The following is a 57,183-nucleotide window of genomic DNA, read 5'->3' as shown; positions in this document are numbered from 1 at the left end:
TTGATGTGGAAATCGATCCCACCTTTGCTGATGGTGGTTTCGGGGACTAATGTATTTCTAACCCATTTTTCGTTCAGGAAATCCAGTACAAAAACACCGTTGTCACACAAAGCATTTTTTACGGATGCAAACACTTTTTTGTCGTCGTTTTCATCATCAAAATATCCGAAACTGGTGAAGAGATTGTACACCGCGTGCACCTTTGATGGTGCAACCGAAGGATAGAGTTCGGTACGCATGTCGTGGACTTTAAATTCCAAATGATTTTGCGAAAATTCTTTCGTTGCAAAAGCAATACTTTCTTCGGAAAGATCTACCCCCAAAACTTCGTACCCCAACTGATGCAGGAAATAGGAATGCCTACCCTTGCCACAAGCCAAATCTATAATCTTGGCTTTTTCTGGTAATGCGTTATATTCTGAAAGTTTTCTGATGAAAATTTCTGCTTCTGTAAAATCTCTATCTTGATAAAGAATATGATAATATTCGGTATTAAACCAATCTTTGAACCATGCCATAGTGCAAAAATAACCAAAATTGATGGAAAACTATCCTTATCTACCGTTAATTATTCTACAAAGTCCTTACCTTTGCAAACTATGGATACTGAAAATTTACAAATACAAATAAAGACTTTCTTTGGATTGGAGCCTATTTTGGCCGAAGAAATAAAGAAATTGGGAGGTAGAAATGTAGAAATTAAAAATCGTGCGGTAAATTGCGTGGGCGATTTGGGTTTCCTATACAAGATCAACTACTCTGCCAGAACAGCCGTTAAAATTTTAGTTCCAATTTTAGAATTCAAAGCCTTTAACGAGCAAAAATTCTACGAAAAAATATACCGAACCAATTGGTCAACTTTTATGTCCATTGGGCAGACTTTTGCTATTGACGCAACGGTACATTCAGAAAAATTCACCCATTCACAATTTATGGCTCTGAAAATGAAAGACGCTATTGTGGATTATTTTAAGGACAAATTTGGAAAAAGACCTTCTGTAGATGCAAAAAATCCAGACATCAAATTCCACCTCCACATCGATAGAGATTTTGTGACCATCTCTTTGGATTCTTCAGGCGAGCCGCTTTTCAAGAGAGGCTACAGAAGAGAGCAAGGACAAGCCCCACTAAACGAAGTTTTGGCTTCGGGGATGTTGCAAATTGCAGGTTGGGACGGAAAGGGAAATTTCCTGGATCCTATGTGTGGTAGTGGCACGCTTTTGATCGAAGCGGCGATGATCGCTATGGATCTTCCGGCACAAACTTTCAGAAAACGATTTGCTTTCCAAAATTGGAAAAATTATGACGAAGATTTATTCAAAAAAATAAAAGAGTTCCGTCTGAATCGCGTGAAAGAATTTACCGGAAAAATTGTTGGATACGATATCGACCTTAAAATGCTGGCCTACTCCAGAATCAATATTGAAGCAGCAGAAATGGAAGACCTCATCGAGGTAAGAAAACAAAACTTTTTCGACAGTAAAAAAGATCTTTTCCCTCTACTGATGGTTTTCAACCCTCCGTACGACGAGAGAATCGCCATCAACCAAGAAGATTTCTACAAAAAAATTGGAGATACCTTCAAGCAAAGCTACCCCAACACTTTGGCATGGCTCATCTCTTCGGATTTGGAAGCGGTAAAAAAAATTGGACTACGACCTTCCAGAAAGGTAAAATTATTCAACGGGAAGTTAGAAACCCGTTTCCTACAATACGAAATGTACGAAGGAACAAAGAAAAAACACGACAACGATTAATTTTTAACCTACCCAACTTTTCTTTCAATACTAGAGAATGCCCACACTTTCCATCATCATTGCCATCTACAACCGCAAAGACGAGCTTTTCGAGTTGTTGCAGTCCCTATCTTTCCAAACGGATAAGGCGTTTGAAATTGTTATTGTTGATGACGGTTCTTTGATCAATTTACAGCCAACCGTTGATGGTTTTAAAGAAATTTTGGACATCCGCTATTTTAAAAAATCAAACTCTGGGCCGGGATTATCCAGAAATTACGGAGCTGAAAGAGCGAGCAACGAATGGCTGGTTTTTGTGGATTCGGATGTGATTGTGGAAAAGGATTATGTGGAGAACATCAAGAAAAATTTAGAGAAAAACACTTGCGATGCCTTTGGCGGTGCAGACAAAGCACATCACGGATTCAACCTGATACAAAAAGCAATTTCCTATTCCATGACTTCCATTTTTACCACCGGTGGTATTAGAGGCAGTAAAAAGTCAATGTCCAAATTTCAACCCAGAAGTTTTAACATGGGCGTTAGGAAAACTACTTTTTTAGAGGTTGGAGGATTTAGCAATTTAAGAATTGGCGAAGATCCGGATCTTTCCATGACGCTGTGGGAAAAAGGCTACACCACGGCATTTTTTGATGATATCGCGGTGTACCACAAACGCAGGGTCGATTTTGGAAAATTCTCCAAACAGGTGTATCAATTTGGATGTGCAAGACCCATCCTCAACCAAAGACACCCCCAATATGTTAAGATTTCATTTGCCTTTCCTACCCTATTTTTATTGGGCTATGTGGGATCTTTTATAGAATATTATACCCTGCACCAAGGATTCATACTATCCATGTACGGTCTGTACACCTTCCTGATCCTGATCCATGCTACGGTAAAAACTAAAAACATCAGCATTGGATTGTTGGCGATTATGGCATCTTACATACAATTATTTTCCTACGGATATGGATTTTTAAAATCGTGGATACTTCTCAATGTATTAAAGAAAAAACCGGAAGAAGCCTTCCCTCATCATTTTCATTTAAACTAAAAACTGACCTTTTGTCCGAATACAATCTTTGGCAAAAAATTTGACTTACAGTAAAAAATAAAATCAAGATTATGTCCGAAAACAAAGATATACACGAAGAAAACCTAGAATTGCAAGAAGAAAATACGGCACAAACCGATACCGAAACGACAGAAAAAACCGAAGCTGCACCGACAGCAGAGGAACTTTTGTCAGCAGAAAAAGATCGCTACATCCGTCTTTTTGCCGAATTTGAAAATTATAAAAAAAGAACAGCAAAAGAGAAAAACGATTTCTTTCAATTTGCCAATCAAGATATGATGGTCACCATGTTGGCTGTTTTGGACGATTTTGAAAGAGCTTTAAAAGAAATTGCTAAAAACGGCAACGAGGCCGACCTGAAAGGAGTGGAATTAATTTACCAAAAATTCAAAGGAAAATTGGTGGAAAAAGGGCTTCAAACCATAGAAGTTAAAGCAGGTGACATTTTTGATGTGGATTTCCATGAAGCCATTACCCAAATCCCTGCTCCACAGGAAGAATTGAAAGGAAAAATTGTAGATGTAATCGAAGTGGGATACACCCTTCACGGAAAAGTAATCCGTTTCACAAAAGTGGTAACCGGATTTTAATAGACCCCAAGAAAAGTAAAAAAAATGGCAAAACGCGACTATTACGAAGTTCTAGGCATCTCCAAAGGTGCATCGGCGGATGAAATTAAGAAAGCCTACCGTAAAATGGCTATCAAATACCATCCTGACAAAAACCCTGGAAACAAAGAAGCTGAAGATAAATTTAAAGAAGCTGCTGAAGCCTATGAAATCTTGAGTGACGACAATAAAAAAGCCCGTTATGACCAATACGGACACGCCGGAATGGGCGGAAACGGTGGTTTTGGCGGTGGCGGTTTTGGTGGCGGCATGAACATGGAAGATATTTTCTCCCAGTTTGGTGACATCTTTGGCGGTCATTTTGGCGGTGGTTTTGGTGGTGGACAGCAAAGACAACAACAAGTTAGAGGATCTAACCTTAGGGTTAGGATAAAACTAAACTTGGAAGAAATGGTGAACGGCACCCAAAAAACCATCAAGGTAAAAAAAATGAAAGCCGCAGCCGGAGTAACTTCCAAAACCTGTCCGACCTGTCACGGATCTGGTGCTCAAATAAAAGTTATGAACACCATGTTCGGGCAAATGCAAACACAAACCACTTGTGGCACTTGTCAAGGTCTTGGAAAGGTGGCCGATAAAATCCCGGCTGGTGCAAATGCTCAAGGATTGGTAAAAGATGAGGAAGAAGTGACCATCAACATTCCGGCAGGTGCAAGAGACGGCATACAACTGAATGTGAGAGGCAAAGGTAACGACGCACCTTTTGGTGGCAACCCTGGTGACCTTTATGTTGTTGTTGAGGAAGAAGAAGATAAAACCATCAAACGAGAAGGTGACAACCTGCACCAAGAATTGTACATTTCTTTTGCAGAAGCCGCTCTGGGAACTCAAAAAGAAATCCCAACCGTAGGTGGGAAGGTAAAAATAAAAATAGATGCCGGTACACAATCCGGAAAAATTCTTAGACTTAGCGGAAAAGGACTCCCAAGCATCGACAGCTATGGCAAAGGCGATATGTTTGTCCACATCAATGTTTGGACTCCTCAAAAACTAAATGCCGAACAAAAAGCTTTCTTTGAAAAACAAATGGAAAACGGCGAAATGACTGCCGAACCGTCTGGAAAAGAAAAATCATTTTTCGACAAGGTAAAAGACATGTTCAATTAAGAGCCGGTTTAAATTTATTTAGAAATTTTCAATACCAAATTTCAACTTCATAAATCCCCAACATTTTTATTCGTGTTGGGGATTTTTTTGTCCATTGCACAATACCTTGCAAAAAAATACTCATAAAGAAGAAAAAAACCATACATTTATTTCAAATTAAAAAAACAAATCAATGGAAAATCAAAAAGAAATCAACGGAGCTTACGACTACAGACATAGAACATTGTCCAGTGGTGATTGGGCCATCAATATTGTTCTCGCCGGAATCCCAGTCATCGGATGGATTCTTTTGTTAGTCTGGGCTTTAGGAGACGGTAACATTCACAGAAAAAATTGGGCTAGAGGAATGTTTCTCATTTGGATTCTGGTCATTGCTTTCACTGTATTTGCAGTTGTATTTTTTGGTTTTGCTGGTGTTTTACTCAATGAGCAAAACAAATTTATCGAATAATAGATTTTAGGTTCTAATAAAAACAACCACAAACAAATAAAAAGTTTGTGGTTGTAAATTATTCTGAATAGTGAGTAACTAACTTAGTACTTCTTTATACACTTCCATCATCTCTTTAGCGATCTGCTCTTCGTTGAATTTTTGTACAAATTGAAAAGATCTTTCTGATCGTCGATCTCGTTCGGATTTATTTTCCCAAAGAAAATTGATTTTCGACCTGATGTCGTCCGTATTATTGGGGTCTATGTATAAAGAATCCGGCCCGCCTGCTTCTGGCAAACAACTCAGATTGCTTGTAATTACGGGAGTTTTAGAAAACAACGCCTCGATAATCGGGATACCAAAACCCTCGTACAAACTTGGATAAATAAAGATGCTTGCCAATTGATAGATTTTTGCCAAATCTTCCATGGATACATTTTTCAGAAAAAAAACCTGATTTTGCATCTTATTTTTCTCTATAAACTTTCTAATTCTAACCGAATATTTTGTCTCCTTACCTACCACCACTAAAGGGATGGAGGTACCTTTAATGGCTTTCACCACGGAGAAAAGGTTCTTTCGCTCTTCTATAGTCCCTACATTCAATAAAAACTCAAGTGGAAGAGAATATTTTTGCTGAACTTCTGATAATTCTTTTTCAGAATATTCTACTTTAAAAGCCTGATGACAGGATTGGTACACCACACGGATTTTCTCTTCCGGAACTTTGAAGTACTGCACGATGTCGCTTTTTGTTTGCTGCGAAATAGCCACGACCAAATCGGCTTGCGAACATGCATTTTTAAATTTCCAAGCATGGATTTTACGATCAAAAAAAGAATAAAATTCCGGATATTTTAAGAAGATAACATCGTGTACGGTAACGATTTTTTTAATGGGTTTACGGCTCCATTTCAAAGGCAATTCTCCAGACAGACCGTGGAAGATATCACAATCCTCAGCTTGTGCATCTTTTCCCATTTGAAGTTGTCGTCCAAACTTAGCTCCTGATATTTTTCTAAAAAAAACATTTGATACTTCTAACAAAGACTTTGCTCTTTCAGAAGGTGATTTTGCAAAAACGACATACAAGTTTTCAGGATAAAACTGAGCGACAATCCTGACTAAATCCCGAGAATAATTGCCCAATCCAGAGGCATTATGAAAAAGCCGTTTGGCATCGTACCCTATCTTCATCATTAAAAATTTTTGGACCTAACAATATAATTGGGTCTATTTTTCATTTGTTTGAACATTTTCCCAATGTAGATGCCCAATATCCCGAGAATGATGAGCTGCACACCACCAAAAAAAACCACCGTCATGATAAGCGATGCCCAACCTGAAATTTCTGTTTTGCTGATGAAGGCATAAACCACATACGGAATGTACAGCAACCCTAAAAAAGAAAAGAAAAACCCAAGATAAGAAGCTAAATATAAGGGTTTCACCGAAAAAGCCGTGATGCCTGTAAAAGCAAATTTGAACATTTTTTTCAAACTGTATTTGCTGCTTCCGGAGAAACGATCGTCTGCCGTATAATGAACGGCATATTGTCTAAAGCCCACCCATTTGGAAAGTCCACGAAGGAACAAATCCGATTCATCGGCTTGGCGCATAATTTCGACTACAGAAGCATCCATCAACCTGAAATCCGAGCTTCCTTTTTCCAACTCGACATCGGAAAGTGAGACTAAAATTTTATAGAAAAAATTGGAAGTCAATTTTTTAAACGGTGATGTTGCTTGGTTGTATTTTCTCAGAGTATAGACCAAGTCGTAACCTTCTTCCCATTTTTTGATCAGCTCCAAAATTACTTTTGGTGGGTGCTGAAGGTCGGCATCCATTGAGATTACTGCATTGCCCATGGCAAAATCCAGACCCGCTTTCACCGCATTTTGATGGCCAAAATTTCTTGAAAATTCTATAAATTTCACTTCTGAAAACTCCGTGGACATGATTTCTAAAATCTCTTGAGTATTGTCCCGACTGCCATCATTAACAAAAATAATTTCGTATCGATAAGTGGGTAAATTTTGAAAAACCAAATCTATTTCTTCTCTGATTTTTCTAAGATTTCCCTCTTCATTATAGGCTGGAATTACAATGCTGATGCTTTTCATTTTGCTAAAATATAATCTTTCTCGAAATCACGGGTAAGCAATTCGTAAATTATTTTCATCCACACCAAAATACAAGGGACGGCTTTCAGAGAATATTTCATTATGTAGTTTTCTTTAAAAGATTTTGGGAATACATCCGAAAACCCGAAACATGTAAGAACAATCACGAAAATCAAAAGAGCAACATCCAATTTGTTTTTATTTTTCTGCATCAAAAACCATATCATCACCCCAGAAACAGCGATGATGTAGGTTGGCGACTCCGATCCGGAACTAAAGAGCACTAGAAACAATAATGTTGATGCCAATATCATCATTTGGAACGCAGGCAATTTATATTGATTGAATCGTAGATACGGCAAAGCAAAGACCACCATACCCGGGATTAGAAACCACAAAGTTGGCAAGGAAGCATCGCCCAAAATTCGTCTAAAGACGCCCATTACAGAATAGTCTTGCCTTGTCCCTAAAACTTGATTGGACAGATTTTTTTCGGTAAGCGATTGGTACCAATCCAGATACGATTGTACACCGAAATGCGCATCCGAAATCAGCATCGGGAGTAAGAAAAAAAGTATTGCAAACACGAAGCAAGCTGCAATAAATTTAGTTTTGTTTTTCATAAATAAAAATGCCGAAAGCCCGACCACTCCGTAGATTTTCACAAAAGTCCCAATCATGATGGAAAAAGCCGAATGAATTTCTCTACCTCTTAAAACAGCCACAGCCGAAAGCATTAAAAGACCTGTAAGTGCAATATTAAACTGAAAATAAAGAGCTGCAGTAATGTATTCTTGAATGCAAAGCCAAGCAAAAAGTGACTTTTGAGTTTCGGTAAAAGGGAGTTTATAAATGGCGAATAGAAATAACAGAACATTGGCAACATTCCACAAAACCATTCCAAAACCGTCCGGCAATACGGCAAATGGAACAATAAGCACTGAGAAAAAAACTCCGTAATGGTTGCTATCAAAGTACAGTTCCGGATACAGTGAGTATAAATTCAGCTTCTCGCTGGTGTGTACAAAAACATTTTTGAACAATAAATAATTGTTATAACTCTCCGGTCCTCTTTGGTATTTTGAAAACGCCGTAAGCCCTGCAACAAGAATATAAATTGCAGCAACAATGGGAAAACGGGTAAAAAAAGAAATAAACTTTTCTTTCACTTAGTACAAAATTTAGTTAATGGGTAAAAATACTAAAGTATCGTGAAGCAACAAAACGAATTATCGATAATCATCGGGGGTTTCAACCAATTGTTTGATTATTGGTAAGGATTGCATGGGGCAATCCTATCGGTAGTTTCACATTTGATCATTCGAAAATAACGAAATTCATTTTATAATAACTCAAATCGACATTCGTCATATTATGACCAAAAAAAACTCTCTGAAACAACATTCAAAGAGTTTTTTTTCTAATAGAAAAGAGTTATTGCTTATACGGCAACATTATTTTCTCTAAGAGCATCGTTCAAAGAGGTTTTTTTGTCGGTTGATTCTTTTCTTTTTCCGATGATCAAAGCACAAGGAACTTGATACTCTCCTGCCGGGAATTTTTTGGTATAAGAACCTGGGATCACCACCGATCTGGCCGGCACTCTTCCCTTCAATTCAACCGGTTCATCACCTGTAATATCAATGATTTTTGTTGAAGCCGTCAATACGACATTGGCACCCAAAACCGCTTCTTTTTCCACATGAACCCCTTCTACAACAATGCATCTTGAACCCACAAAACAATCGTCTTCAATAATTACGGGAGCAGCCTGCAAAGGTTCCAAAACACCACCAATACCAACGCCACCACTAAGGTGAACATTTTTACCGATTTGTGCGCAAGATCCTACGGTAGCCCAAGTATCTACCATGGTTCCGCTATCGACATACGCACCAATATTAACATAAGACGGCATCATAATAACGCCAGGCGCTACAAAACATCCGTGTCTTGCAATGGCATGTGGCACAACTCTTACTCCTTTTTCAGCATAATTTTTCTTCAACGGAATTTTATCGTGAAACTCGAAACATCCCACCTCAATGGTTTCCATTTTTTGAATTGGGAAATACATGACTACGGCTTTTTTCACCCATTCGTTTACTTTCCAACCGTTTTCTGTAGGTTCTGCTACACGAAGTTCACCCAAATCCAACTGATGGATCACCGTTCTGATAATTTCCTGATTGGCAGGATCTTGAAGCAATTCTCTATTCTCCCAAATGTTTTCGATTGTTTGTTGCAACATATTATTTTATTTAAATTTTACAATTTTGTATCTGCAAAACTAATAAAATTTGCTCCGTCTTTTTCTTTGAATTTATATTTTCTACTCATTTCTTATTGTTTATGGGTACGAGTGGGACGCTCACACCAGCGTGGGGAAACCTACCACACGATACAATCGTGCGACAGTGGAGGGAAGGTTCCTTTATTAGAAGTTTATGTTTTTCAATATCTTATTTTACTTTTTTTCCCTTTATAAAGAAAGCAGAATTTTTGTATGTTTGTATAGAAAATTTTATGATTATGAATGCGATTAGACAATTTGTAGAAGTGAAAGACCATTCTTTTAATGTGTCGCTTCCAAAGGATTTTAATGCCAAAAGTGTAGAAATTATTATTATTCCAAATGAAAATGAAGATTTTCCTTTGATTTCTGAACAGCAAAAAAGAATACTGGAAAAAGCATTACAACAAGATAAAAAAAGCTTTATTTCCCGAGATGAACTCACAAGAAAACACAAATTATAAACTCCTATTTTCTAGCATTGCTGATAAAGAAATTGAGCAGGCAATAGAATACCATAGTTCAAAATCTGAAAATGGGGAGTACAACTTCAGAACACAACTGAATGATGCTTTAGACGCTTTGGAGTTCAATCCGTTTTTCCAATTTCGACACAAAAATATCAGAGCATTGCCGTTTAAACACATGCCGTACCTCGTTTTCTTTGAAATTTACGAAGACGAAAAGACAGTTTACATTTACTCTGTTTTTAACACTTTCCAAAATCCGGAGAAATATCCTAATCTTTAAAACCAACACCCCACTACCGCACGAAATGAAATTCGACGAAGTCAATCCTTTTGTGTGGACATCTTAAAAATCAAACATTCTAAATACGACATTATCTAACAATCCTTTTTCAATTACGGCTCATTAAACAAACTTTTAGCTAAAGTTATCTATTTTTTTTGAACCTACCACACTATAAAATCGTGCGAGAGCGGACGGCAAGACGCTCGAACCAGCATTGGGTATTGAAATACTATTGAATTTAATCATTCAATCTTCTAGCAAAAAGAAAGGCTTTGTTCCAATATTTTTCGTTCAACGAAGACACGACAACCCCTTTGGAGGTAGATGCATGGATGAATCGTATTTCGCCAAGATTTTCAATTTCATGAACAATGCCGACATGAGAAACGCGAGTGCCACCGCCGGTTGCAAAAAATAAAAGATCTCCAGGTTTCACCTCATCAATGTCAATACGATCTCCTAATTTGGATTGATCTTCGGATCTTCGTGGTAACTTTTTATTGTTCTCGTCAAACACCTTACATACCAAGCCCGAACAATCAAACCCTTCTGCTGTAGCTCCACCGTATCGGTATGGAACTCCCAAATATTGATCTGCCGATTTTAGAATATTTTTGGCATATCTAGAAAAAACGCCTGTATTTTTAGATTCTAATTTTCTTAAATTTTCAGTTTTTGTTTTGGTAGAAGTAGGGTATGCCGTTACTTTTTTGGCTCCACAAGAGACCAAAAATAAAGACACCGATACCAAAGCCATCCCAATACGCTTCATAAGCCAATTAATTGCAACAAATATACTCTATTTTTTCAGAATTTTTCACAACAACTTATACTACAACTTTGCCAATTTGATGAAAAATTCTACATTTGTTCTTCATAAAAAATATGGCAAAATACAACGATCTGAAAGAAGTACGAGGCAGCATTGATGACCTTGTTTTTTACAACCTCAACGGAGTTCCGGTGGTGAGAAAAAAAAGTGGTTTCAGTACGGAAGCTTTTGCCAACAATCCCAATTATAAAAAGGTTAAAGAAAATTCTACTGAGTTTGGACATTGCTCGAAAGCCAGCAAAATGATCCGAATGGCCGTAGCCACTTTTGTTGAAAATTGTGGCGACAAGGTGATGTATCAAAAATTTACAAAGGTGATGACCAACATCAAAGATTTGGATAAAACATCGCCCCGTGGACAAAGAAGAATAGAATTGGGATTGAAATCGGATGAAGCCCAGCAACTGCTTAGACAATTTCAGTTTGGAGAAATTCCCAATCTGAGCAAAGTTGCTGTAATGGACATTGGACTTTTTAACGACAGCATTGCCATCAACCAAGTTGCAGATGAAGCCGTCTTGATCCATCTTAATGCTGATTTTAACAATTATGTTGTAAAAAACACTGAAAAAACATATCCCTTGAAAGGGAAAAACAACCTGATCGAAATAGAAAAACAAGATGAAAATTCTTTAAAACTTTTGTTCTTGGTTTTAAAGAAAAAAGGAAACATTACCCATGTTGGGTTTATTTAAACAATCGTTGCTGATAAAAATCAAAATAAAATAAAGTGAAATTTTCTATCTTTAACCTTCAATATGAAACTCAATCTCCCAGACAAATTGTACTATTCCATCGGTGAAGTTGCCAAGGCATTTGATGTCAATGCTTCGCTCATCCGGTATTGGGAGCAAGAATTCCCTATTTTGAAGCCCAAAAAAAATAGAAAAGGAAATCGATATTTTACTCCAGAGGACATCAAAAATCTAAAAATTATCTATCATTTGGTCAAAGAAAAAGGCTACACTTTGGACGGTGCCAGAATTGCACTAACGACCAATGCCAAGATTCCGGCCACCGTTTCTATCATTGATCGCTTGGAGTTTGTACGAGCAGAACTGAACAAGTTGAAAGAATCGCTCGTTGACAAACCTGATGATCCCGAATAAAATTTAACATTATATACCTCATTTGCAAGTTGTTATTTCATTAACTTTGTATGAAAACCAACACAAATGAATGCAAAACTTCCTTTCATCATCCGAAGGAAACAATTTTGGGGCATCCTAATTTTGGGTTTTCTTCTTCTTTTCAGCAAAAGTATTTTTCATTTTGCACTAAAAAAATCGGCTGTTCAATTTGATAAACAATTGACTTGGAGCAATGTCCGAACCAGCCAACCCAAAGTGGTCCTGTCAGAATTTGACCCAAATGAATTGGACGAGCAACAATGGGAAAAATTAGGGTTCAGCAAAAAGCAAATCGCCACCATTCTAAAGTACAAAAACATTATTGGCGGTCGGTTTCTATCGAAAGTACAATTGAAAAAATGTTATGCCATATCGGATGAAAAATATGCCGAAATAGAGCCTTACATCCTCCTTCCTGAAACCCATAAAAAAGAAAATAACTTTGATAGAAATTTTGATAAATACGATAAAAAACAACTTCAGGTTTCACAAAAATTCAACCCCGACAAGTTAAGCATAAACGACTGGCAAAACATGGGATTCAGTGAGAAACAGGCAATTGCCATTGATAAATACAAGAAATATTTAGGCGGAACATTCGTAAGCAAAGAGAAATTTAAAGAATGTTTCATCATTTCAGATGAAAATTATAAAAAACTAGAAGCCTATCTCATTTTACCCGAGAAAACACCGTCGGATTACAATAAATTTTACGCAAAAAATGAAGGTTCAAAAAACAAAATTCATCTAAAACCGTTTGATCCCAACCAAACCGATCTCGACGGTTGGAAAGGCCTTGGTTTTTCTGAAAAACAAGCTCAAGTCATCGTAAATTACAGAGATCGAAATCTAAAAGGCCAATTCAGAACAATGGAAGACCTTAAAAATTGCTTTGTTATTTCCGATGAAAAATTTAAAGAATTAGAACCGTATATTCGGATAAATACCGAACACACAAATCCTGTTGAAAAGAAAGAAGCAGTTGCCGTTCAGCATAATCCTACCGATTTTAGCACGATAGACCTCAATAAAATCTCGTATCGACAACTTACAGAATTTGGTTTTTCAGAAAAAGATGCCGCCATGATATTGGGATTCAGAAAAAAACTAGGTGGTTTTATGAAAGCGCAACAACTTGTAGACACCTATGAAATCGACAAATCATTGGCAGAAAAACTCATATCTACCGTAAAACTAAATACCGATCAAGTTCAAAAATATTCTTTGACGGACGCTCCTGAAGCTTGGTTGAAAAGCCATCCTTACTTTAAATATTCAGCAGAAAAAATACTGTATTATAGAATTTCTAATCCGGACAGTAAAAAGATTTTGAAGTTTTTGAAGCTAAAATCTGAGTATGAAAACCAAATGAAGCTGTATTTAACTGATTTTTAATCCAAAATATTTGAAAACCTGAATTCGTTTTGCAAATAATCCTGACTGGCATTTTCCACAGAATAATCACCGATTTTAGTTCTCCTCAGTTGGGTGAGGTAGGCTCCTACTCCCAAGGATTGGCCAATATCGTGAGCCAAACTGCGGATATAAGTTCCCTTGGAACACCCTACAGTAAATTGTACAAATGGCAAATTAATTTCAATATTTTGAATGTAGAAAATCGTGGTTTTTCTGGATTTCATTTCCACTTCTTTCCCAGCTCTTGCAAGATCGTAAGCTCTTTTGCCGTCCACTTTCAAGGCCGAAAAAATTGGTGGCGTTTGGTCTATTTCTCCCAAAAAATCATTTAATTTTTCCAAAATAAACTCATGATTGATGTGGGCAATATCCTGATTTAGAATCTCGGGTTTTTCGGTATCGTAACTCTCGGTCTGAGCTCCAATTTTAATTTCTGTGAAATATTCTTTAGGTGCATCTTGAATTTCTTGAATTTGTTTGGTCGCTTTTCCTGTACAAACGATTAACAATCCTGTGGCTTTAGGATCAAGAGTTCCGGCGTGTCCTACTTTAATTTTTTTTAGGTTAAACTCCCTTTTCAGTTTCCATTTCACTTTATTAACCGCATTGAAGGAAGTCCAATCCAACGGTTTATCAATTAGTAAAACTTGTCCTGCTTGTATCTCTTCTGCTGTAAAATTCATGATGCAAAAATAGTAAACCTAAAAATTATTGTAGAAAATAAAAATAGATGAGTAATACGATACCTACAACAATTCTGTAGATTCCCCAAAGCTTGAATCCGTATTTGTTGAGGAATGCGATAAAGGATTTTATGGCAATCCAAGCGGTAATGAAAGCGACTGCATTTCCAACAAAAAACAACATTAAATTATCGTTTGAGCTCAACAACATTTCGTAACCTTTGGTTGCATGTTCTGTACCTTCGGCCCAAGTTTTCACAAAAACCGAATAAACGGTAACGGCCAGCATCGTGGGTACCGCCAAGAAAAATGAAAATTCTGCGGCTGCTTTTCTGGTCAATCCTTGGGTCATACCACCAATAATGGAAGCTGCACTTCGGCTGGTTCCCGGCATCATGGCCAAACATTGCCAAAAACCAATCATAATGCCTTTTTTGATGGTCATTTCTTTTTCATCTAAAACGGTAGGATTCTTGAACCATTTGTCCACAAATAGCAAAATAACTCCACCGATAACCAAGACTGCAGAAATGGCAATTTGATTACCCAAAACAGCTTCTATTTTGTCGTCTAACAACTTGCCCAAAACCAATGCCGGCAATACAGAGAACGCTAATTTTATATAAAATTGAAAATTTGAAAAGTCGAAAAATTTCTTCCAATAAGCAATAACAACCGCTAAAATAGCCCCAAATTGAATGGACACCTGAAACATTTTCAGAAATTCTGACTCTTGCATCCCCATCAAATTGGCAGCAAATCCCATGTGTGCGGTTGATGAAATAGGTAAAAATTCTGTTAAACCTTCTACAATGGCTATGATGATGGCTTGTACTAAATCCATGTTTGCTTTCTATTAAAAAAAACTTTGTCCAATCAAATTGTTCAGACAAAGTTGTAGTAAATTATTAATTAAAATATTATTTGTTTCTTTTCAGAATGGCATAGACTTCTATACCAAATCCTAGGATCACTAAAAGTGGGGCAATCCTAATTCTTCGAATCGAAAATATGCCTTCATTCCATTCGTTGGGATTGAGTTTTCCATCTACCGTATTGGCATCCGAGCCTAACATCAAAAGAAAACCAAGAGCGATAAAAACAATACCGATAAGCATACACTTATAGTTTTCTTTTCCGAAATAGAATGCGTTTTCATTATTTTTAGAATTTTCCTTTTTCAATCCGAATTGGTCTGCGGAAAAAACAGTGCTTTTCTTTGCCATAATTTATGAATAATATAAATCGTCAATATTCGATCTTAAAAATCTCCAAGTTGCCACCACTGTACTCACAACTGTAATTGCAACACCTGTACCCAACACCGTCAGAACCAACCACATATACTGTTGATTATCCTGTACAAAAGGAGTCTTGATTTCGGTTGTGAAGTAATACCAAACTCCAAAAAGAGCCAATAAACCGATAAATGCACCTACCAATCCAAGTATTAAAGCTTCTATTACGAAAGGTTTTAAGATAAACGATCGATTGGCGCCTACCAATTGCATGGTTTTGATGATGAATCTTTTTGAGAAAATTTTCAAACGAATGGAATTATTAATCAAGACGATGGCCAAGATTAAAAACAACATTGAGAATGCAAAAATCCATTTTAGGATTTTGTTCAGATTGTTATAAATTTTCTGAGAATCGGTATCGTTCTTGACATCGACCACACCTGGAATGCTGGATATTTCTTTGATTGCCGTGCTGATCTTGGTAGAATCGTTGTACTCAGGTTTTAAAGAGATTTCTACAGAAGCGGGGAAAATATTTTCTTCAAAAAGACTTTGTCCATCAACTCCAAGACTTTTTTTAGCCTCCAAAGTAGCTTGTTCTCTGGTGATGTAGTTTACTTTTTTAACGGAAGGAAGTTTCTGAATATTCTGAACAGCCTCTACTTCTAATTTTAAAACTTTTACTGAATCTTTTACATCGTAGTTGTCACTAAAATAAGCATTCACAACCAATTGCTCTTTCAGATAATCTGAATATTTCTGGGCATTAATCAATATTAAACCTATTAGTCCCACCAAAAAAAGCACCAAGGCAATACTTACCACAACGGTAATGTTACTGGATCTCAGTCTTTTCTTGTTATAATCTTCTACAGTATTTGCCATTCGAACAAAAATTTTTGGCTAAAATAGAAAAAATCTTCCGAAATTTGCCACGGTTTAGTGAAAATCAATGTTAATGAAATCATAAAACTTCAGAATTAACGAGGGTTTTCTATCGACCGTCTATTAAATAAAAAGAACAATCATACATGTCTGTAAAAGCAAAAAAACATTTAGGCCAACACTTTCTTACCGATGAAAATATTGCCAATAAAATTGTTGAAGGTCTATCTGGAAACGATTACAAAAACATTATTGAAGTAGGTCCGGGGACTGGTGTTCTGACTAAATACCTTTTAGAAAAGCCTCAACATTTATATTTAGCCGAGATCGACCAAGAGTCTATTGAATATTTAAAAAACAACTATTTAAAAATCACAGAACAAACTTTTGTTGGGGATTTTTTAAAGTTGGATTTCAACCAATTTAACCAAGAGCAGACAGCCATTATCGGGAATTTCCCGTATAACATTTCTTCTCAAATATTGTTTAAAATTATCGATAACTATGCATTAATTCCAGAGATGGTTGGTATGTTTCAGAAGGAAGTTGCCGAGAGAACCTCTGCACAGCCCAGAACAAAAGATTATGGAATCCTAACGGTTTTGGTACAGGCATATTATGATGTCAAATACCTTTTCACCGTTCATGAAAATGTTTTCAACCCTCCTCCAAAAGTTAAATCTGGAGTTATACAGATGGTTAGAAACCCAAAAGAAGGGTTGGCGGGGCATGAAGAATTGTTTAAGAAAATTGTAAAAGCAGGATTCAATCAAAGGAGAAAAAAACTGAGCAATGCCCTAAAAGTATTAATGATACCTGAGCATTTGCAAAAACATCCATTTATGGACAAACGAGCGGAAGAGCTTTCCGTGGATGATTTCATCCATTTTACACAACTTTGGAATTCTTAAAAAAACACTCAAAAAAACAAATCAGCCTTTCTGTTCTAGAAAGGCTGATTTTATTTACTTACAATAATTATTAAATTCTGGTTATTCTCTGTTTTTCAACATGATCCAACCCGATTTATTAACTTGTTCTTTACTTGCTGGATCTTCATAATTAATTTTATACCAATAGGTCGCAGAAGGCAATGTTCTGGTCTGGAATTTTCCGTCCCAAATGTATTTGTTAGGACCTGTTTTGAACAATTCTTTACCGTATCTATCAAAGATGGATGCTGTGAATCCTTTGTACACGGAAATCCCTGTAAAATCTACCACATCGTTTTGTCCATCACCATTTGGCGTAATAACATTGTTCATATTAAAGGTAAAGTATTCCAAAGTACTTTCGCAACTAGTATTTCTTAATTTCACTTTAATAAAAATAGTTACATTGTTAGGGACATTGGTGAATACATTAGAATCTTGCCAAGTAAATCCACCATCAATAGAGTACATCAAAGGTCCGTTACTCGGATTGTATGCCCAAAGTGATAATACATGATTGTTGAATTCTACACTCTTAATATGAGGTGGAAGCGCTTGTACAACCTGTGTTGTAAATGATTTGGTACAAGTTCCGTTGTCAATAGTTACCGTATGCGGTCCAACAACACCTGTAGTAATGGTCTGTGTGGTCTCACCTGAATCCCACAAGTAGGTATAAGTTTGTGTGAATCCTGCCGGTGGAGCTCCTGCATCTAAAGTAATCTCATCGCCTTGACAAATCTGACCTGAAATCGCTTTCAAACTAGAAACCGGAGGTTGTTCTACTTCAATTTTAATAGTCGCTGGATTTATAGAAGGACATCCGTTAGCTCCAACGGCATACACGGTGAAAGTAGTAGTTGTACTCGGAGATACCACTTGTACCCCACCGGTACCAGCAATATTGGTCCAATTATAAGTTACCCCACCTGTTGCAGTAAGAGTTACCGACTCGCCTTTACAAATTTTCACTTTATTGGCCGTAACTTGAGTTACCGGTTTCACTAAGTTATCCGTAACATTAACAGCAGCAGCACCAGAACATGTCGTATCTCCTGGCTGATAATTTCTTGAAATTGTCAATGTATAAGTACCTGCGGAACTTACAGTCGGAGTCAAAGTATTCGGGTTAGAATAAATGGTACCTCCTGCAGATGCTACCCAACTAAACACTGCTCCCGCAGGATATGTTGAAGCAGTTGCATCCAAAACAACAGTAGAATTGGTACATGAAATCTGAGCCGGCTGTACGATATCCACTACAATTGGATCTGCAATTGCAAGATCAACTTTAGCTACCTTATAACAAAAACCGCTGCTTACCTGTACATAAACGGATTGGTTACCTGGACTGTTAAAATTTAATGGATCAGGGATAGAGTTGTTCACATTTCCTGCCAAGGCATCTGCCTGATTGGTGTAATATAAGTAAGTTACATTCGGAGTAGAAGTAACACCTGGTTGTGACAATGTCAAATTAAAATTATTATTCCCTGAACAATTGGTTAAAGTGGTATCCTGAACAGTAGGTGAGGTTCCTGCTACAACAGTAATTGTAGCTTTACTTGGACAGTTATTTCCTGGCACCATAGCTTCAACCGAATAGTCACCACCTTGGTTCACCGTAATTGTAGGTGAGGTAGCTCCAGGAATAGGAGTTGTTCCTAAAAACCACTGATAGGTAGTACCAGCAGTCTGGATAGATGCTGTAAGTGTTTGAGGTGTATTGTCACACATATTGATGGATGGCGGCAAAGCAACACCACCAGGACCAAGAATCTGAACCCCAATATTAAAAGAACCACCTTCTAAAAACACAGCCGTGTCAAACGCGTTATCCCCTTTATCGGCAACTACCATCTTGATGTGATAAGTCTGACCTGGAATAACGGTCGCCATTGCGGTTAATGGAATTGTTTTCCCATTGAAGTTATCTCCGGTTGGTGGGTTGGTATTGTACCCTGCAAAATAAGTCGGGTTCATCGGAGGACATCCCATAGGTCCCCCAGTATTATTATTAGCCGGACGAATATTGGTCACACTTACCGGGCCTCCACCCGCAGGCAAAATTGCAATATTGGTATAGTTGGGATCTCCTACTTTTTTCAACAATAATGCGAAACCATCGGCATAAGAGCAAGGGAAAGACCCTGTATATTCATCAGAAGCCATATGATAATTAAACTTCATTTGAGTAGCTGTAGGTACAAAATCAAACTCTAAAGATACCGCATCATTTAACTGACTAACCGGTACATTAATCGCATTTGACAAGTCTTGATCTCCTCCATTCCCAAACAATATTTCCAAATTATCTGAAAGTGTTCCTCCTTTAGGTGTGTTTCCAGCTTTTACAGCATATCCAGTAGATAATATTAATCCATCAGCAAAAGGATAGGTCGCTGTCCCTTTATTAAAATAACCCCACGGTCTATTAGGGTTAGTTACCGGTACATTCGGCGTCATCACAACATTCGAAATATTCGGGGTTGCACAGCCTGTACCTCCACCATTGGTCATCAAAACATTTTGAATCATTTGCAGAGGTGTATATGCAGATGCAGGATATTGAGGCATGTTTACATCAATCATAGAGCCTGCCCTATAAGTACTTGGTATGGGTGCGCTAGGTATAGATGCCCTCTGAGGTTGGTTTTGAGCCAGAGATAAGTTCCCCAACAACCCAAAAGCCAATAACGGAAAGTAATTTTTTAATCTATAATTTAACATTTTGTAAGTTTTCAGCAAATATACTATTTTTTACAATATATTATAACAAAAATCACCATTTCTAAATAATAACACAGTCATATATAATTACTTAAACAGAAACAAAAAAACGCCTTTGAACAGTACAAAGGCGTTTAATATTAAAAATTCTATTTACTAGAATATTTCTCTTCCTGAAAAATGGAATTGAGCTTCGATTAATGCATTCTCATCAGAATCTGAACCGTGTACGGCATTTTCTCCAACGCTTTTTGCAAACATTTTTCTGATGGTTCCTTCTGCAGCTTCAGCTGGATTGGTAGCACCGATTAAAGTTCTAAAATCCTCTACTGCATTGTCTTTTTCTAAAATTGCAGCAACAATTGGACCTCTGCTCATAAATTCTACCAACTCTCCGTAGAACGGTCTTTCTGCGTGAACTTCATAAAATTTCTTTGCATCATCCACTGTAAGTTGGGTTAGCTTTAATGCTTTAATACCAAATCCAGCTTCAGAAATTTTCCCTAAAATTGCTCCGATATGCCCGTCAGCAACTGCATCGGGCTTAATCATTGTAAAAGTAATATTACCTGACATATTTTTTATTTTTAAGGTGCGAAATTACAAAAATCTTTTTACATTTGCATTGAAAATTCGAACATTGAATTTCAAAACAAATAATTGGCACGCATATTGCTAGTTATTTTAAAGATTCTCATGTTTAATTTGAGTTTTCATGGTTATTAGTTTTTACCTCCTTCCTTAGTGTTGGAGGTTTTTTTATGCAAAAAAAAAGAACCGAGAAATCTCGATTCTTTGCTTATTATTTTATCTGATTATTTTGCAGGCTTCTTAGGGCTCATCATCATAATCATTCTTTTACCTTCTAATTTAGGCAATTGATCTACCTTTCCTACATGTTCTAGCTCTTGAGCTAATTTTAACAATAAAATCTCCCCTTGGTCTTTAAAGATAATTGAACGACCTTTAAAAAACACATAAGTCTTTAATTTTGATCCTTCTTCCAAGAATTTTTCAGCATGTTTCTTTTTGAACTCATAATCGTGTTCATCAGTCTGAGGACCAAAGCGGATTTCTTTTACCACTACTTTAACTTGCTTTGCCTTTAATTCCTTTTGTTTTTTCTTTTGTTCGAAAAGGAATTTTTTGTAGTCTAAAATTCTAGCGATGTACAAATCTTGCTTGTCGGATATTACTACTAAATCCAATTCTAATTGTTCGGCAAGTTCTCTTGCTTTCTCAATTGGGTAAATCCCAGGCTCTACATTATCGCCTACTAAACGAAGTTCCTTAGCGCGGATTTTTTCGTTAATTTGATGTGCATCCTCTTTTTGCATCGGTCTGCGCATCCCTCCTCTGTTGTTAAATTTCTGTGCTATTGTCGTATGTTTTAAATGTTACACTTTTATTATTCCAGGTTTTATTTACCAAATTCAAAACCTGTATCTGCAGCTTTCTTAAAATACTGGATAAAATCTTCAATTTTCATAACTCCAAGATCGCCTTCTCCTCGTCTTCTAACAGAAACGGTTGCTTCGTTTTCTTCATTTTCTCCCACAACTAGCATGAATGGGATCTTTTTCAATTCAGCATCTCTAATTTTTTTACCCGTTTTCTCGTTTCTCTCATCTACCAAACCGCTAATTTCGTGATTTTCTAACAATTGAGAAACTTTTTTCGCATAATCTACATATTTTTCTGAAATTGGTAGAATAATATATTGTTCCGGACTTAACCACAACGGGAAGTCTCCGGCTGTATTTTCTAATAAAATTGCGATAAATCTTTCCATAGATCCAAACGGAGCACGATGTATCATCACCGGTCTGTGCTTTTCGTTGTCATTTCCGGTGTACCAAAGATCAAATCGTTCAGGCAAATTATAATCTACCTGAATGGTTCCTAACTGCCAGCTTCTACCCAATGCATCTTTGACCATGAAATCCAATTTCGGACCGTAGAACGCTGCTTCACCGTACTCTACAACCGTTTTTAAGCCTTTATTTTTGGCTGCTTGGATAATTGCATTTTCTGCTTTTTCCCAATTCTCGTCGGAACCGATGTATTTATCTCTATTTTCTTGATCTCTTAAAGAAACTTGAGTTACGAAATCTGAAAATCCTAAAGAATTGAATACATACATAACCAAATCGATTACTCCTTCAAATTCTTTTAACAATTGATCCGGAGTACAGAAAAGGTGGGCATCGTCTTGTGTAAAACCTCTAACTCTGGTTAACCCATGCAACTCACCGGATTGTTCGTAACGATATACCGTTCCAAACTCTGCATATCTTTTGGGCAAATCTCTGTACGACCACTGTCCTACTTTGTAAATCTCGCAGTGGTGAGGGCAGTTCATAGGTTTTAGGAAAAACTCTTCGCCTTCATTTGGTGTTTTAATGGATTGGAAACTGTCTGCACCATATTTTTCGTAATGCCCTGATGTTTTATACAAATCAATGTTACCGATGTGCGGCGTCATTACAAATTCGTAACCCGCTTTTTTCTGAGCTTCGGAAAGAAAATTTTCAAGTTTTTTTCTTAGAGCTGCACCTTTTGGCAACCACAATGGTAAGCCGGCACCTACTTTTTCTGAAAAAGCAAAAATCCCCAGTTCTTTCCCTAATTTTCTATGGTCTCTTCTTTTCGCTTCCTCTAATCTCTCTAAGTATTCTGTTAGTTCTTTTTGTTTTGGGAAAGAAATACCGTAAACCCTGGTCAATTGAGGATTTTTTTCGTTTCCTCTCCAATAAGCCCCTGCAGCATTCAGAATTTTTACGGCTTTCACAATTCCTGTTGATGGGATATGACCACCACGACACAGGTCAGTAAAGTCATCGTGTTTGCAGAAGGTAATTTCTCCGTCTTCTAAATTTTGGATCAACTCGGTTTTGAAAGGGTTACCTTCATACTCTTTTAGAGCATCTGCTTTTGACACGGCATACAGATGAAAAGTTGAATCTTTTTTAGCATTTTCCAACATTTTCTTTTCAATTTTTTCAAAATCTTTCTCACTTAGAGACTGATCTCCAAAATCGACATCATAGTAAAATCCATTTTCAATTGCAGGACCAATGGTTAATTTTGCATCAGGAAAATACGCTAGAATTGCTTGTGCTAAAAGATGGGCAGAAGAGTGCCAAAATGCTTTCTTACCCATATCATCGTTCCAAGTCAATAATTGTAACGAAGCATCTTGATCGATCTCTGTTGTAATTTCGACCTGTTTATCGTTTACAATTGCCGAAATGGTATTTCGAGCCAAACCTTCGCTTATCGATTTTGCAACCTCAATTGGGGTTACTTTATTTTCAAATTCTTTGATGCTTCCATCCGGAAGAGTAATTTTAACCATTTTCTTGCTTAAAAATTTAATAGGCAAAAATAATAATTTATTTTTTGTCAATTCCATACTTCTTTTAGATTTATCAAAATAAGTCAAATAAAAAATAATAAAAAATATTTTAACCCAATCGTAATAAAGTAAAAAACATTACTCTGATAAACATATTTTTTTGAAGAAAAATTTAAAATCATTCACACCATTTTGATTAATTTATTAAGATCTGCCATTTCAAATACAGTCTTTTTCCCCTTTTGAGGTGTTGCTTTTTGAGTATATTTGCATAGGAATTAGATCCACACAAATGATAATTCCAACACAAGATGAAAAAGAAGTACACAAACACTAAGGAGTTCTCTACCTTGTTGGTAGGGCGTTCCTTAGTGTTTTTATTTCTAATCATTTCTCAACTTTTTTTTGGCAACAATTTTTCCCATCAACTTGAAAAGGACAGTCTAAACACTCGTATTTTCATTTTAAATGGCGCAACTGTTATTACCGACAACGCTTCTAAATTGGAGCAAGTTCAAAAAAACAATACTTCTGTCCAATTAGAAATCATTGCAGTAGAAAAAGGAGCAACGATAATAAATCCTACTGAATTTAACAACGGTAAAATCATTAATAAAAACCTTTCCGTTGCACAGCCAAAACCCCATAGAAATCCATCCAAAACAACCGTTTCTATAAACAAAACAGGACTAGTAAAACCTCTTTATAAGACCATAACATTCTATACTTCAAGTCAACAAAGTTTGTATCGACAAAAAATTGAAGAGAAAAACATATTGTTGCCGACTTTCAAAAATCATTTCAAATTTTGGAATCCAACAATAAATTACCCTCTTAGTGTTAATGCATTCGTAATCAATTTAATTATTGCATTTATTTTATTAATACTAATTTCATACTTATTGATAAGTTCTAGAAATCGTCCCCCTCCTTTTTTAAGTTATCTTAAAAACTAATTTCTTTCAACAATCTTTAAATAAAATTGTACCGGAAAGAACTATTTGAATGCATTGATCATTCAAGTAAACTATAAACCTTCAAAACAAAAAAAAATGATACGCTTAAAAAATTTAATGAAAGCGGTAGGGGTACTCCTACTGTTCACATCTTACAACCTTTATTCTCAAACGGCTTGTAACTCGAATTCATACCTTAACAGTGTTGATCCCAACACGATTGAATACGACAACTTATTATCCAACTTCCACTCTTCTTTAGTTAGAGAAGCCAATGGTGATGTTCTCACTTGGGGGGGAAAATGCAGCTAGCACTGGAGCCTCACACCTTTTAGTGACTACAAAAGTAATCCCAGCTAATGGATTTTCCTACACTGGGACTATCCTAAAAACAGCAGTTGGCTCTAACTCCATCAATAACGACCAAATGGCGGTGTTAACCACAACAGGATTATATGTATGGGGAGTAGAAAACAATCTAATTGCTGGCGCATTAACAAGCAGTAATGCATTCAATTCCGTTTCAATTTTAACAGAAGGGGGAAGCGCTACCAATACCACAGGATTACCTGATGGTGTAGCACCAACCGATGTAAAAATGATGTTTGGATCTTATCTAACCCTTGCTATTGTTACCAATTCCGGAGCCGGTTACATCCTTTCTGGTACCAATAGTAAAAATGGTGATGGTACTACTGGTATCACCAACAAATGGCATAGAATAAAAACCAACTCTACCACCAATCTTAGTGATATCAAAGTAATCCGAGGGGTTCATGGAGCCATGTTTGCCCTAACCGGTGATGGTAACATTTACACTTGGGGTACCGGTGCCTACAAAGGTGACGGAAATGCGCCTCTGCAATTAAACTATGCTACTTTAATGAACAAACCAGGAGCCGTAACTGGAACTTATCCTGGATCTGTTCCGTATGTTAAAATGATTGGGATGACCACTACAGCTGGAGGTAGTAACAGTTATTTTTTACTAGCATCCGATGGTAAACTTTATAGTTTGGGAGCAAATGGAAACAAACAATTAGGAGATTTTACCACCAACGAAAGAAAATCTTGGGTAATCGTAGAAAAAACAAATGGTACAGCCATGGACAATGTTGCTTGGATCAGCCCCCAAGAACACGATCGAAATGATCCAGCAATTAATGCTTTAAGATCTGATGGAACCATCTACCGATGGGGTAACAATGGAGGTAGAATGCTTGCACAACAAAACGAAGGTAGTAATTATGATCCTGAATTATTAAATGACGGTACAACTGGGATCCTCAGCACTGATGTATTAATGGCAGTAGAAACCGGTGGGCATACCACCATGGTAGTTAAGAAATGTACCTTTAAATTCGGATATGTGGGACATAGAATCAACGGTAGTATGGCTGATGGCACAACAACAAATGCTTATGAACCATTGTATAATTTTGCCAATACTGCACCATTAAACCTTTGTGGAGCCGCTACTGTACCTGCAGTTCAAGATTTAAAAATCTGTCCTAATACGACGGTTAATATCAATACTGCATTTGTAGGAACAGTACCTCTTGGACAGACTTTACATTGGTATACTACTACAACTAAAACACCTGGTACAGAAATCGTTACTCCGTTCATGGTAGGTCCTGGTACATACTATGCTTTCTTTGAAGGTGACTGTCCTAACCCTCCATATTCAACTGTACATGTGACTTATTATGTACCTACAGATCCAGGATATGCAAGTTGTATTTGTTATAACTCTCCTTATACACCTAATAATGGACCTGCAACAAAAGAAGGTATCACCTTATTGAAAAGAGCAGGCTCTGGAAACACCGACAATTGGCCTATGTTGAGAAAATCCGGACATATTGCATTAGAGTCCAATACCAAAGGATTTGTAGTGACTAGAATTGCAAAAGCTAATTTAACAAATATTACCAACCCTCAAGAAGGTATGATGGTCTATGACACTACCGATAAATGTTTAAAAATCTATTCTGATGGAGCTTGGAAATGCTTCAATATCCCAGGATGTCCATAAAAACATTTTCAGATTTACTAACATTTTAAATACAACACAATTATGAAAACTATATTTTCCATCCTAAGCATCCTTTTGTTTAATTTAGGATACTCACAAGTGATTATCGGAGATGCCGTAGGAACTGTACCTGCAGCACAAAAGACCTCCGTTTTATTAGAATTTGCTGCAGGTCAAAACAAAGGAATTATCTTACCTTATGTAAGAACCATTCCTACCGGTTCTAGTCTAACCGAAGGCACTATACTCTTGGACGCAAGTACCGCAACCAGCGCCAAAGTGATGTATTACAACGGAACTTGGCAAAATCTGAGCAGTGCCAACACCGCAAATATTACAAGCGCACTAACCAACCAGCCCAATGTCACTGAAGTTACCGGCGCTAAAGTAATTATCGGATCCAACACAAGCACTGCCGACGGTGTATTGGTTTTAGAATCACCAAACAAAGCCATGGTATTGCCCATGGTTTTAGACACCAACAACATTCCTGATCCTGCTCCAGGTATGATGGTTTATGTCAATAAAACTGGTGCCAAACGATTGGCCGTATTTAATGGTAACAAATGGACTTATTGGAAACCGTAACAAATTTTAATATTAAAAAATACCGTATTTGACAAAGTCGAATACGGTATTTTTTTAATTGGTCCATACAAAATCCATATTGGAAAATTTCATGGTTTCGTTGATCACAGAAATTTCTACATCTAAAATGGAAATTAAATCTCGATAATTGATTTTATCCGCATCATCACCATGCTTGTGGTAATCTGGATGTCCACCGGTATGAAAAAATAAAACGGGAATTTTTTTATCATAAAAAGAGGTTTGATCGGAACCGCCACGACCGTCTTTACTTAAATTCAAACTTAGATTGGTTTTAACATTTTCAAAAACTTTTTTAAACTCAGCACTTGTACCGTAACCGATAACGGCAAGTTTATTCTCTTTGGAATAACGACCGATCATGTCCATATTGAGCATCCATAAGATATTTTGTAAAGGAAGTGTTGGATTTTCCACGAAATATTTTGATCCCAACAATCCCAATTCTTCAGCACAGAAAGCGATAAACAAAATATTGTGTTTTTCTTTGATACCGTTTTGTGAATATACTCTGGCTAATTCTAATAATCCGGCAACTCCAGATGCATTGTCATCGGCACCGTTATGGATTTTGCCAATATTTGATTTATCATCTTTAGAATTACCCAATTCACCAAAACCAATGTGGTCATAATGAGCACCAATGACAATGGTTTTTTCAGCTCCATTATCCAAGAAACCAATGATGTTACTGGCTTTCCTCAAACTATCGGATACAACAACTCTTTTCACTTTCGCTGTAAAATGCTGTCTAAAACCGATATTCCCCAAAGGTTGTAGCCCCATTTTCTTGAATTGCTTCTCAATAAATCGAGCCGTTTTTTCTATTTGTTTGCTTCCGGTCTGTCTGCCTTTCATTTTATCCGAAGACAAAAAATAGATGTTCTTTTTGATATTTTTCTCAGATACTTCAGCATTTTGACCAAAACAAAACATGGAAAATGCCATGAAAAACAGGATTGATGCAATTTTCATTTAAAAAAAAATTTGAGTTTAATAAGCTACTTCAATTTTAACTTTTTTGTTTTTCAAGCGTTCTTTAGACAAATGAATAAGACAATCTTGGATTTTTTTCCTGTCGACTGCTACGAAAGAAGTATTGTCTTTAACCTCTATCAAGCCCACTTCGTCTTTGTTCAGTTTTCCCTTTTTGATAAGATAGCCTACGATGTCCACTTTATTTACTTTATCTTTTTTCCCGGCACTGATGTAGATGGTTTGAAAAGGAGTTTTCTGTGGAATTTTGTATCGTTCCACCAAACTTTCTACGGCAATATCGTTTTTAATAAATGGAAAATCTTCGTCTTCGGACATGATGAGATATACAAAACCTTTGGCATTCATCCTGGCAGTCCTTCCGTTTCTATGGATAAAAGCATCTTCTTTTGGAGGCAATTGATAATGAACTATGGACTCTACTTCCGGAATATCCAATCCACGAGCTGCCAAATCAGTTGTGATTAGCACTCGTGAAGAATCATTCCTAAATTTTAGCAAAGCCCTTTCTCTTTCGTCTTGCTCTAAACCGCCATGGAAAACTTCCCTCTCGATTCCTTTTTGTTTTAAAAGTTCAGAAATACGATCGACAGCATCTCTGTGATTGCAGAAAATTAGGGTTCTTTTGTCACCTATTTTACAAATTAATTTGAATAAAGTTTCCAGTTTTTCTTCGGCAGTAGTTTCCACTTTTCTAAAATGCAAGATGGGTTTTACCTCTTGAGTTTTTAGAAATGAAAGGATTTTTTCATCTTTAAGACCTGCAAATGTGGGTATAGCATCCATAGCTGTAGCAGAAGTTAAAATCCTTTGCTGAAGGTTGGACATGGTGGATACGATAAAAGCCATATCTTCCTGAAAACCGAATTCTAAAGATTTATCAAATTCATCCAAAACCAACATGGAGATGGATTTGGGATCAAAATTAGAATTTCTTAGATGATAGGCAACCCTACCAGGAGTCCCAATAAGAAGAGCCGGAGCTTGTTGCAGATTATTGGTTTCTATTTTTTTATCGTGTCCGCCGTAACATACGCTTACCTTAAAATTGGTTTTCATGCTCTTGAAAACTTGTTCAATTTGTAAAGCCAATTCTCGTGCTGGCACCAATACAAGAGCCTGAATGCCACTTTGATTTGGTTTCATATTCCTGAGCAATGGCAACAAAAAAGCCAGTGTTTTACCGGATCCTGTAGGGGAAAGCAACACCAAGTCTTGATGATTTTGTGAGGCTTTATATGCCGATTTCTGCATTTGATTCATATCCTGAATCTGCAAATTTTGAAGAATGTTTTCTAAATTCATTTTGCAAAAATAGGGATTATGAAAGAAAGAGCTTGGTTTTATAAAACAAAAAAAGTCCATTCTCAAAAATGAAAATGGACATCGTATGATTCAACTCTTCTTTATAAAGAAAAGATCATTTTAAACAAATCTGGATAAACACCTAAACCAATCATGGTAGCAATTAAAACAACAGCCACTGCATTGTAAGTGAAAGATACCTTTTCGGTCGTGTTAAAGCTGCTTTCTTTGTAGAAGAACATGGCTATAATTGGTCTCAAATAATACGCAATTGAGATTGCAGATCCTAAAATTGCAATTATAACAATCATAGGATTGGTTACGATAGCTTGAGAAAAAATACCGAATTTCCCAATAAAACCAGCAGTTAAAGGCACACCAGCCATGGACATTAAGGAAATCGCTGCAACCACTGAGATTAGAGGCTCGTTCTTAGACAATCCTTTGAAAGCCATAAAAGAAGTTTCTCTTTTTAGTTTTTCTACCCAAATTAATGACATAAACATACCAACGGTTGCAATGGCATAAGCAAATAGGTAAAAAGCTAAATTATAAATGGATGCATTGGTAATTCCGAAGAAAATTAATGCAATATACCCAGCGTGAGAAACGGAAGAGTATGCCAACATTCTTTTGGCATTGCTTTGTGCAAGTCCCATAGCATTAGCCAATAGCAAAGTAATGATGACCAAGACCCCAATAACCTGAATCCAATCCGGAATGATACCTACGAAAGCAATGGTCATAAGTCTAAAGAACCCAAAGAATGCAGAAATTTTTACCACCGTCATCATAAATACGGAGATTAATGATGGGGCACCTTGATAGACATCCGGACTCCACATGTGGAAAGGAGCTAAAGATACTTTGAAAGCCAAAGCGACCAACATCATGATTGCACCCAATTTGAACATTAAATTTCCTTCTGCAGAGGTCGAGAATTCATGAATTTTATACAAATCAAAGCTTCCTGTTGTTCCGTAGACCATGGCCACACCGAAAAGTAAGAAACCGGTTGCAAAAGCTCCCATCAAAAGATACTTCATGGATGCCTCTGTCGATCTTAGATCGGTTTTGTTAGCTCCTGCCAATACATAAAGTGGAATGGACAATATTTCGACACCTAAAAATAGCGTTACTAAATTTTGGTAGCTGAAAAGTATTACTCCACCACAAAGCGAGAACAACATCAAGGCATACAATTCGGATTGGTGACTTCTGTGATTGCTGAATGCAAACCCTGCAATGATGAAGATAAATATTGTAGTTACAATAGAAATTTTAGTAAATAAGGCAGCATTTGCTCCGAATTCGAACATGTTTTTGTACTGGTCGAAGAATGAACATTCTGGCAAATAACTTACATACAAAGCGATTAACAAACCAAAAATACCAAAGTATCTGGACCATTTTCCACTTCCGAATGTCCCTGCAAATAGAGAGGCCAAAGCTGTTAAGAAAACAATAATAAAAACTGTCATGTTATAATTTTGAGTTGTAAAGATTAAAAGTAAAAACTTCCTAAATCTTAAATTATTTTAATACTCTTTATCGATCTAAAAGGATTCACAATTATGAATTCAAAGCTGTATAGATGAATTTCACTGAAGAATCTACCATATCCAATACACATTGTGGATATACCCCAAATGCTAAAACTAAAATGGAAATACTTCCCAGTACAATAAATTCTACATTGCTAAGGTCTTTCATAGAAGCCAACAATTCTGGATTTCCTTTTCCAAACATGGCTTTACCGTAAAATCTCAACAAATAGGCTGCTGCCAAAATTACCGTAAGTCCAGAGATAATCCCCAACAGTGCACTGTAATCAAAAACCGATTTGATCAGGATGAACTCACCGATAAAACCGTTGGTCAATGGAACGCCTAGAGACCCTAGCATGATAATCATAAAGAAGATTGCAAATTTTGGAGCAACTTTTGCCAAACCTCCCATTTGTCTAATATCTCTTGTTTTGAATCTTTTGTAAAGAATGTCCGCACAATAAAACAAACCAACAACATTGATACCGTGAGCCAAAGTTTGTATCATCGCACCTTGTCCACCTTCAAAAGTAAATTTTCCATTTAGGCTTAAAATAGCAGATGCAAATATCCCCGCTACAATCAATCCGACATGCGATAGAGATGAGAAGGCTATGATTCTTTTGGCATCGCTCTGAACGATTGCGATAAGTGCACCATAAACAATTCCGAAAACCGCTAACATGATGGCAATTCCACCGGAAGTACCAGCTACAGCTTCAGGAGTGATGGGTAAAAGATATCTTAAAAGTCCATAAACGGCCATTTTCAACATTATACCAGACAACAACATCGATCCTTGTGTAGGCGAATAAGTATAGGTATCTGCCTGCCAAGTATGGAATGGGAACACCGGTAACTTAACTGCAAATGCAAAAAAGATGAACCAAAATACAAAATTTTGTTCGGTGGTATCCAATTGTGCATTATAAAGATCCGTAAGTGCAAACGATGCCGCATTGGTATAGACAAAAATCAATCCCAATAGCATGAATAACGATCCTACGAAAGTATAAACGAAGAACTTGGTTGTAAATGCAAATTTCTTATCATCTTGTCCCCAAAGTCCGGCGATAAACCAAATTGGGATAAGGGTTACTTCCCAGAAAATATAGAACAAAAGACCATCCAAAGCGGTAAAAACACCTAACAACCCGAATTGCATCATCAAGATTAATGCATAGAAATTGTTGCTGTACGATTTTTGTTCATTAAAAGATGAAAGAATGATGAACGGCACTAATAAATTGGTAAGGAAAACCAAAAGCATGCTCATCCCATCTACTCCGAAATGAATGGTGCTTCGGATAAAGTCCGACCAAGGATAGGTGATTTCATACTGTAATGCAGAATCAACCGTTGGTCCATAGTCAAAAGATGCCATCATGCAAATGGTGAGCACCAGTTGTGCTATGGAAAATAGTAGTGCCACGATCTTGCTGTTAGAATTTCTAAAAGCAAAAACCAAACCCGAACCTACAAGAGGTAATAGCAATAATGCTAGTAACATATTCGACATTATTGAAAAATAAAATTAACAATTAAAATTACACCGATTGCCAAAGACATGATCAGTACATAGTTTTCTATATTCCCGTTTTGGAATTTCTTCATGGATTTTCCGGAATCTTCGGCACCATCACCAACAAATTCCACTCCTCTGTCCAAAATATCTTTATCAAACATTTTTGCAGCTCTTCCTAGACCTTCGGCTGTTTTCACAAACAATAGAGTGTAGATTTCATCAACAAAAAGTTTGTGGGCAGAAAGCCTTTCCCAACCTTTATAATTCTCTTCCGGTTGAGCCAATTTACCTTTAGAAACATAAAGATTTCTAACATAAAACCAAACTCCGAAGAACATTAAAATGGTAATGGCTAACAAAATATATTCTGTGCTGTGGCTCATGCCTTCTACATTGGCTTGTTGTTGACTCCAAGATTGCTCCGTAAGCACTGGTTTGATCCAATGAGCCAATTTTTCTGTAAAAGAAAATTCGCCAAATAGTTTAGGGATGTTGAAGAAACCACCAACGATGGACAATATCGCCAAAACGATCAATGGTAGGGTCATGTTCAATGGACTTTCGTGCAAATGGTGTTTTTGCTCTTCACTTCCTCTGAATGTTCCATGAAAGGTCAAGAAATACATTCTAAACATATAGGTTGCTGTGAAAGCTGCGATAACAAATAAAACTCCCCAATAGATCGAGCTTTTTGCATAAGTGGCAATCAGGATTTCATCTTTTGAAATCATACCGGAAAGCAATGGGAATCCAGAAATAGCCAAAGTACCGATTAAGAAAGTCCAATGGGTTACTTTAATTTTATCTTTAAGTCCTCCCATAAAACGCATGTCTTGTTCGCCAGACATTGCATGAATTACGGATCCTGAACCTAAGAAAAGTAAAGCCTTGAAGAATGCATGTGTCATTAAGTGGAACATGGCCGTTGTATATGCTCCTACCCCTAAAGCTGCAAACATAAAACCTAACTGAGATACTGTAGAATAAGCCAATACTTTCTTGATATCGTTTTGTCTGATGGCAAAAAATGCAGCCAATGCAGCGGTTAACAAAGCTATAAATAAAATTCCACCTTGTACCGTTGGTGCTAAAGTATATAAGAAATTGGATCTTACTACCAAATAAATACCGGCCGTTACCATGGTTGCCGCATGGATCAAAGCCGAAACCGGTGTTGGTCCAGCCATCGCATCGGGTAACCAAGTGTACAACGGAACTTGAGCCGATTTACCCACCGCACCGATAAATAAAGATGCCGTGATAAAAATTATAATTGGACTATCAATTGCAAACTTAGAAGCGTTGTTGGAAATGGTTAAATAATCCACAGCGTTGGTTTCGATAGCCAAAAGGAATATTCCGACTAAAAGTCCAAGGTCACCAATTCTGTTCATGATGAAAGCCTTTCTGGAAGCCTTACCGTATTCTTCATTTTCGAACCAGTAACCGATAAGTAAATAGGAGCACAAAGCCACACCTTCCCAACCGATGAATAGGATTAGATAATTGCTTCCCAATACCAACAAGAGCATGGAAAATACGAAAAGATTAAGGTAGGCAAAGAATCTGGAGAAACCTCCATCTTCGTGCATATAACCAATTGAATACAGGTGAATAAGCGAACCAATCCCGGTGATGATCAGTACCATCATCAAAGAAAGTTGATCGACTTGGAAGCCGAAATTCACTTGCATACCGTTTACAGAAAACCATTCAAAAGCATTGAAAACCAAAGGCTGAGAAGTGTTTTCAAAGTTCATAAAAACAGAAACAGCCAAACAAAAAGAGGCAAAAACCACCAAGGTAGCGATACCACCTGTTACATTTTTAGGAAGTTTGTTTCCAAAAATACCACTAATGAAAAAACCCAATAATGGTAAAAGTATAATTGCGTAAATTAAATTCTCCATTCCTATTATCCTCTTAATTTATTAAAAATACTTACATCAACCGATTTTGTATTTCTGTACATCATCGCGATGATTGCCAAACCTACGGCTACTTCGGCCGCTGCTACAACCATAATAAAGAACACCAAAATCTGTCCGTTACCGTCTCCTTTGTAGGAAGAAAATGCAGCCAAAAGAAGATTTACAGAATTCAGCATAAGCTCCACACATCCTAAAATGATGATGGCATTTTTTCTTAATAAAACTCCTAAAACTCCTAAGCTGAACAATACTGTACTCAGGACGATAAAATAGTCCAAAGGTACTTGTTGTATAAAAGTATTTGCTTCCATATTTTATAATTCTCTTTTTCCGATTAAGACTGCACCTACAATCCCTGCAAGGATCAATACTGATGCGAACTCAAAAGGCAATACATATTCGTTAAACAATAACTTACCCAAATTTTTGGTAAGTCCGACACCAAAATCAACCTCTCCGGCTACTTCAGATCCTGCAAGACCTTTGTATGCTCCAAGAATTCCGATAAATAAAATTCCTGCTGCTACAATGCCAACAAATTTATTGATGTTGTGTTTTTTGGTTTCATCTTCTTTATTGAGATTTAGCATCATCAAAATATAAAGGAAAAGTACCATGATGGCTCCTGCATAAACGATAACTTGAATAACTCCTAAAAACTGAGCATTCAACAAAACATAAAGTCCTGCGATGGAGAAAAATGTTATGATAAGCGAAAGGATGGCATACAAAGGATTTTTAGCAAATACAAAATAACTTGCACTAATCAATGCTATTGCGGCTACAAAATAAAATAAAATCTGTTCCATTATTTCAAAGCATTTTTTTGTTTCTCGGTTTGTCTTTCAGAAATATCAATTCTCGCATTGATTTTCTCAACTAATTTATCTTTACCGTAGATGAAAGAACCTCTGTTTTCTTCGGCACTTACCAAACGATCGGTCATATAGATGGCGGATTTTGGACAGGCATCCTCACACATACCACAGAAGATGCATCTCAACATATTAATTTCATAGGTCGATGCGTATTTTTCTTCTCTGTACAAGTGTTTTTCATCTTTCGTTCGTTCTCCTGCAGTCATGGTGATGGCTTCTGCCGGACACGCTACAGCACACAGTCCGCACGCTGTACATCTTTCTCTGCCCTCATCATCCAATTTTAGAACATGATGCCCTCGCCATACTTTTGGCATGGTTTTCTTCACTTCAGGAAATTGTATGGTTGCAGGTTTTTTAAAAATATGTTTTGCAGTAATTGCCATACCTTTGAAGATTTCTGGTAAGTATAAACTCTCAGAAAAAGTCATGGTTTTGTTGGATACTACTTTTGATCTATTCGTTAGTTTCATTGTACTCGTTTTATTAATTTACATAATGCTGGTAAGCCAATATTACAGCTCCTGTAAGCATTAAATTAATCAAAGCAAAAGGAATTAATTTTTTCCATCCCAAATGCATCAATTGATCGTATCTGAATCTTGGTAAAGTCCATCGGATCCACATGAAAACAAAAATTCCAAAGAAAGTTTTGCTTAGGAAAGCAACAACTGAAAGGATAGATGCTGCATTATCTCCCCAATTTTCTGTTACCCAATCAATGCCCGGATAGTTGTACCCTCCAAAGAACAATACAGCCATCAAAGCATTAGAAATAAACATGTTGACATACTCACCAAACATATACAATCCCAATTTCATGGAGGAGTATTCGGTGAAATATCCGTTTACCAACTCGGATTCGCATTCAGGTAAATCGAATGGGTGACGGTTACATTCTGCCATTGCAGCAACAAAGAAAATAAAAAACGCTACCGGCTGATAGAAGATGTTCCAATTCATACCAGAAACGGTTGGGATAACACCCCAGATTTTCCCGGAGCTTTGTTGGCTAACAATTTCAGCTAGATTCAAAGAACCGCTCATCATAATAATTGCTAAAAGTGCCAATCCCATGGCAAGTTCGTAAGAAATCATTTGGGATGAAGCTCTTACTGCACCCATTAGTGAATATTTATTATTAGAAGCCCAACCACCGATCATCATTCCATAAACGGTTATCGAGGCAAGTCCAATGATGTATAAAACACCAATATCTACATTAGCAACCTGCAGATCAAAAGATTGTCCAGCAATTTGGATCGGAGCCCCCCAAGGAATAACCGCACCGGTGATAAGGGAAATAAACATCACCATGGAAGGTCCAAGGATGAAAAGGAATTTTTCTGCAGAATTGGGTGTAAAATCCTCCTTGAAGAAAAACTTGCCCCCATCAGCAAGAGGTTGCAACAACCCAAAAATACCTGCTCTGTTTGGTCCCAAACGATCTTGGATGAAGGCCGCCACCTTTCTTTCGCCCCATGTGGAGTAAGCAGCAACCGTAAGTGCCAATAAAAATAAGCACAATACTAAAATTATTTTGAAGGTAATTAAATCCATTTTATGAATTTGAGTTTAAAATATATTCTACAACTTTTTGTTTTGATTTTCTAAATTATTGATCCAATAATTTATCGTTATCTAACAAATTTTGTATGATTTCATCGTCTTTTACACTTAGTTCTTTTGCACTTGCATTATCAAGATGTCTTGGATAGCCTTCCGCTTTTTGATAATGGTTTAGGGAGATTACCGAGTGTCTGTCAATATGTCTTGGTCCTTCGATTGTCCATTGGTTGGTATCTTTTTTCTCAAAACGACATTCGTTACAGATCCAATCTTGTACCTCACCCCATTGATCTTTTCTTGCAGTTACTCTCACAATTTCTTCACCTTTCATCCATAGAACAGCTTTACCAGCACACTTAGTACATTCGCAAGTTGCGTTCATTGGTTTGGTGAACCAAACTCTTTGTTTGAATCTGGATGTCCTATCTGTTAATGCCCCTACTGGACAGACATCAATAACATTTCCGATAAAGTCGTGGTGCAAAGCTTTGTTTAGGTTGGTAGAGATTTCTGCTTCCCAACCTCTGTTTAAGATTCCATGCTCTCTTTCTTCGGTCAACTGACCGGCAAGAAGTACACATCTTGCACAAAGAATACAACGGTTCATATTCAGTTTGATGTTCGGTCCGATGTCATCGGCATCAAAAGTTCTTTTTTCAAACTCGGTTCTGGTTTCTTGTAATCCGTGTTCGTAGCTTAGGTCTTGTAAATGACATTCACCAGCTTGGTCACAAACCGGGCAATCCAATGGATGGTTGATCAGTAAAAATTCAGTAACTGCTTTGTGAGCTTCTACTGCTTTTTCAGAAGAGTTGTTTTTCACTTCCATGCCGTCCATTACAGCGGTTCTACAACTTGCAACCAATTTTGGCATTGGTCTAGGATCGGCTTCAGAACCTTTAGAAACTTCAACCAAACAAGTTCTGCATCGGCCTCCACTTTGTTCAAGTGGTTTATAATAACACATTGCTGCTGGAGTTACCTCGCCACCTATTTGTCTGGCGGCTTCCAAAATGGTAGTTCCCGGCAAAACTTCTGTCGTTTTACCATCAATGGTTATTTTTACTTTTTTAATTTCGTCGCTCATTTTTATATTTTTATAAGCTTTATCAAATTATCTCTTTTTAGAGAATCCAAATATATATCCTATCCCCAGATTGGCTTGTGCAAAAAAGAAATCTTGCGATGCCTTATCCGGTCTATTGTTGAGTGTTGTTTTGATATCCGGCATATTGATATATCCCAACTTGCCTTCTAATCTTAACATAATATGTTTTGCAAAAATGGCATTAAAACCTGTTCTTACATCTGCTCCAAAGCCGGCCAAATGAAAACGATCGCTTCTTTCATTTCCAAATAATTTGGCATTGGTCTTAGGAATTAAAGCCCCTAACCCCGCTCCGAAAGAAAGTTCCAAATCAAAACCTTTGGTATGATACAGATTTTCAAATCTCTCGGCACCAATATTAACATAGTTCAACCCGTCGGTATGTTCGAAAGTCAGGAATTTTTCATCGCTAAGATTTACGACTTGTCCCGGCTGAACCATTGCTGCATAGGTAGGGTCGGAAATATTTCCTTTGAATCCTACATTTTGTTTTTGATCCATCACATATTTCATATGATCAAGACCTAAAACTACAGCTACTTTGTCTTGGATAAAATAACCTATTCTGGCATTGGTTTGCGGAATGGTTAGCCTATCCGGTTTTAAATAATCATTAAAACTTAATTCGGTTGGTCTGTCATGAGCCGATACATTTTTCAAAGTAAAATTGTATCCGTTGCCTTTAAAATGGATGTTAGAATCGGAATAAACCGCTCTATTCCATCCCCAAAATAAAAAGACTTTTCCTTTTTTTGTTAATGATTGATCGTCTTCTATATGATCTATCTGCGCAAAAGCATTGGTAAAGGCCAAAAAGCTAAAGGCAGCTAAAACTAATTTCTTCATATTATTGGTTTGCAGGTACCACAATTGGATCTGCATAATGAGCCAAACCGTAATTTTGAGTCTGACTAAGTTCTGGGTTTTTCACATACCATTCAAATTCGTCACGGAAATGTCTAATGGCTGCAGCTACAGGCCATGCAGCAGCATCACCAAGAGGGCAAATGGTATTTCCTTCAATTTTTCTTTGTACATCCCACAGCAAATCGATATCGGCCATGGTTCCTTTTCCGGAATAGATTTTTTTCAAAATTCTGTACATCCAACCGGTACCTTCACGACATGGTGTACATTGACCACAACTTTCATGGGCATAAAATCTAGCCAAAGTCAAGGTATGTTCGACAACGGATTGGTCTTCGTCCAAGACGATAAACCCTCCAGAACCCATCATGGTTCCTGTTGCAAAACCTCCGTCAGAAAGAGATTCATAGTTCATGTATCTCGGTTCACCACTGATGGTTTTCAACAATAAATTTGCGGGTACAATGGGTACGGAAGATCCACCAGGGATACACGCTTTTAATCGTTTTCCGTTCGGGATGCCTCCACAATATTCATCAGAATAAATAAATTCTTCAACTGTAATGGTCATATCAATTTCATAAACGCCGGGTTTGTTAATATTACCACAAGCTGAAATTAATTTTGTCCCTGTTGATCGGCCTACGCCAATTTTAGCATATTCAGCACCGGTCATGTTAATGATGGGTACTACGGCTGCAATAGATTCAACATTGTTAACCACGGTTGGTCTTCCCCAAAGTCCTTTTACAGCAGGGAAAGGTGGTTTGATTCTTGGATTTCCTCTTTTCCCTTCCAAAGATTCTAGTAAAGCCGTTTCTTCACCACAAATGTAAGCTCCGGCACCTCTTTGAACATAAATTTCTAAATCGAAACCAGAACCTAAGATGTTTTTACCTAGGAAGCCCGCTTTTTTTGCTTCTTCAATGGCTTCTTCTAATATATCCGGAATCCAAGAATACTCTCCACGGATGTAGATATATGAAAGGTTAGAGCCCAAGGTAAAAGATGAAATAATCATTCCTTCAATCAATAAATGAGGGATGAACTCCATCAGATAGCGGTCTTTGAAAGTTCCAGGTTCGGATTCATCGGCATTTACAACCAAGTGTCTTGGGATGCCTTCTGGTTTAGCCAAGAAGCTCCACTTCATACCTGTTGGGAAACCAGCACCTCCACGACCACGAAGTCCTGAAGCTTTCACCTCTTCCAACACTTGGTCTGGAGTCATTTTCAAAGCCTTTTCAACAGCATCATACCCTCCTTGTTTTCTATAAACATCGAAGTGGCGAATGCCTTCTATATGTGCGTCTTTAAGTAAAAGTTTTTTACTCATTTTTTTGTATATTAATCCAAAGCGATGGCTCCTTGACGGCAAAGTTCAATGATCTCATCTACTTTTTCTATGGTTAAATTTTCATGATAAAACTTGCCCAATTGCAACATTGGTGCGTATCCACAAGCGCCAAGACATTCTGCTGGTTTCAGGGTGAACAAACCATCTTCTGTAGTTTCTCCGTCTTTAATATTCAGTTTTGTACGGATATGATCGAGGATTTTTTCACTTCCACAAACCATGCAAGGTCCTGTTCTACATACTTCCAATACATATTTCCCTACCGGTTTCATGTTGAACATGGTATAGAAAGAAGCCACTTCATACACCTCAATCGGTTTTATGGAAAGTACAGTTGCTACATAATCCATTACCGGTACAGAAAGCCATCCGCCAAATTCTTTTTGCGCAACATGCAAAATAGGAATAAGAGCAGATTTTTGTTTACCATCTGGATAACGGGCAATGATCTTATTGACTTGCTCCATTGTTTCTGGTTTGAAAACTATATTTTCGCTCATTTTGATATTGAATTCAAGAGTTCAGATTGTGATTTTATAAAAAAAACGAAATCCGAAACTGTTATTAAAATTTATTAAAAAATCATCTACATATTATGCATCCAGCTCACCAGCAATCACATTCAGTGAACTAAGCGTGACTACGGCATCTGAAATTACAGAACCGGTAATCATTTCTGGATATGCTTGGTAATAGATAAAGCAAGGTCTTCTGAAGTGCAAACGATACGGAGATCGGCCACCATCGCTGACCATATAAAAACCTAACTCACCATTTCCTCCTTCAACGGCATGGTAAACCTCTCCTCTTGGGATATCGGTTTCGGCCATTACGATTTTAAAATGGTAGATCAGGGCTTCCATTTTGGTATAAACATCTGCTTTTTCAGGCAAGTAAAAATCCGGAAGATCAGCATGGAAATCACCTTCTGGTAAGTTTTCGTATGCATTTTTGATCAGTTTAAAACTTTCCCAAATTTCTTGTTGTCTTACCATAAACCTATCGTAAGTATCCCCTTGTGTACCAATTGGAATGGTAAAATCAAAATCTTCATAGGACGAATACGGTTGTGCTACACGAACATCATAATCCACTCCTGTTGCACGAAGGTTAGGTCCTGTAAAGCCATAACTTAAAGCTCTTTCGGCAGATATAGATCCTGCATTGATCGTTCTGTCCATAAAAATTCTGTTTCTCTCCAAAAGGGTACAGAATTCTTGGAATCTTTTTGGGAATTCTTTGATAAATGCTTTTATCAATTCGTGGAATTTTGGTGAAAAATCTCTTTCAAAACCACCTATTCTTCCCATATTGGTTGTCAAACGACCTCCACTAACTTGTTCGTAAAGATCGTAAATTCTTTCTCTATCTTGGAATACATAAGTAAATCCGGTTAGGGCTCCGGTATCTACACCAATTACGGAATTGCATACCAAGTGATCGGCAATCCTGGCCAACTCCATCATAATGATACGCATATAATCGACTCTTTTTGGCACTTGGCATCCGATTAATTTTTCTACCGTCATGTGCCAACCGATGTTATTAATCGGTGCCGAACAATAATTAAGGCGATCGGTGAGCGTGGTGATTTGTGCAAAATTTCTTCTTTCGGAGATCTTTTCAAATGCACGGTGGATGTACCCTACGGTTTGTTCGGAATGTAAAATTCTTTCTCCATCCATGGTAAGGATGTTTTGGAAAATCCCGTGTGTTGCAGGGTGCGTTGGTCCCAAATTCAGGGTATACAACTGTCCGTCAATTTGTTCTTTGGCTTCGTATTGCCCGAGTATATTGGATAATGTATTGTCTTTCATAATATTTGACTTTAAGCGTTAAGCAAGGCTTTAGCTTTTTATCTACCGAACATTTTATCGTCCTTATCGGTTCTGGTTTGATCCTCAAGAGGAAATTCCTTTAACATTGGATGAACTCCCAGCTCTGGATCGTTTAAAATAATTCTTAAATCCGGGTGGTTTCTAAATTTAATTCCGAAGAAATCAAAAGTTTCTCTTTCCATCCAGTTGGCTCCGGAGTACAAATCGGTAATGGACTCGACCTCCGCATTGGGTTTGGGCATGAATACCTTCAGTCTCAATCTGAAATTCTCTATCATGTTGTGAAGATGATAGATCACCCCCAACTCTCTCTCTTTGTTGTCTGGATAATGAATACCTGTCACATCGGTTAAAAAATGAAAATTCAGTGAAGAATCTTTCAGGTGATGAATGACTTTCTTAATATCTTCTTTTTTTATCTCTATGGTCAGCATTCCGTAAGGTTCAGAATGCGTAATTACGCTTTCTGGAAACTCTCTGGAGATGGCTTCTAAAACAAATTCGTTTGTCATATTTTCTACTTTTTATTTTCCGATTCGGAAAATGAATTAGAATTTATTTAATATTATAACTTTCTAAAAGTTTTTTGTATTCTTCAGAATCTCTTCTTCTCAAACTTTCACTTTGTGCTAGTTTTTGAATTTGCATAAATCCGTCCAAAATTTGCTCTGGTCTAGGTGCGCATCCAGGAACATACACATCCACAGGGATTATCTTATCAATACCTTGCAATACGGAATAAGAATCGAAAATACCACCACTGGAAGCACAAGCACCTACAGCGATTACCCATTTCGGTTCAGCCATTTGCAAATAAATATCTTTTAGGATTGGTCCTAATTTTTTGGAAATGGTTCCACAAACGATCAAGACATCGGCTTGTCTGGGCGAGAAACTCATCCTTTCCCCTCCAAATCGTCCTAAATCGTAATTGGGTGCCATGGTTGCCATGAACTCGATACCGCAACACGATGTTGCAAATGGCAATGGCCAAAGGGAATACGATCTTGCTAAACCGATGAGATCCGAAAGTTTGGTTGCAAAAAAACCTTCTCCTTCGTATCCCGCAGGAGCAGGAGCATTTGTATTTATGATTGGTTTATTATCAGACATTGTACTAATTAATTAAATTCAACTTTGGGCTCGATTATTTATTCCAATCCAGCGCACCTCTTTTCAAAACATAAATAAATCCTGTAAAGAAAACTGCTACGAAAGTTAGAATGGCTAAAAATCCTTCGAAACCGAATTCTTTAAAATTCACCGCATAAGGATAGAAAAACACAATTTCTATATCAAAAAGCACGAACAATACGGCCGTCAAGAAATATCGAATGGAATACGGAGCTCTGGCATTTCCTTTAATTTCTATACCACACTCAAAGTTTTGATTTTTTATGCTATCGCCTTTTTTCTGTCTAGGACCTAAAAAATGAGCTCCTAAAAGCGAAACCAAAACAAACCCCAACGACACCGCTGCGGAAATTAAAATCGGAATATAATTTTCTGGTAAATTCATTATCTACATTATTTTCTCAATTTGCAAATTTAAGGAATTTAACATTAAGTTATAAGTTTTATCATGCCTAATATCCGCTTCAATTTACAAAAGATGTAATTTAGAACGATTAAAAATAATCACCCGTTTAATTGTTTATTGAATTAAAATAATTCATTTTTATAAAACATTCCACCATTCTACCTTCAATTAACTTTTATTTTTTGTTTTCTTGAGTAAAACCATTGCCATATAAGCAATGTAAAGGAATATCACCGAACCCCAAACAATGTTTATAATATTATGAAGTCTAACATCATCAATTTTAAAGAATAAATTGTAAAAAATAAATGCGAATATTAACAATCCGTAGAAGTAAAGATGTCGTTTCATAAGTCAATTTTGTGTGGGTCGTTCAAATTCAAAGCGTAAGTTCTTCTTCTTTTATGATTTACAGGATTGTAATCTTGCCAAAGCAACTGGATGTTTTTATTTTCTTCCAATTCTGGATTGGTTTCTAAAAACCGCACTCCTTTTTTCTTAAAAATATCATAGATCTCTTTAAAAATTATTGAGGTCACCCCTCGTCGTTGATAATCAGGATGTATCCCAATCAAATAAAAATTGGCTCTATCGTTTTTTTTGCCGGCTTGTAGAAAATGATACCAACCGAGAGGGAAAAGTTTCCCTTTGGCTTTCTGTAGGGCTTTAGAATAGGAAGGCATGGTAATGGCGAAAGAAATTAGCCTATCGTGTTCATCGTTAATGCACACAATATAGTCTTTATCTATAAAACCAAAGTATTTTTCTTTATAAGTCTTGATCTGCTCGTCCGTAATCGGGGTATAGGTCGAAAGGTTTTTATAGGTTTCGTCCAACAACTTGAACATGGGCTCTACCAAAGGTAGAATTTCTTTTTTATTGTTGAATTTTACCACTTTTAGTTTATATTTCTCCGCAATCAACTGACTGAATTTTGTGACTTTTTCCGGAAGAACATCAGGGAAAATAATTTCAAATTCTACCCATTCTTTTTCTTTTTTCAGCCCCAATTGTTCCATATGCTTTGGATAGTAATCGTGGTTATAAATCCCGATCATGGTTGCCAATTGATCGTAACCCATCACGAGCATTCCTGCTTTATCCAAATTGGTAAATCCCATAGGACCTTCTATTTTAGATACTTTGTGTTCCTTAGCATAATCTACAGCTTTAGCAATCAATACTTCGGATACTTCAGGATCATCTACAAAATCCAACCATCCAAATCGAACTTTTTCTATGCCCAATTCTTTGGCTTCTTTATGATTGATCATCACAGCAATTCGACCGAGTACTTTCCCCTCTTTCAAGGCCAAATATTTTTTACATTCAGAATAAAGCAATGCTGGATTTTCTTTAGAGTCCCAGATGTTTTTTTCATCTTGAATTAAAGGCGGCACAAAATAAGGATTGTCTTTATACAATTCCATAGGAAATCTAATGAAGTCCATCAAATCCTGACTGTTGGATACTTCGCGCATGGTGACTTTTGACATAAAAATTTCGATTGATACACAAATATAGGTTTTCTGCAATTATTTTACCATATTTGGCATGTTTTTTACATAACAATTCTAAGAAAAAATTAAAAGTTAAAAAAAATCAAAATGGGTAGTTATTATTTAATTATTGGAATCGTTTTCCTTTTGAGTATGTGGATACAATATCGTTTGAAATCCAAATTTGAACATTACTCAAAACTGCATTTAAGAAATGGAATGTCAGGAAAGGAAATCGCAGAAAAAATGCTGAGAGACAACGGAATTACCGATGTGCAAGTAATCTCTGTACCGGGTCAATTGACTGACCATTACAATCCTGCAAACAAAACGGTAAACCTTTCCGAAGGTGTTTATATGCAAAGAAATGCCGCTGCTGCTGCAGTTGCTGCTCACGAATGTGGCCACGCTGTACAACATAAAGTAGGATATTCCATGTTGGAATTCAGATCCAAAATGGTCCCTGCCGTAAACATTGCATCCAATCTTATGCAATGGATATTGATGGGTGGTATTGCCGTAATGGCCATGAGCGGAAACAAAACCGTGTTAGCGATCGGTGTAGTATTGTTTGCCATAACCACTCTATTCGCATTTGTCACACTGCCAGTAGAATACGATGCCAGCAATAGAGCTTTGGCTTGGTTGGAAAAATCGGGAACGGTAAGTCGCGAAGAACACGATGGCGCCAAAGACGCCTTGAAATGGGCCGCCAGAACTTATGTTGTTGCTGCTTTGGGATCCTTGGCACAACTTATCTATTTCGCATCCATGCTGATGGGTGGGCGAAGAGATTAATCTAAAAAATCAAATTGAACATGTTGCATCTCGGAGAGTTTTTCCGAGATGTTTTCTTTATGAACCACTTTGAGACTTGCTTTTATGGTACACAAATCTTGGGTGTCAAAATCCAAAATTTTTGCATCAAATTTATTGAGCATAGTAAAAAGAAGGTTTTGCTGATTGAAATTAAAACTCACTTCAAGTACCGTTTCCAATTCTTTTGTGACAATTTCACAAGCTTCTAAAGTTAACTTTGCCGATTCCTTGTAGGTTTTCACCAAACCCGAAACGCCCAACTTGGTACCGCCGTAATATCGGATGACCACCAACAAAACATGGGTTATGTCGTGTGCTAAAAGTTGGTTATAGATCGGTAACCCTGCACTTCCTGAAGGTTCGCCATCGTCATTTGCACGATAATTTTCACCTTGCAAGCCCAAACGAAAAGCATAACAGTGATGGGTTGCTTTGGGATGAATTTCGTACAATTTCGCCAAACAATCTTTGACATCGGCTTCGTTGTTTACAGGATAGGCAAACCCAACAAATTTACTTCCTTTTTCTTTCAGAAGGACATCTTCGACGGGTACAGATATGGTATTATATGCATGGATCATTGCAAATATCGTTTAGCTAAAAGTCATTGTTTTTAAAATATTCAACGGTGCAGTTTCGGAAATTTTCTATAGAATCGGCGTTAGATTCAAAACTTGGCGCTTGTGTTCCATTTTTTAAAATCAAATCTGAATTTTTAATAACAAAACATTCGTCCCAAATCTCATGTGTAATAAACTCGTTAAGGATCGTTCTTCCCCCTTCCACCAATACCGATTGTATTTGGTTTTCATACAAAGCCTTCATTAAATTCTGTAAAAAGTTTTCACGGTCAATTTTCACAAATTTCAAATTACCACAAACTTCATTTTTGATACCGTTGATGATGATGGTATCCGCCTCTTCATTAAATATTTTAAAATCAGGGGGAACTTTCAAATCAAAATCCACCAAAATACGCGTTGGATTTCTACCGTCAATAGCCCTTGTTGTCAAACTCGGATTGTCGTTGAGTGCCGTTTGTGTACCGACCAAAATCGCATGCTCTTCACTTCTCATTTTATGAACAAACTGTTGGGTAACATCGTTACCAATCGCTGTTGGTTTAAAATCTTTATCGATAAAACCATCTTTAGATTCAGCCCATTTTAGGATTACAAAAGGCCTCTTTTTTTGATGATAGGTGAAAAATCGTTTGTTGAGCGATCTGCATTCGAGATTCAAACTTGAGAAACCCACTTCAATCCCCGCTTTTTTAATCAAATCAATTCCTTTTCCATTGACCTTTTCATGAGAATCCAAAGTCCCCACAACAACTTTTTTAAAGCCTTCTTCAACAATCCTCAGAGAGCAAGGTGGTGTTTTCCCGAAGTGAGAGCAAGGTTCCAAAGAAACATAAAGGGTTGATTCTTTGAGAAGTTCTGGATTTTTCACGGAATTTATGGCATTCACTTCGGCATGAGCTTCACCCGCTTTTTTGTGATATCCCTCGCCAATAACCCGCCCTTGATGCACAACGACAGAGCCCACCATGGGATTGGGATAGGTTTTTCCAAAAGCTTTTTGAGCCAAATCGATGCAGCGCTGCATGAAAATTTCGTCGTTCATGTTGTATAAAAAAGCGAAGTCAAATGGTGCTTTGCTTCGCTGTTTGTTATTAAAATTTCAAAAAGATTATTCTCCAGCAATCATTTGATGAAGGCTTACCTTCATGCTTTCCAACAATTCTTTTTTCTCGTCAATTTTGTTGTAAGTATCGGTTAACAAAGGATTTTCTCGACTTGGATTGGAGAAAAAACCCAGGTTATTTTCCAAAGTGGTAATTTCAGATTCCAGCTCAGCAATTTGATTTTTCATTTTTCTGGCTTTGTCTGTCAGTTGAGCTCCGGACAATCCTTCTTCTTTCAGTTCGAATTCGTTGATCTTGTTCAGTTTCAATTTTTCTCTCAAGACTTTGTTAAACTCAGAATTGATGTTCATTTTTTCTCTTGGCACCTTTCCAATGGCATTCCATTCGGTTTTGATTGCTTCAATTTTTTCAACACTTCCTTCACCGTCAGAAACGGCTTTCAAATCGGCCAAAAGCTGAGTTTTCAATTTGAAATTTTCTTTCCAATTATCGCCAGTTGCTTTTTTCTTTTCTCGGTAGTTGTTAAAGAATCCATTGCACGCTTCTCTGAAATCCGCCCATGTTTTGTCGGTCATATTCCTTGGTACATGTCCAATTTTCTTCCAATCGTCTTGAAGTTTTTTGTACAACGGAAGTGCCATTTCCCAATCTTCGGTAAGCATATTGTCCTTTGCAATTTTGATCAGTGCCAACTTGTCTTCAAGATTTTTTAGTTGATTGCTTTTTAGGGATTTATAAAAATTATTTTTAGCTGAGTTAAAGTCTTTCAGCGCAACTTTAAAGGCATTCCAGTTTTCGTTTGATAATCTTCTTGGCACATTCCCGGTTTTTAGAAACTCGGATCTAAGCTCTTCTATTTTTTTGATGGCATTTTGCCAATATTGATGTCCTTTTTCTTGATTGGACAATACCGCATTCATTTGGGAAATGATATCATTTTTCTTTTCAAGGTGCGCCAACTGTTCGGCTTCTATCTGAGCCGTTAGCTCAGCTTTTCTTTCGTGAATTTTATTGGAAACCGTTTTGAATTCCTCCCAGGTTTTCTCTCTAAACTCTTCAGCGACAGGTTCTGCCTCTTCCTTCCATAATCTGTGCAGGTATTGCAATTCATTTAGCGCTTTTTGCACAGAACTTTCGCTTTCCAATTCTTTGGCTCTTTCGATGATGTGCAATCTTTTCTCTAAATTATGAGAATATTCTTGCTCCAAGAATTCTTTGTGCATGTCCAACATTTGATAAAACTGATTCAAATGATGAAAATAATCGTTGTTTAAGGTATTAAAATCGGATTTTGAAACCTGTCCGGCTTCCGTCCACATTTTTTTTATTTCTCTTATTTCTTTAAACAAATTAACACCCGGTTCGCTATTGGCATTCAGTCTTTTTAATCTTTCGATGATTTCGTGTCTTTCTTCTCTGTGTTTTTGATGCAATTCTTCCTGATGCTTCAGGTGTTCTTGGTGTTTTTCATGAAAAATATGCAGGATACCAGAGATTTTATTGGCCAAAGGATGCTCCCAAGAAAAAGATTCGTCGGTTTCGTGTTCAGCTTCGAATTCGTGTTTTTTCACTTCCTTTTCATCAGCCACTTTATTTTTAACCAAATTTTTGAGATGATTGAACGCTTTGGATTCGGCACCAGCATTGGGTTGATTGATTAATTTTTCCATTTCGTCCACCAACTCGCCTACGGATCGTGCATCCGTTGTATGCTCTACCTCATCATGTGCGACATCCGAAGTTTCGGGTGTGTTTTCAGATATGGCTTGGTCGTTATTTGGATGTTCTTGCTGTGGTTTATTCTCTTCGTTCTCAGAAAAGTTGCTTTCTGTAATCATAACAAATCTTTTTATTAGTTCTATGGTGTATCAATCAGTAAATTTATAAAAAAAACTTGAAATCAAGACCGACTTGTATTTTTTAATTTTCGGTCCAAATTCTCCATGCCGCTTCGGCTTGCTGCTCCAACATAAAAAGTCCATTCATGGTTTTGGCTCCCGCTGCTTGTCCCATTTTTAGAAAACGAGTTTCTGTTGGATTGTAAATTAAGTCGATCAGAACATGATCTTTTGTAAGTCCTAAAAATGGAAAATCCAGACAGTCGTCAACATTTGGGAAAGTCCCTACCGGTGTGCACTGTACAATTATATGATGTTTCCTTACCGTTTCAAAATTCAACTCGTCAAAGGTCAATCCTGTTTTTCTGGAAACAATTATGAAAGGAATATTTAGTTTTTTCAGCACAAATTGCACCGCTTTAGAAGCTCCTCCGTCTCCCAAAACAATTGCCGATTGCTGTTCATCTTTCAGCATCAACTTCAGGCTTTTTTCAAAACCTACAACATCGGTATTGTAGCCCTTTCTCTTTCCATCTTTTAGCAAAATGGTATTGACCGCTCCTATTTCTTGGGCTTCAGGACTAAGTTCATCCAAAAACGGAATTACTTTTTCTTTGTACGGAATGGTCACATTGAAACCCAACATTTCGTTGGAACTCAACAAAGATTCAACCTCATCAGAACTTTCAAGGTCAAAAAGCGAATACGAATACTCTTGAATGAAGGATTTTTTAAATTTCTCTTCAAAATATTTTTTAGAAAAAGAATAGGAGATGTTTTTCCCGATCAGTCCTAGTTTTTTAATAGCTTCCATCTTACAAATATAAAAAAGACCGAAGAAAACTTCGGCCTGGATGGTATGACATTTATTATTCGATAATAAACGATTTGGTTTCGTTTTTGGTTTTCAAGAAATATTTTCCTTTGGAGAGTTTTGGCAAGTTCAATTGGTTTCCGTTTTTAAAAGGATGTTTAATTTTCTCTACCAAACGACCTTCTGTGGAATAAATTTCTGCAAATTCTATTTTTTCAATATTTTTCCCTTTCACAAAAAGCTGATTGTTTTTCACTGGGTTTGGATACACTACAAACTGCTCATCTTTGGCAACTTCGTTGGTACCCAAAGTATAACAAGTCCAACTAAGATCGTCTATTGCAACACGATTTCCCGTGGTTGGTTGTATCACTTTTATGGTAAAACTTCCCGTTACATTAATGTTGTTAATGGTAAATGTACCCACTGTTGCAGAGTACGGTATGGTACCTACTTGTACCCCATTCACCTCAACATTCAGGTTAGCATCTGAACCCGAATACTTCAATTGGGTGGTCATGGTGATGGATCCGACACCTCCAGAAATTGTAGATGACAATAAATTTCCATTTCTTACAGTTATTGCTTTTCCATTAATGGTCTCATCTACCCTAGCATCGGTTGCCGTCCAAGTGATTGAATTGTTGGTCCAAGTTCTTGTTGCATACCCAGATCCTGTAGGAATGGACGCAAAGTCTTCAGTCCCACAAGAAGTACCAGGAGTTCCGCCTCCAGATCCTGCCAATGTCGTTCCGCTTGCGGTATTACTTTGTGGTGATGCGTTTCCTGAAAGATCTTTTGCAATTAAATAAAACGAATAAGTTGTAGATGGCGACAATCCGCTAATCACACATGAAGTTCCGGAAACGGTGGAGTGATAAACTCCATTAACATAGACATCATAACCCGCCACAGCAACATTATCCGTAGCTGCTGTCCATGACAAATTGATTGAATTGCTGGTAGCTCCAGAAGTCGCAAGATTGGCAGCTGCTGTTGGAGGTACCGCATCTAGAGTACCCCAAACTACGCCCACCCATTGTGGATTATCGATGTAGGGATTCCTATTTCCTTGATAGGCATAAGAAGCGTTGTTTCTGCCAATTTCAGCTGCAGAAACCGGATCTTGAGCATGCCACAACAACAACTGGTTGAGCTCCCAAGATTGTAACCCTGGATACGAAGAACCTCCCAACATGTCCCCTGAAGAAAAATTAGAAAGGTTATTTTCATAACGGGTTACGAAATAAAATATCATCCTGGCGATATCGCCTTTAAACTCATCAATCGGCTCAAACACCGTTCCGAAATATCCTGCAGAAACAGAATTCCCCAATTTGGATCCGTTTTGAGAAGTGAATGTTGCTGTACCTACTTTCCCAAAAGGATAATTGCTTCTCATCCCATTCACTTTACCATCGGTAGCTCTGATGAAATGAATATCGTTTTTCATTGGTGAAGCTTCACTAAACAAACTTTGAGGTACAACATGCTCACGATTATAACAATGTCCCTCTGCAGAATACGACCCGCATTGGTTGGTCGATATCGTGTACGAATACGGATCCGATCCTGTAGGATTTTCAGAATACATATCCAAAACCGTTCCATCGTTTTCGTAGTAATAATCTCTGTCTGTAGTTTGATAGGCCGTCCACAATCCTCCATATCCATGATCGACATGACCGTTGGTGATGATCTGACTTAGTTTGGTTTTTAGTGCCTGACCTGTAAGCCCGGTAGTCCCGCTATAATAACCTGCTGGAGCTTGCGCTAGTAAATTGGTGGACAGTAATAAAGAAGCCACCCATACGAAATACGATTTCATACTTTCTATGTTTTAAAAAATGGGCAACAAATTTACGAAATTAATATCGAGTTCTATATTATTTCTCCGTAATATTCTTTTTATTGATTTTTGAAAACAACCAAGCGATGATGACGCTAAAGAAAGAAGCAGTAGCTGTTACGATTAAATAATTTTTTGCCAGAATACGAACAGGATATGGGAAATTCTCGCCAGCTTGAAAGATTTCAGTCTGAATCTGAACCAAACAAATGGCGGTCCCCAACAAAAGTCCCGCAGATACTCCGGTAACAATAATGAGTATTCCCGTATAAAAATAGGTCAAACGAAGCTCTCTAAGCGACATACCAAAAGACAACAAAGCTCTTGCTTGCTCCTTCTTGTCCAATTGTAAAATGGTGATGGCTCCGGCCAAATTGAATGTTGTGATAAAAATAACCAATGCAAAAATAAGATAGATAAATATCTTTTCGGTATTGATCATTTTCCAAAAAGCCGCATTCTCTTCTTGCTTGGTAGTAATTTTTACAGAAGATCCCAATTTGGAAAGCAATTTAGCTTTTACCTCATCCGTCTGATCTGGATTTTTAAGCTTGATTACAATTTGGTAGGCTGAATTTTTGGGCAAGTTCAACAACTGCTGAGCCAGCTCTATTGGAGCAATAATGTAGTTGTTCAGCTGATCGTTTCCGGGAAAAATTCCGGTAATAAAAATTTCTTTTTTGTTAAAAATATCCTCCTCTTTGGAGATGATCCCCGTCCCTGCTTTTGGCATAAACATCATGGCATAATCCTGATCCGAACCTACCGGTATCGCCAAACGATTGGCCAATTGGTACTCCATCACCACTTCGTTGCTGTAGGTGTATCCAGGATAATTGCCAATTAATAGATTTTTATTGATCGGGTTGACTTGGGTATAGGCAGAATCGGTTGCTCTAAGATAGGCAATATCTCCTTTAGAACTGAACTCTACATAGACTTTCTCTTCAATAACTTTAGAAAAAGTTTTGATCTCAGTTGTTTCTTTCAGGGTTTTAACAATCGTATCGAGATTTTTCAGCGTTTTCCCAGACGAACTTTTTATGGTAAGATCGGCATGCAGATTTTTGATGATGTCTCGATTGAGATCTTCCAATCCCGAGAAAACCGAAATAATGATGAACATGGCCGTAACGGCAAAAGTCATCGCCAAAACAGCCAACCAAGTAATTATGGTGACTGCAGAACTTCCTTTTTTGGCAATAAGGTACCTTTGTGCAATATAAAAAGCCGTGTTCTTCAAGAAAATTCGTTCTAAGAGAATTTACAAAACGGGATTATCGCCCTCTCCTTTCAATTCTTTTTCAATTCTTTCTACATCGTCCAAAGTGGTATCTAAATAAAAATTTAGATTCGGAATAATTCGAACTTGCTTGCCCATTTTTTGTCCCATGTAATTGCGATACTGCGATTTATTCGTTTCAATTTCCGACATAATATTCTTGCAAAATTCCTGTGGAAAAATGCTCAAATAGATTTTAGCAATACTCAAATCCGCTGTAACCTTTACATCTGATACGGTAATAAGGATATTCTGAGGACTTTCAGCAGATTGTTTTCTGAACAATTCGGCAAAGTCTTCTTGTATGATTTGGGCTACTTTTCTTTGTCTGTTACTTTCATTCATGTTGCAAATTTAGTATTTTTGTTTGAATTTTATTTTAGAATTCAATTTCCAAACTTCCATTAATTTATCTTTAAAACTTATTTCATGAAAATAGAACACCTCGGCATTGCCGTAAAATCATTAGGAATGTCCGACGAACTTTTCGCAAAACTCTTAGGCAAGGACTGTTACAAAAAAGAAAGCGTAGAGCGCGAAGGCGTAACCACCTCTTTTTTTGAAGTGGGCGAATCCAAAATCGAACTTTTAGAAGCCACCAATCCAGAAAGTCCCATCTCAAAATTCATTGACAAAAAAGGTGAAGGCATCCATCACATTGCTTTTGGAGTAGAAAACATTTACTCAGAAATTGAAAGATTAAAAAAATCCGGTTTCATCTTCATCTCCGAAGAACCCAAGGAAGGCGCTGACAATAAGCTGGTTGTATTCCTCCACCCCAAGTCCACCAATGGAGTCTTGGTAGAGTTGTGTCAAGAAAAAGCATAAAAAATTTTGCAGAAGATATTTTTTTATTATTTTTGCACACCAATCAACGGAAACAACTTGTTTTCGAGGTCCTATAGCTCAGTTGGTTAGAGCACCTGACTCATAATCAGGTGGTCCCTGGTTCGAGCCCAGGTGGGACCACAAAGCCTTAACATTTTTGGTTAAGGCTTTTTTTGTATGGACTCAATTTGTTATATATTGTATTCTAGATGTTTGGATAAATTTTATATCGGATTTACCCAAGATTCTTTGGACAATCGTTTGAAAAAACACCGTCTAGGATTCTATAATCAAGCCTATACCAAAATTACTAATGATTGGGTGGTTTATTTTTTTATTAAATGTGATTGTAATGTTCAAGCTATTTCCATTGAAAAACATATCAAAAAAATGAAAAGTCGAACTTATATTGAAAATCTAAAAAAATACCCTGAAATCTCAGAGAAACTAAAACAAAAATATGCTTGCACCTGACTCTCCCGATAGCTATCGGGACTGGTGGTCCCTGGTTCGAGCCAAATTTATCCCGAATACTTTCGGGAGGACCACAAAGCCTTAACATTTTTGGTTAAGGCTTTTTTTGTATGGACTCAATTTGTTATATATTGTATTCTAGATGTTTGGATAAATTTTATATCGGATTTACCCAAGATTCTTTGGACAATCGTTTGAAAAAACACCGTCTAGGATTCTATAATCAAGCCTATACCAAAATTACTAATGATTGGGTGGTTTATTTTTTTATTAAATGTGATTGTAATGTTCAAGCTATTTCCATTGAAAAACATATCAAAAAAATGAAAAGTCGAACTTATATTGAAAATCTAAAAAAATACCCTGAAATCTCAGAGAAACTAAAACAAAAATATGCTTGCACCTGACTCTCCCGATAGCTATCGGGACTGGTGGTCCCTGGTTCGAGCCAAATTTATCCCGAATACTTTCGGGAGGACCACAAAGCCTTAACATTTTTGGTTAAGGCTTTTTTTGTATGGACTCAATTTGTTATATATTGTATTCTAAATGTTTGGATAAATTTTATATCGGATTTACCCAAGATTCTTTGGACAATCGTTTGAAAAAACACCGTCTAGGGTTCTATAATCAATCCTATACCAAAATTACTAATGATTGGGTGGTTTATTTCTTTATTAAATGTGATTGTAATGTTCAAGCTATTTCCATTGAGCAACATATCAAAAAAATGAAAAGTCGAACTTATATTGAAAATCTTAAAAAATTCCCTGAAATCTCAGAGAAACTAAAACAAAAATATGCTTGCACCTGACTCTCCCGATAGCTATCGGGACTGGTGGTCCCTGGTTCGAGCCAAATTTATCCCGAATACTTTCGGGAGGACCACACTTTTTGAATTAAGCACTTACAGCAATGTAGGTGCTTTTTTGTTAGGAAATACCAAAGGATTAAATTGGTTGTTGGATCTATCTTTTTAAATAATCAAGATTCAATAAAAAAATCTTTAAAAACAACTGTGAAATACGATTGTTGATACTAGTAAATTCCCTAATTTGCTTAACTTTAGACTTTCAAATACTGGCTAAAGATTTTTATAAGACTCATGAAAAAATCTGAGATACAGAAAAACTTACAAAATATATCCACTAGCTTTTCCAAGGAAGAATTCATCTATGATTTTCTTCTTTCTTTTGGTTTATCAAAAACCACGATTACCCGTCTGAAAAAAGGAGATTACAACCTCTCGAAAAAGGAAGGTGAACTCTTCTACAAAGGGAAAATTTTCTTTAAAACAGAAAAGGCCGAAAACCTGCTTCACTCGATTGATGAACTGATTAAAGATCCTAAAATAGCCCGACAAAAGCCGCGTTTTCTTTTTGTTACCGATTTTGAAAAAGCCGTAGCCGTAGATACCAAGAAAAATGTTAATAGGGAATTTAACCTTCAAGATCTTGGAGCTTTAGAGCAGGTAGATTTTTTCCTGCCACTTTCCGGGGCGGAAATTTACCGGGTGAGTAATAACAATAAAGCCGACAGAGATGCTGCCTATAAACTGGGTGAGTTGTATGATATTTGGCGGTGGACAATCCCGATTGGATTGCGAAGGGAAGTCACCAATTAAATATCTTTCTATCGCGTTTGTTGTTTTGTTTTTTTGCGGAGGATACCGGAATTTTTGAGGTTAAAACAATTGTTTAGTGGCTATTGATGAGTTCCACCATGTTTCTGCCGATGGCGATAACATCTTGGGAAATGTAATTCGCAATATAATGGCTAAATCTAATGCACATATTATTGCCATGACGGGATCTTATTTCCGTGGAGATAGTGTTCCTGTTTTAACTCCGGAAGATGAAGCGAAGTTTACCCATGTTACTTATAATTACTACGACCAACTCAATGGTTATGAATATTTAAAATCCTTAGGAATAGGTTATCATTTTTATAAAGGAAGATATTATAAAAAAGATGGAGAAAAAGAAATGTCCGCACTTGAAGAAATTTTAGATGAAAATCTGAAAACCATTATCCATATCCCGAGTGTAAATTCAGCCGAATCCTCAAAAGAAAAATTAGAGGAGGTGAACCACATTGTTGATTGTATAGGCGACTTAGAATATCAGGATAATGAAACCGGCGTGATGTATGTAAAAAGTAAGCGTTCGGGAAGAATCTTGAAAATTGCCGATTTGGTGAATGATAACCCAAAAGCAAGAGATAAAATTGTAGCTTATTTGCGAGGAGTAAAAACAGAAGAAGATATCGATATGATTATCGCCTTAGGAATGGCAAAAGAAGGTTTCGACTGGCCGTTTTGCCAACATGCTTTAACGATAGGCTATCGAGGATCTTTAACAGAAATCATTCAGATTATTGGTCGAGCAACCAGAGACAGCAATAATAAAAACCATGCACAATTTACCAATCTTATTGCCCAACCCGATGCGGTGGATGATGATGTGAAATTAGCGGTGAATAATATGTTAAAAGCCATTACTGCTTCGTTGTTGATGGAACAAGTTTTGGCTCCGAATTTTAAATTCAAACCCATGGAAGATCCTGATGAAGAAGGAGATAATGAACTTGTTTAATGTTTCCTAATCAAAATACAACAGAATGCGAGCAGATGAAAATCCCTCCAATGTTTTTCTTTAGTTTCATATCGTATTAATAGCGCTTTAAAGCTATCTATCCAAGCGTTCA

The 57,183-nt window shown here is 37.0% G+C and carries 63 protein-coding genes and 1 tRNA gene (1 of these 64 only partly in view); 25 read left to right on the top strand and 39 right to left on the bottom strand.

Going from position 1 to position 57,183, the window contains the following annotated elements; translation table 11 throughout:
- A protein-coding gene (locus EIY84_RS05060; protein WP_124640841.1) for a class I SAM-dependent methyltransferase crosses the window boundary here: on the bottom strand, positions 1–518 show its 5' portion. 226 nt of this gene lie to the left of the window's left edge; only the first 518 of its 744 coding nucleotides appear in the window; it begins with the start codon at positions 516–518; its stop codon lies beyond the left edge, outside the window.
- 81 nt (positions 519–599) lie between these two features.
- On the opposite strand from EIY84_RS05060, the gene EIY84_RS05055 reads away from it, so the two are divergent.
- From EIY84_RS05055 to EIY84_RS05035, 5 genes are all read left to right on the top strand, one after another.
- Complete coding sequence (locus EIY84_RS05055) at positions 600–1,757, top strand: THUMP domain-containing class I SAM-dependent RNA methyltransferase (protein WP_124640839.1); 1,158 nt, start codon at positions 600–602, stop codon at positions 1,755–1,757.
- Between the two features lie 37 nt (positions 1,758–1,794).
- The gene (locus EIY84_RS05050) at positions 1,795–2,796 is read left to right on the top strand and encodes a glycosyltransferase (RefSeq protein ID WP_124640837.1); all 1,002 of its coding nucleotides are present in this window, start codon (positions 1,795–1,797) and stop codon (positions 2,794–2,796) included.
- A gap of 71 nt (positions 2,797–2,867) precedes the next feature.
- Positions 2,868–3,407, top strand: coding sequence for a nucleotide exchange factor GrpE (locus EIY84_RS05045; protein WP_124640835.1), 540 nt, complete (start codon positions 2,868–2,870; stop codon positions 3,405–3,407).
- A 24-nt stretch (positions 3,408–3,431) separates the two neighbouring features.
- A complete protein-coding gene (gene dnaJ / locus EIY84_RS05040; protein ID WP_124640833.1) occupies positions 3,432–4,553 on the top strand; it encodes a molecular chaperone DnaJ in 1,122 nt (373 codons plus the stop codon).
- Positions 4,554–4,725: 172 nt separating this feature from the next.
- The gene (locus EIY84_RS05035) at positions 4,726–5,004 is read left to right on the top strand and encodes a hypothetical protein (protein ID WP_124640831.1); all 279 of its coding nucleotides are present in this window, start codon (positions 4,726–4,728) and stop codon (positions 5,002–5,004) included.
- A gap of 78 nt (positions 5,005–5,082) precedes the next feature.
- Here the strand turns inward: EIY84_RS05035 and EIY84_RS05030 are convergent, their stop codons facing one another.
- The 4 genes from EIY84_RS05030 to EIY84_RS05015 form a co-directional block, all read right to left on the bottom strand.
- Positions 5,083–6,183, bottom strand: coding sequence for a glycosyltransferase family 4 protein (locus tag EIY84_RS05030; protein WP_124640891.1), 1,101 nt, complete (start codon positions 6,181–6,183; stop codon positions 5,083–5,085).
- Between the two features lie 2 nt (positions 6,184–6,185).
- Positions 6,186–7,109, bottom strand: coding sequence for a glycosyltransferase family 2 protein (locus EIY84_RS05025; protein ID WP_124640829.1), 924 nt, complete (start codon positions 7,107–7,109; stop codon positions 6,186–6,188).
- Positions 7,106–8,278: a glycosyltransferase family 87 protein gene (locus tag EIY84_RS05020; protein WP_124640827.1), complete on the bottom strand. Its 1,173-nt coding sequence runs from the start codon at positions 8,276–8,278 to the stop codon at positions 7,106–7,108. Before EIY84_RS05020 ends, EIY84_RS05025 begins: the two co-directional genes overlap by 4 nt.
- A gap of 272 nt (positions 8,279–8,550) precedes the next feature.
- Complete coding sequence (locus tag EIY84_RS05015; RefSeq protein ID WP_124640825.1) at positions 8,551–9,360, bottom strand: 2,3,4,5-tetrahydropyridine-2,6-dicarboxylate N-succinyltransferase; 810 nt, start codon at positions 9,358–9,360, stop codon at positions 8,551–8,553.
- Between the two features lie 281 nt (positions 9,361–9,641).
- Here EIY84_RS05015 and EIY84_RS11810 point away from each other — a divergent pair, with 281 nt between their 5' ends.
- The gene (locus EIY84_RS11810; RefSeq protein WP_164472019.1) at positions 9,642–9,866 is read left to right on the top strand and encodes a hypothetical protein; all 225 of its coding nucleotides are present in this window, start codon (positions 9,642–9,644) and stop codon (positions 9,864–9,866) included.
- Positions 9,838–10,152, top strand: a complete 315-nt coding sequence (locus EIY84_RS05005; RefSeq protein WP_124640821.1) for a type II toxin-antitoxin system RelE/ParE family toxin — start codon at positions 9,838–9,840, stop codon at positions 10,150–10,152. The genes EIY84_RS11810 and EIY84_RS05005 overlap by 29 nt, the downstream gene beginning before the upstream one ends.
- A 241-nt stretch (positions 10,153–10,393) precedes the next feature.
- Here EIY84_RS05005 and EIY84_RS05000 read toward each other — a convergent pair whose 3' ends face one another.
- The gene (locus EIY84_RS05000) at positions 10,394–10,927 is read right to left on the bottom strand and encodes a C40 family peptidase (protein ID WP_124640819.1); all 534 of its coding nucleotides are present in this window, start codon (positions 10,925–10,927) and stop codon (positions 10,394–10,396) included.
- 113 nt (positions 10,928–11,040) lie between these two features.
- Between EIY84_RS05000 and EIY84_RS04995 the strand changes: the two genes are divergently transcribed.
- From EIY84_RS04995 to EIY84_RS04985, 3 genes are all read left to right on the top strand, one after another.
- Entirely contained in the window at positions 11,041–11,682 is a 642-nt protein-coding gene (locus EIY84_RS04995) for a hypothetical protein (protein WP_124640818.1), read from the top strand.
- A gap of 63 nt (positions 11,683–11,745) precedes the next feature.
- Positions 11,746–12,096, top strand: coding sequence for a MerR family transcriptional regulator (locus EIY84_RS04990; RefSeq protein ID WP_124640815.1), 351 nt, complete (start codon positions 11,746–11,748; stop codon positions 12,094–12,096).
- 66 nt (positions 12,097–12,162) lie between these two features.
- Positions 12,163–13,512, top strand: a complete 1,350-nt coding sequence (locus EIY84_RS04985; protein WP_124640813.1) for a helix-hairpin-helix domain-containing protein — start codon at positions 12,163–12,165, stop codon at positions 13,510–13,512.
- Here EIY84_RS04985 and truB read toward each other — a convergent pair.
- From truB to EIY84_RS04965, 4 genes are all read right to left on the bottom strand, one after another.
- Positions 13,509–14,216 carry a tRNA pseudouridine(55) synthase TruB gene (truB, locus tag EIY84_RS04980; RefSeq protein ID WP_124640811.1) on the bottom strand — a complete coding sequence of 236 codons (708 nt, stop codon included), beginning with the start codon at positions 14,214–14,216 and terminating at the stop codon, positions 13,509–13,511. The two genes, EIY84_RS04985 and truB, sit on opposite strands and share 4 nt — an antisense overlap.
- Before the next feature lie 25 nt (positions 14,217–14,241).
- Positions 14,242–15,060 (bottom strand): undecaprenyl-diphosphate phosphatase, encoded by an 819-nt coding sequence (locus tag EIY84_RS04975; protein WP_124640809.1) that lies wholly within the window; start codon positions 15,058–15,060, stop codon positions 14,242–14,244.
- 76 nt (positions 15,061–15,136) lie between these two features.
- Positions 15,137–15,442, bottom strand: coding sequence for a DUF3098 domain-containing protein (locus EIY84_RS04970; RefSeq protein WP_124640807.1), 306 nt, complete (start codon positions 15,440–15,442; stop codon positions 15,137–15,139).
- Positions 15,443–15,445: 3 nt separating this feature from the next.
- Positions 15,446–16,342 carry a cell division protein FtsX gene (locus tag EIY84_RS04965; RefSeq protein WP_124640805.1) on the bottom strand — a complete coding sequence of 299 codons (897 nt, stop codon included), beginning with the start codon at positions 16,340–16,342 and terminating at the stop codon, positions 15,446–15,448.
- 146 nt (positions 16,343–16,488) lie between these two features.
- On the opposite strand from EIY84_RS04965, the gene rsmA reads away from it, so the two are divergent.
- A complete protein-coding gene (gene rsmA, locus EIY84_RS04960) occupies positions 16,489–17,253 on the top strand; it encodes a 16S rRNA (adenine(1518)-N(6)/adenine(1519)-N(6))-dimethyltransferase RsmA (RefSeq protein ID WP_124640803.1) in 765 nt (254 codons plus the stop codon).
- Positions 17,254–17,334: 81 nt separating this feature from the next.
- Here rsmA and EIY84_RS04955 read toward each other — a convergent pair whose 3' ends face one another.
- The 4 genes from EIY84_RS04955 to thrS form a co-directional block, all read right to left on the bottom strand.
- Entirely contained in the window at positions 17,335–20,004 is a 2,670-nt protein-coding gene (locus tag EIY84_RS04955; protein WP_124640802.1) for a choice-of-anchor L domain-containing protein, read from the bottom strand.
- Between the two features lie 156 nt (positions 20,005–20,160).
- A complete protein-coding gene (locus EIY84_RS04950) occupies positions 20,161–20,580 on the bottom strand; it encodes a nucleoside-diphosphate kinase (RefSeq protein ID WP_124640801.1) in 420 nt (139 codons plus the stop codon).
- A gap of 239 nt (positions 20,581–20,819) precedes the next feature.
- Complete coding sequence (gene infC, locus EIY84_RS04945) at positions 20,820–21,341, bottom strand: translation initiation factor IF-3 (RefSeq protein ID WP_394336896.1); 522 nt, start codon at positions 21,339–21,341, stop codon at positions 20,820–20,822.
- An 83-nt stretch (positions 21,342–21,424) separates the two neighbouring features.
- Positions 21,425–23,362, bottom strand: coding sequence for a threonine--tRNA ligase (gene thrS, locus EIY84_RS04940; protein WP_124640798.1), 1,938 nt, complete (start codon positions 23,360–23,362; stop codon positions 21,425–21,427).
- Between the two features lie 311 nt (positions 23,363–23,673).
- Here thrS and EIY84_RS04935 point away from each other — a divergent pair, with 311 nt between their 5' ends.
- The 4 genes from EIY84_RS04935 (at position 23,674) to EIY84_RS04920 (ending at position 26,944) form a co-directional block, all read left to right on the top strand.
- Entirely contained in the window at positions 23,674–24,318 is a 645-nt protein-coding gene (locus tag EIY84_RS04935; RefSeq protein WP_124640797.1) for a hypothetical protein, read from the top strand.
- Between the two features lie 96 nt (positions 24,319–24,414).
- Positions 24,415–24,630 carry a hypothetical protein gene (locus EIY84_RS04930; RefSeq protein WP_124640796.1) on the top strand — a complete coding sequence of 72 codons (216 nt, stop codon included), beginning with the start codon at positions 24,415–24,417 and terminating at the stop codon, positions 24,628–24,630.
- A 22-nt stretch (positions 24,631–24,652) separates the two neighbouring features.
- Complete coding sequence (locus EIY84_RS11885) at positions 24,653–26,356, top strand: hypothetical protein (protein WP_241154734.1); 1,704 nt, start codon at positions 24,653–24,655, stop codon at positions 26,354–26,356.
- 42 nt (positions 26,357–26,398) lie between these two features.
- Positions 26,399–26,944 (top strand): hypothetical protein, encoded by a 546-nt coding sequence (locus EIY84_RS04920; protein ID WP_124640795.1) that lies wholly within the window; start codon positions 26,399–26,401, stop codon positions 26,942–26,944.
- A 54-nt stretch (positions 26,945–26,998) separates the two neighbouring features.
- On the opposite strand, the gene EIY84_RS04915 is transcribed toward EIY84_RS04920, so the two are convergent.
- The 18 genes from EIY84_RS04915 to EIY84_RS04825 all read right to left on the bottom strand — a co-directional run bounded on the left by EIY84_RS04915 (position 26,999) and on the right by EIY84_RS04825 (position 44,922).
- Positions 26,999–27,940 (bottom strand): M20/M25/M40 family metallo-hydrolase, encoded by a 942-nt coding sequence (locus EIY84_RS04915; RefSeq protein WP_124640794.1) that lies wholly within the window; start codon positions 27,938–27,940, stop codon positions 26,999–27,001.
- Between the two features lie 18 nt (positions 27,941–27,958).
- Positions 27,959–29,266, bottom strand: a complete 1,308-nt coding sequence (locus tag EIY84_RS04910; RefSeq protein ID WP_124640793.1) for a DEAD/DEAH box helicase — start codon at positions 29,264–29,266, stop codon at positions 27,959–27,961.
- 101 nt (positions 29,267–29,367) lie between these two features.
- Positions 29,368–30,747: an NADH-quinone oxidoreductase subunit N gene (locus EIY84_RS04905; protein ID WP_124640792.1), complete on the bottom strand. Its 1,380-nt coding sequence runs from the start codon at positions 30,745–30,747 to the stop codon at positions 29,368–29,370.
- A 91-nt stretch (positions 30,748–30,838) separates the two neighbouring features.
- Positions 30,839–32,332, bottom strand: a complete 1,494-nt coding sequence (locus tag EIY84_RS04900) for a complex I subunit 4 family protein (RefSeq protein ID WP_394336895.1) — start codon at positions 32,330–32,332, stop codon at positions 30,839–30,841.
- Positions 32,332–34,248 (bottom strand): NADH-quinone oxidoreductase subunit L, encoded by a 1,917-nt coding sequence (gene nuoL / locus EIY84_RS04895; RefSeq protein WP_124640790.1) that lies wholly within the window; start codon positions 34,246–34,248, stop codon positions 32,332–32,334. The genes EIY84_RS04900 and nuoL overlap by 1 nt, the downstream gene beginning before the upstream one ends.
- A gap of 5 nt (positions 34,249–34,253) precedes the next feature.
- Positions 34,254–34,580: an NADH-quinone oxidoreductase subunit NuoK gene (gene nuoK, locus EIY84_RS04890; RefSeq protein WP_124640789.1), complete on the bottom strand. Its 327-nt coding sequence runs from the start codon at positions 34,578–34,580 to the stop codon at positions 34,254–34,256.
- Positions 34,581–34,583: 3 nt separating this feature from the next.
- On the bottom strand, positions 34,584–35,078 hold the full coding sequence (locus EIY84_RS04885; protein WP_124640788.1) for an NADH-quinone oxidoreductase subunit J family protein: 495 nt from the start codon (positions 35,076–35,078) through the stop codon (positions 34,584–34,586).
- Complete coding sequence (locus EIY84_RS04880) at positions 35,078–35,620, bottom strand: NuoI/complex I 23 kDa subunit family protein (RefSeq protein WP_124640787.1); 543 nt, start codon at positions 35,618–35,620, stop codon at positions 35,078–35,080. The genes EIY84_RS04885 and EIY84_RS04880 overlap by 1 nt, the downstream gene beginning before the upstream one ends.
- A 13-nt stretch (positions 35,621–35,633) precedes the next feature.
- A complete protein-coding gene (gene nuoH / locus EIY84_RS04875; protein ID WP_124640786.1) occupies positions 35,634–36,707 on the bottom strand; it encodes an NADH-quinone oxidoreductase subunit NuoH in 1,074 nt (357 codons plus the stop codon).
- A 55-nt stretch (positions 36,708–36,762) separates the two neighbouring features.
- Entirely contained in the window at positions 36,763–37,803 is a 1,041-nt protein-coding gene (locus EIY84_RS04870; RefSeq protein WP_124640785.1) for a 2Fe-2S iron-sulfur cluster-binding protein, read from the bottom strand.
- A 27-nt stretch (positions 37,804–37,830) separates the two neighbouring features.
- Positions 37,831–38,670, bottom strand: a complete 840-nt coding sequence (locus tag EIY84_RS04865) for a hypothetical protein (RefSeq protein ID WP_241154733.1) — start codon at positions 38,668–38,670, stop codon at positions 37,831–37,833.
- Between the two features lies 1 nt (position 38,671).
- Positions 38,672–40,027, bottom strand: a complete 1,356-nt coding sequence (gene nuoF / locus EIY84_RS04860) for an NADH-quinone oxidoreductase subunit NuoF (RefSeq protein WP_124640784.1) — start codon at positions 40,025–40,027, stop codon at positions 38,672–38,674.
- A gap of 11 nt (positions 40,028–40,038) precedes the next feature.
- Positions 40,039–40,548, bottom strand: coding sequence for an NADH-quinone oxidoreductase subunit NuoE family protein (locus EIY84_RS04855; RefSeq protein ID WP_124640783.1), 510 nt, complete (start codon positions 40,546–40,548; stop codon positions 40,039–40,041).
- Positions 40,549–40,641: 93 nt separating this feature from the next.
- Positions 40,642–41,865 (bottom strand): NADH-quinone oxidoreductase subunit D, encoded by a 1,224-nt coding sequence (locus EIY84_RS04850; RefSeq protein ID WP_124640782.1) that lies wholly within the window; start codon positions 41,863–41,865, stop codon positions 40,642–40,644.
- A gap of 38 nt (positions 41,866–41,903) precedes the next feature.
- Positions 41,904–42,398, bottom strand: a complete 495-nt coding sequence (locus EIY84_RS04845; RefSeq protein ID WP_124640781.1) for an NADH-quinone oxidoreductase subunit C — start codon at positions 42,396–42,398, stop codon at positions 41,904–41,906.
- Positions 42,399–42,441: 43 nt separating this feature from the next.
- Entirely contained in the window at positions 42,442–42,999 is a 558-nt protein-coding gene (locus EIY84_RS04840; protein WP_124640780.1) for an NADH-quinone oxidoreductase subunit B, read from the bottom strand.
- A 34-nt stretch (positions 43,000–43,033) separates the two neighbouring features.
- Entirely contained in the window at positions 43,034–43,405 is a 372-nt protein-coding gene (locus EIY84_RS04835) for an NADH-quinone oxidoreductase subunit A (protein WP_124640779.1), read from the bottom strand.
- 368 nt (positions 43,406–43,773) lie between these two features.
- Positions 43,774–44,922: a GNAT family N-acetyltransferase gene (locus EIY84_RS04825; protein WP_124640777.1), complete on the bottom strand. Its 1,149-nt coding sequence runs from the start codon at positions 44,920–44,922 to the stop codon at positions 43,774–43,776.
- A 111-nt stretch (positions 44,923–45,033) separates the two neighbouring features.
- Between EIY84_RS04825 and EIY84_RS04820 the strand changes: the two genes are divergently transcribed.
- Complete coding sequence (locus EIY84_RS04820) at positions 45,034–45,723, top strand: zinc metallopeptidase (RefSeq protein WP_124640776.1); 690 nt, start codon at positions 45,034–45,036, stop codon at positions 45,721–45,723.
- On the opposite strand, the gene EIY84_RS04815 is transcribed toward EIY84_RS04820, so the two are convergent.
- The 7 genes from EIY84_RS04815 to rbfA all read right to left on the bottom strand — a co-directional run bounded on the left by EIY84_RS04815 (position 45,720) and on the right by rbfA (position 53,520).
- Positions 45,720–46,325 (bottom strand): IMPACT family protein, encoded by a 606-nt coding sequence (locus EIY84_RS04815; RefSeq protein ID WP_124640775.1) that lies wholly within the window; start codon positions 46,323–46,325, stop codon positions 45,720–45,722. The genes EIY84_RS04820 and EIY84_RS04815 overlap by 4 nt on opposite strands.
- 16 nt (positions 46,326–46,341) lie before the next feature.
- Positions 46,342–47,370 carry a bifunctional diaminohydroxyphosphoribosylaminopyrimidine deaminase/5-amino-6-(5-phosphoribosylamino)uracil reductase RibD gene (gene ribD, locus EIY84_RS04810; protein WP_124640774.1) on the bottom strand — a complete coding sequence of 343 codons (1,029 nt, stop codon included), beginning with the start codon at positions 47,368–47,370 and terminating at the stop codon, positions 46,342–46,344.
- Positions 47,371–47,436: 66 nt separating this feature from the next.
- Complete coding sequence (locus EIY84_RS04805) at positions 47,437–49,230, bottom strand: DUF349 domain-containing protein (protein WP_124640773.1); 1,794 nt, start codon at positions 49,228–49,230, stop codon at positions 47,437–47,439.
- Between the two features lie 82 nt (positions 49,231–49,312).
- Positions 49,313–50,044 (bottom strand): shikimate dehydrogenase family protein, encoded by a 732-nt coding sequence (locus tag EIY84_RS04800; protein WP_124640772.1) that lies wholly within the window; start codon positions 50,042–50,044, stop codon positions 49,313–49,315.
- A 55-nt stretch (positions 50,045–50,099) separates the two neighbouring features.
- Positions 50,100–51,872 carry an endonuclease gene (locus EIY84_RS04795; RefSeq protein ID WP_124640771.1) on the bottom strand — a complete coding sequence of 591 codons (1,773 nt, stop codon included), beginning with the start codon at positions 51,870–51,872 and terminating at the stop codon, positions 50,100–50,102.
- Between the two features lie 58 nt (positions 51,873–51,930).
- Entirely contained in the window at positions 51,931–53,136 is a 1,206-nt protein-coding gene (locus EIY84_RS04790) for an ABC transporter permease (RefSeq protein WP_124640770.1), read from the bottom strand.
- Positions 53,137–53,157: 21 nt separating this feature from the next.
- The gene (gene rbfA / locus EIY84_RS04785) at positions 53,158–53,520 is read right to left on the bottom strand and encodes a 30S ribosome-binding factor RbfA (RefSeq protein ID WP_124640769.1); all 363 of its coding nucleotides are present in this window, start codon (positions 53,518–53,520) and stop codon (positions 53,158–53,160) included.
- An 84-nt stretch (positions 53,521–53,604) separates the two neighbouring features.
- Between rbfA and mce the strand changes: the two genes are divergently transcribed.
- From mce to EIY84_RS04745, 9 genes are all read left to right on the top strand, one after another.
- Entirely contained in the window at positions 53,605–54,003 is a 399-nt protein-coding gene (gene mce / locus EIY84_RS04780) for a methylmalonyl-CoA epimerase (RefSeq protein WP_124640768.1), read from the top strand.
- Positions 54,004–54,070: 67 nt separating this feature from the next.
- Positions 54,071–54,144, top strand: a tRNA-Ile gene (locus EIY84_RS04775).
- Positions 54,145–54,180: 36 nt separating this feature from the next.
- A complete protein-coding gene (locus EIY84_RS04770) occupies positions 54,181–54,477 on the top strand; it encodes a GIY-YIG nuclease family protein (RefSeq protein ID WP_124640767.1) in 297 nt (98 codons plus the stop codon).
- Between the two features lie 110 nt (positions 54,478–54,587).
- Positions 54,588–54,884, top strand: a complete 297-nt coding sequence (locus EIY84_RS04765) for a GIY-YIG nuclease family protein (protein ID WP_124640767.1) — start codon at positions 54,588–54,590, stop codon at positions 54,882–54,884.
- Between the two features lie 110 nt (positions 54,885–54,994).
- Positions 54,995–55,291, top strand: coding sequence for a GIY-YIG nuclease family protein (locus EIY84_RS04760; protein WP_124640766.1), 297 nt, complete (start codon positions 54,995–54,997; stop codon positions 55,289–55,291).
- Complete coding sequence (locus EIY84_RS04755; RefSeq protein ID WP_124640765.1) at positions 55,278–55,457, top strand: hypothetical protein; 180 nt, start codon at positions 55,278–55,280, stop codon at positions 55,455–55,457. Before EIY84_RS04760 ends, EIY84_RS04755 begins: the two co-directional genes overlap by 14 nt.
- Positions 55,458–55,582: 125 nt before the next feature.
- The gene (locus tag EIY84_RS04750) at positions 55,583–56,101 is read left to right on the top strand and encodes a type IIL restriction-modification enzyme MmeI (RefSeq protein WP_124640764.1); all 519 of its coding nucleotides are present in this window, start codon (positions 55,583–55,585) and stop codon (positions 56,099–56,101) included.
- A complete protein-coding gene (locus EIY84_RS11940) occupies positions 56,059–56,178 on the top strand; it encodes a type IIL restriction-modification enzyme MmeI (RefSeq protein ID WP_317124605.1) in 120 nt (39 codons plus the stop codon). The genes EIY84_RS04750 and EIY84_RS11940 overlap by 43 nt, the downstream gene beginning before the upstream one ends.
- A complete protein-coding gene (locus tag EIY84_RS04745; protein ID WP_241154732.1) occupies positions 56,178–57,071 on the top strand; it encodes a DEAD/DEAH box helicase in 894 nt (297 codons plus the stop codon). Before EIY84_RS11940 ends, EIY84_RS04745 begins: the two co-directional genes overlap by 1 nt.
- Positions 57,072–57,183 lie beyond the last annotated feature (112 nt).

The sequence above is a fragment of the Amniculibacterium aquaticum genome, assembly GCF_003852705.1.
Classification (GTDB): Bacteria; Bacteroidota; Bacteroidia; order Flavobacteriales; family Weeksellaceae; genus Amniculibacterium; species Amniculibacterium aquaticum.
The sequence above is the reverse complement of the archived record's forward strand: the minus strand, read 5'-3'. Positions and strand labels throughout refer to the sequence as shown.

Bases quoted from the DNA above. Each gene is read 5' to 3' on its own strand.
- EIY84_RS04750 (WP_124640764.1), top strand. From the start codon at position 55,583: ATGAAAAAATCTGAGATACAGAAAAACTTACAAAATATATCCACTAGC.
- EIY84_RS04845 (WP_124640781.1), bottom strand. From the start codon at position 42,398: ATGACAAACGAATTTGTTTTAGAAGCCATCTCCAGAGAGTTTCCAGAA.
- EIY84_RS04770 (WP_124640767.1), top strand. From the start codon at position 54,181: ATGGACTCAATTTGTTATATATTGTATTCTAGATGTTTGGATAAATTT.
- EIY84_RS04995 (WP_124640818.1), top strand. From the start codon at position 11,041: ATGGCAAAATACAACGATCTGAAAGAAGTACGAGGCAGCATTGATGAC.
- EIY84_RS04950 (WP_124640801.1), bottom strand. From the start codon at position 20,580: ATGTCAGGTAATATTACTTTTACAATGATTAAGCCCGATGCAGTTGCT.
- EIY84_RS04865 (WP_241154733.1), bottom strand. From the start codon at position 38,670: ATGAAGAAATTAGTTTTAGCTGCCTTTAGCTTTTTGGCCTTTACCAAT.
- EIY84_RS04920 (WP_124640795.1), top strand. From the start codon at position 26,399: ATGAAAACTATATTTTCCATCCTAAGCATCCTTTTGTTTAATTTAGGA.
- nuoH (WP_124640786.1), bottom strand. From the start codon at position 36,707: ATGGATTTAATTACCTTCAAAATAATTTTAGTATTGTGCTTATTTTTA.
- truB (WP_124640811.1), bottom strand. From the start codon at position 14,216: ATGAATTTTACAGCAGAAGAGATACAAGCAGGACAAGTTTTACTAATT.
- ribD (WP_124640774.1), bottom strand. From the start codon at position 47,370: ATGAACGACGAAATTTTCATGCAGCGCTGCATCGATTTGGCTCAAAAA.
- EIY84_RS04965 (WP_124640805.1), bottom strand. From the start codon at position 16,342: ATGGCAAATACTGTAGAAGATTATAACAAGAAAAGACTGAGATCCAGT.
- EIY84_RS04850 (WP_124640782.1), bottom strand. From the start codon at position 41,865: ATGAAAGACAATACATTATCCAATATACTCGGGCAATACGAAGCCAAA.
- EIY84_RS04760 (WP_124640766.1), top strand. From the start codon at position 54,995: ATGGACTCAATTTGTTATATATTGTATTCTAAATGTTTGGATAAATTT.
- EIY84_RS05015 (WP_124640825.1), bottom strand. From the start codon at position 9,360: ATGTTGCAACAAACAATCGAAAACATTTGGGAGAATAGAGAATTGCTT.
- EIY84_RS05050 (WP_124640837.1), top strand. From the start codon at position 1,795: ATGCCCACACTTTCCATCATCATTGCCATCTACAACCGCAAAGACGAG.
- EIY84_RS04835 (WP_124640779.1), bottom strand. From the start codon at position 43,405: ATGAATTTACCAGAAAATTATATTCCGATTTTAATTTCCGCAGCGGTG.
- EIY84_RS04800 (WP_124640772.1), bottom strand. From the start codon at position 50,044: ATGGAAGCTATTAAAAAACTAGGACTGATCGGGAAAAACATCTCCTAT.
- EIY84_RS04870 (WP_124640785.1), bottom strand. From the start codon at position 37,803: ATGAGCGACGAAATTAAAAAAGTAAAAATAACCATTGATGGTAAAACG.
- nuoL (WP_124640790.1), bottom strand. From the start codon at position 34,248: ATGGAGAATTTAATTTACGCAATTATACTTTTACCATTATTGGGTTTT.
- EIY84_RS04970 (WP_124640807.1), bottom strand. From the start codon at position 15,442: ATGGCAAAGAAAAGCACTGTTTTTTCCGCAGACCAATTCGGATTGAAA.
- EIY84_RS04955 (WP_124640802.1), bottom strand. From the start codon at position 20,004: ATGTTAAATTATAGATTAAAAAATTACTTTCCGTTATTGGCTTTTGGG.
- EIY84_RS04990 (WP_124640815.1), top strand. From the start codon at position 11,746: ATGAAACTCAATCTCCCAGACAAATTGTACTATTCCATCGGTGAAGTT.
- nuoK (WP_124640789.1), bottom strand. From the start codon at position 34,580: ATGGAAGCAAATACTTTTATACAACAAGTACCTTTGGACTATTTTATC.
- nuoF (WP_124640784.1), bottom strand. From the start codon at position 40,027: ATGAGTAAAAAACTTTTACTTAAAGACGCACATATAGAAGGCATTCGC.
- dnaJ (WP_124640833.1), top strand. From the start codon at position 3,432: ATGGCAAAACGCGACTATTACGAAGTTCTAGGCATCTCCAAAGGTGCA.
- EIY84_RS04840 (WP_124640780.1), bottom strand. From the start codon at position 42,999: ATGTCTGATAATAAACCAATCATAAATACAAATGCTCCTGCTCCTGCG.
- EIY84_RS05030 (WP_124640891.1), bottom strand. From the start codon at position 6,183: ATGAAGATAGGGTACGATGCCAAACGGCTTTTTCATAATGCCTCTGGA.
- EIY84_RS04755 (WP_124640765.1), top strand. From the start codon at position 55,278: ATGCTTGCACCTGACTCTCCCGATAGCTATCGGGACTGGTGGTCCCTG.
- EIY84_RS04905 (WP_124640792.1), bottom strand. From the start codon at position 30,747: ATGACAGTTTTTATTATTGTTTTCTTAACAGCTTTGGCCTCTCTATTT.
- EIY84_RS04825 (WP_124640777.1), bottom strand. From the start codon at position 44,922: ATGTCAAAAGTCACCATGCGCGAAGTATCCAACAGTCAGGATTTGATG.
- EIY84_RS04885 (WP_124640788.1), bottom strand. From the start codon at position 35,078: ATGGAACAGATTTTATTTTATTTTGTAGCCGCAATAGCATTGATTAGT.
- EIY84_RS05055 (WP_124640839.1), top strand. From the start codon at position 600: ATGGATACTGAAAATTTACAAATACAAATAAAGACTTTCTTTGGATTG.
- EIY84_RS04915 (WP_124640794.1), bottom strand. From the start codon at position 27,940: ATGAAAATTGCATCAATCCTGTTTTTCATGGCATTTTCCATGTTTTGT.
- EIY84_RS05005 (WP_124640821.1), top strand. From the start codon at position 9,838: ATGAACTCACAAGAAAACACAAATTATAAACTCCTATTTTCTAGCATT.
- EIY84_RS04935 (WP_124640797.1), top strand. From the start codon at position 23,674: ATGAAAAAGAAGTACACAAACACTAAGGAGTTCTCTACCTTGTTGGTA.
- EIY84_RS04910 (WP_124640793.1), bottom strand. From the start codon at position 29,266: ATGAATTTAGAAAACATTCTTCAAAATTTGCAGATTCAGGATATGAAT.
- rbfA (WP_124640769.1), bottom strand. From the start codon at position 53,520: ATGAATGAAAGTAACAGACAAAGAAAAGTAGCCCAAATCATACAAGAA.
- EIY84_RS05025 (WP_124640829.1), bottom strand. From the start codon at position 7,109: ATGAAAAGCATCAGCATTGTAATTCCAGCCTATAATGAAGAGGGAAAT.
- EIY84_RS04880 (WP_124640787.1), bottom strand. From the start codon at position 35,620: ATGAAACTAACGAATAGATCAAAAGTAGTATCCAACAAAACCATGACT.
- EIY84_RS04805 (WP_124640773.1), bottom strand. From the start codon at position 49,230: ATGATTACAGAAAGCAACTTTTCTGAGAACGAAGAGAATAAACCACAG.
- EIY84_RS04820 (WP_124640776.1), top strand. From the start codon at position 45,034: ATGGGTAGTTATTATTTAATTATTGGAATCGTTTTCCTTTTGAGTATG.
- EIY84_RS04855 (WP_124640783.1), bottom strand. From the start codon at position 40,548: ATGAGCGAAAATATAGTTTTCAAACCAGAAACAATGGAGCAAGTCAAT.
- EIY84_RS05045 (WP_124640835.1), top strand. From the start codon at position 2,868: ATGTCCGAAAACAAAGATATACACGAAGAAAACCTAGAATTGCAAGAA.
- mce (WP_124640768.1), top strand. From the start codon at position 53,605: ATGAAAATAGAACACCTCGGCATTGCCGTAAAATCATTAGGAATGTCC.
- EIY84_RS04815 (WP_124640775.1), bottom strand. From the start codon at position 46,325: ATGATCCATGCATATAATACCATATCTGTACCCGTCGAAGATGTCCTT.
- EIY84_RS04795 (WP_124640771.1), bottom strand. From the start codon at position 51,872: ATGAAATCGTATTTCGTATGGGTGGCTTCTTTATTACTGTCCACCAAT.
- EIY84_RS04900 (WP_394336895.1), bottom strand. From the start codon at position 32,332: ATGTCGAATATGTTACTAGCATTATTGCTATTACCTCTTGTAGGTTCG.
- EIY84_RS04765 (WP_124640767.1), top strand. From the start codon at position 54,588: ATGGACTCAATTTGTTATATATTGTATTCTAGATGTTTGGATAAATTT.
- EIY84_RS05000 (WP_124640819.1), bottom strand. From the start codon at position 10,927: ATGAAGCGTATTGGGATGGCTTTGGTATCGGTGTCTTTATTTTTGGTC.
- EIY84_RS04975 (WP_124640809.1), bottom strand. From the start codon at position 15,060: ATGGATTTAGTACAAGCCATCATCATAGCCATTGTAGAAGGTTTAACA.
- rsmA (WP_124640803.1), top strand. From the start codon at position 16,489: ATGTCTGTAAAAGCAAAAAAACATTTAGGCCAACACTTTCTTACCGAT.
- EIY84_RS11810 (WP_164472019.1), top strand. From the start codon at position 9,642: ATGAATGCGATTAGACAATTTGTAGAAGTGAAAGACCATTCTTTTAAT.
- EIY84_RS05035 (WP_124640831.1), top strand. From the start codon at position 4,726: ATGGAAAATCAAAAAGAAATCAACGGAGCTTACGACTACAGACATAGA.
- thrS (WP_124640798.1), bottom strand. From the start codon at position 23,362: ATGGTTAAAATTACTCTTCCGGATGGAAGCATCAAAGAATTTGAAAAT.
- infC (WP_394336896.1), bottom strand. From the start codon at position 21,341: ATGCAAAAAGAGGATGCACATCAAATTAACGAAAAAATCCGCGCTAAG.
- EIY84_RS04930 (WP_124640796.1), top strand. From the start codon at position 24,415: ATGATACGCTTAAAAAATTTAATGAAAGCGGTAGGGGTACTCCTACTG.
- EIY84_RS04985 (WP_124640813.1), top strand. From the start codon at position 12,163: ATGAATGCAAAACTTCCTTTCATCATCCGAAGGAAACAATTTTGGGGC.